The 57,671-nt window shown below is 49.7% G+C and carries 41 protein-coding genes and 1 pseudogene (2 of these 42 running past the window's edge); 32 read left to right on the forward strand and 10 right to left on the reverse strand.

Annotation, left to right across the window (positions count from 1 at the left end; all coding sequences use genetic code 11):
- The 8 genes from U5R06_23650 to U5R06_23685 form a co-directional block, all read left to right on the forward strand.
- A protein-coding gene (locus U5R06_23650) for a M64 family metallopeptidase (protein ID MDZ7725737.1) crosses the window boundary here: on the forward strand, nt 1–922 show its 3' portion. The gene continues 473 nt to the left of window position 1, outside the view; only the last 922 of its 1,395 coding nucleotides appear in the window; the start codon falls outside the window, past its left edge; it ends in the stop codon at nt 920–922.
- A 27-nt stretch (nt 923–949) separates the two neighbouring features.
- Nucleotides 950–1,555, forward strand: a complete 606-nt coding sequence (locus U5R06_23655; protein ID MDZ7725738.1) for a serine dehydratase beta chain — start codon at nt 950–952, stop codon at nt 1,553–1,555.
- Nucleotides 1,519–2,514 carry an L-glyceraldehyde 3-phosphate reductase gene (mgrA, locus tag U5R06_23660; GenBank protein MDZ7725739.1) on the forward strand — a complete coding sequence of 332 codons (996 nt, stop codon included), beginning with the start codon at nt 1,519–1,521 and terminating at the stop codon, nt 2,512–2,514. Before U5R06_23655 ends, mgrA begins: the two co-directional genes overlap by 37 nt.
- Entirely contained in the window at nt 2,515–3,276 is a 762-nt protein-coding gene (locus tag U5R06_23665) for a hypothetical protein (GenBank protein ID MDZ7725740.1), read from the forward strand.
- A gap of 350 nt (nt 3,277–3,626) precedes the next feature.
- Nucleotides 3,627–11,795 (forward strand): Ig-like domain-containing protein, encoded by an 8,169-nt coding sequence (locus tag U5R06_23670; GenBank protein MDZ7725741.1) that lies wholly within the window; start codon nt 3,627–3,629, stop codon nt 11,793–11,795.
- A 162-nt stretch (nt 11,796–11,957) separates the two neighbouring features.
- Nucleotides 11,958–12,326 carry a hypothetical protein gene (locus U5R06_23675; GenBank protein ID MDZ7725742.1) on the forward strand — a complete coding sequence of 123 codons (369 nt, stop codon included), beginning with the start codon at nt 11,958–11,960 and terminating at the stop codon, nt 12,324–12,326.
- Between the two features lie 64 nt (nt 12,327–12,390).
- Nucleotides 12,391–12,915, forward strand: coding sequence for a TIGR03546 family protein (locus U5R06_23680; GenBank protein MDZ7725743.1), 525 nt, complete (start codon nt 12,391–12,393; stop codon nt 12,913–12,915).
- Nucleotides 12,916–12,918: 3 nt separating this feature from the next.
- On the forward strand, nt 12,919–14,745 hold the full coding sequence (locus tag U5R06_23685; protein ID MDZ7725744.1) for a TIGR03545 family protein: 1,827 nt from the start codon (nt 12,919–12,921) through the stop codon (nt 14,743–14,745).
- On the opposite strand, the gene U5R06_23690 is transcribed toward U5R06_23685, so the two are convergent.
- Entirely contained in the window at nt 14,742–15,149 is a 408-nt protein-coding gene (locus U5R06_23690; protein MDZ7725745.1) for a cytochrome c maturation protein CcmE, read from the reverse strand. The two genes, U5R06_23685 and U5R06_23690, sit on opposite strands and share 4 nt — an antisense overlap.
- A gap of 65 nt (nt 15,150–15,214) precedes the next feature.
- On the opposite strand from U5R06_23690, the gene U5R06_23695 reads away from it, so the two are divergent.
- The 3 genes from U5R06_23695 to alr (U5R06_23705) are packed head-to-tail and all read left to right on the forward strand — an operon-like array spanning nt 15,215 to nt 17,309.
- Nucleotides 15,215–15,493, forward strand: coding sequence for a hypothetical protein (locus tag U5R06_23695; protein MDZ7725746.1), 279 nt, complete (start codon nt 15,215–15,217; stop codon nt 15,491–15,493).
- Entirely contained in the window at nt 15,490–16,137 is a 648-nt protein-coding gene (locus U5R06_23700; GenBank protein MDZ7725747.1) for a glycosyltransferase family A protein, read from the forward strand. Before U5R06_23695 ends, U5R06_23700 begins: the two co-directional genes overlap by 4 nt.
- Before the next feature lie 14 nt (nt 16,138–16,151).
- Nucleotides 16,152–17,309 (forward strand): alanine racemase, encoded by a 1,158-nt coding sequence (gene alr / locus U5R06_23705; GenBank protein MDZ7725748.1) that lies wholly within the window; start codon nt 16,152–16,154, stop codon nt 17,307–17,309.
- Between the two features lie 17 nt (nt 17,310–17,326).
- Here alr (U5R06_23705) and cdaA read toward each other — a convergent pair whose 3' ends face one another.
- From cdaA to tilS, 5 genes and pseudogenes are all read right to left on the reverse strand, one after another.
- Nucleotides 17,327–18,112, reverse strand: a complete 786-nt coding sequence (cdaA, locus tag U5R06_23710; protein MDZ7725749.1) for a diadenylate cyclase CdaA — start codon at nt 18,110–18,112, stop codon at nt 17,327–17,329.
- Nucleotides 18,109–18,978 (reverse strand): dihydropteroate synthase, encoded by an 870-nt coding sequence (folP, locus tag U5R06_23715; protein MDZ7725750.1) that lies wholly within the window; start codon nt 18,976–18,978, stop codon nt 18,109–18,111. The genes cdaA and folP overlap by 4 nt, the downstream gene beginning before the upstream one ends.
- Nucleotides 18,978–21,019 (reverse strand): annotated as a pseudogene (gene ftsH / locus U5R06_23720) (ATP-dependent zinc metalloprotease FtsH). Before ftsH ends, folP begins: the two are co-directional and overlap by 1 nt.
- A gap of 19 nt (nt 21,020–21,038) precedes the next feature.
- Complete coding sequence (hpt, locus tag U5R06_23725; protein MDZ7725751.1) at nt 21,039–21,590, reverse strand: hypoxanthine phosphoribosyltransferase; 552 nt, start codon at nt 21,588–21,590, stop codon at nt 21,039–21,041.
- Nucleotides 21,574–22,965 carry a tRNA lysidine(34) synthetase TilS gene (gene tilS, locus U5R06_23730; protein ID MDZ7725752.1) on the reverse strand — a complete coding sequence of 464 codons (1,392 nt, stop codon included), beginning with the start codon at nt 22,963–22,965 and terminating at the stop codon, nt 21,574–21,576. Before tilS ends, hpt begins: the two co-directional genes overlap by 17 nt.
- A 136-nt stretch (nt 22,966–23,101) precedes the next feature.
- Between tilS and rfaE2 the strand changes: the two genes are divergently transcribed.
- The 15 genes from rfaE2 (at nt 23,102) to typA (ending at nt 42,705) form a co-directional block, all read left to right on the forward strand.
- On the forward strand, nt 23,102–23,590 hold the full coding sequence (gene rfaE2, locus U5R06_23735; GenBank protein ID MDZ7725753.1) for a D-glycero-beta-D-manno-heptose 1-phosphate adenylyltransferase: 489 nt from the start codon (nt 23,102–23,104) through the stop codon (nt 23,588–23,590).
- Between the two features lie 9 nt (nt 23,591–23,599).
- Entirely contained in the window at nt 23,600–25,387 is a 1,788-nt protein-coding gene (gene dnaG, locus U5R06_23740) for a DNA primase (protein MDZ7725754.1), read from the forward strand.
- 4 nt (nt 25,388–25,391) lie between these two features.
- Nucleotides 25,392–25,841, forward strand: coding sequence for an alanine racemase (locus U5R06_23745; GenBank protein ID MDZ7725755.1), 450 nt, complete (start codon nt 25,392–25,394; stop codon nt 25,839–25,841).
- 7 nt (nt 25,842–25,848) lie between these two features.
- Nucleotides 25,849–26,574 (forward strand): alanine racemase, encoded by a 726-nt coding sequence (gene alr, locus U5R06_23750; GenBank protein ID MDZ7725756.1) that lies wholly within the window; start codon nt 25,849–25,851, stop codon nt 26,572–26,574.
- Between the two features lie 153 nt (nt 26,575–26,727).
- Nucleotides 26,728–27,060, forward strand: coding sequence for a cupin domain-containing protein (locus U5R06_23755; protein ID MDZ7725757.1), 333 nt, complete (start codon nt 26,728–26,730; stop codon nt 27,058–27,060).
- A gap of 58 nt (nt 27,061–27,118) precedes the next feature.
- Nucleotides 27,119–28,144, forward strand: a complete 1,026-nt coding sequence (locus tag U5R06_23760) for a sugar kinase (GenBank protein ID MDZ7725758.1) — start codon at nt 27,119–27,121, stop codon at nt 28,142–28,144.
- 140 nt (nt 28,145–28,284) lie between these two features.
- The gene (locus U5R06_23765) at nt 28,285–29,427 is read left to right on the forward strand and encodes an aldo/keto reductase (protein MDZ7725759.1); all 1,143 of its coding nucleotides are present in this window, start codon (nt 28,285–28,287) and stop codon (nt 29,425–29,427) included.
- A 15-nt stretch (nt 29,428–29,442) separates the two neighbouring features.
- The gene (locus U5R06_23770; protein MDZ7725760.1) at nt 29,443–30,309 is read left to right on the forward strand and encodes a DUF6599 family protein; all 867 of its coding nucleotides are present in this window, start codon (nt 29,443–29,445) and stop codon (nt 30,307–30,309) included.
- 13 nt (nt 30,310–30,322) lie between these two features.
- Nucleotides 30,323–32,794: a FlgD immunoglobulin-like domain containing protein gene (locus U5R06_23775; protein MDZ7725761.1), complete on the forward strand. Its 2,472-nt coding sequence runs from the start codon at nt 30,323–30,325 to the stop codon at nt 32,792–32,794.
- Between the two features lie 215 nt (nt 32,795–33,009).
- Nucleotides 33,010–36,381 (forward strand): cohesin domain-containing protein, encoded by a 3,372-nt coding sequence (locus tag U5R06_23780; protein ID MDZ7725762.1) that lies wholly within the window; start codon nt 33,010–33,012, stop codon nt 36,379–36,381.
- A 508-nt stretch (nt 36,382–36,889) separates the two neighbouring features.
- Nucleotides 36,890–37,159: a toxin gene (locus U5R06_23785; GenBank protein MDZ7725763.1), complete on the forward strand. Its 270-nt coding sequence runs from the start codon at nt 36,890–36,892 to the stop codon at nt 37,157–37,159.
- A 6-nt stretch (nt 37,160–37,165) separates the two neighbouring features.
- Nucleotides 37,166–37,450 carry an antitoxin gene (locus tag U5R06_23790; protein MDZ7725764.1) on the forward strand — a complete coding sequence of 95 codons (285 nt, stop codon included), beginning with the start codon at nt 37,166–37,168 and terminating at the stop codon, nt 37,448–37,450.
- A 252-nt stretch (nt 37,451–37,702) separates the two neighbouring features.
- Nucleotides 37,703–38,173 carry a C1 family peptidase gene (locus U5R06_23795; protein ID MDZ7725765.1) on the forward strand — a complete coding sequence of 157 codons (471 nt, stop codon included), beginning with the start codon at nt 37,703–37,705 and terminating at the stop codon, nt 38,171–38,173.
- Nucleotides 38,125–40,572, forward strand: coding sequence for a C1 family peptidase (locus U5R06_23800; protein MDZ7725766.1), 2,448 nt, complete (start codon nt 38,125–38,127; stop codon nt 40,570–40,572). The genes U5R06_23795 and U5R06_23800 overlap by 49 nt, the downstream gene beginning before the upstream one ends.
- Before the next feature lie 300 nt (nt 40,573–40,872).
- The gene (typA, locus tag U5R06_23805; GenBank protein ID MDZ7725767.1) at nt 40,873–42,705 is read left to right on the forward strand and encodes a translational GTPase TypA; all 1,833 of its coding nucleotides are present in this window, start codon (nt 40,873–40,875) and stop codon (nt 42,703–42,705) included.
- Nucleotides 42,706–42,977: 272 nt separating this feature from the next.
- Here typA and U5R06_23810 read toward each other — a convergent pair whose 3' ends face one another.
- Nucleotides 42,978–43,172 (reverse strand): hypothetical protein, encoded by a 195-nt coding sequence (locus U5R06_23810; protein ID MDZ7725768.1) that lies wholly within the window; start codon nt 43,170–43,172, stop codon nt 42,978–42,980.
- Entirely contained in the window at nt 43,169–43,603 is a 435-nt protein-coding gene (locus U5R06_23815; GenBank protein MDZ7725769.1) for a PIN domain-containing protein, read from the reverse strand. The genes U5R06_23810 and U5R06_23815 overlap by 4 nt, the downstream gene beginning before the upstream one ends.
- Nucleotides 43,604–43,838: 235 nt before the next feature.
- Here U5R06_23815 and U5R06_23820 point away from each other — a divergent pair, with 235 nt between their 5' ends.
- The 6 genes from U5R06_23820 to U5R06_23845 all read left to right on the forward strand — a co-directional run bounded on the left by U5R06_23820 (nt 43,839) and on the right by U5R06_23845 (nt 55,846).
- Nucleotides 43,839–45,293 carry an aminoacyl-histidine dipeptidase gene (locus tag U5R06_23820; protein MDZ7725770.1) on the forward strand — a complete coding sequence of 485 codons (1,455 nt, stop codon included), beginning with the start codon at nt 43,839–43,841 and terminating at the stop codon, nt 45,291–45,293.
- A gap of 127 nt (nt 45,294–45,420) precedes the next feature.
- On the forward strand, nt 45,421–48,246 hold the full coding sequence (gene uvrA / locus U5R06_23825; GenBank protein MDZ7725771.1) for an excinuclease ABC subunit UvrA: 2,826 nt from the start codon (nt 45,421–45,423) through the stop codon (nt 48,244–48,246).
- A gap of 514 nt (nt 48,247–48,760) precedes the next feature.
- Nucleotides 48,761–50,557, forward strand: a complete 1,797-nt coding sequence (locus U5R06_23830; GenBank protein ID MDZ7725772.1) for a T9SS type A sorting domain-containing protein — start codon at nt 48,761–48,763, stop codon at nt 50,555–50,557.
- Nucleotides 50,558–51,220: 663 nt separating this feature from the next.
- On the forward strand, nt 51,221–52,927 hold the full coding sequence (locus tag U5R06_23835) for an alkaline phosphatase D family protein (protein MDZ7725773.1): 1,707 nt from the start codon (nt 51,221–51,223) through the stop codon (nt 52,925–52,927).
- An 854-nt stretch (nt 52,928–53,781) separates the two neighbouring features.
- A complete protein-coding gene (locus tag U5R06_23840; GenBank protein MDZ7725774.1) occupies nt 53,782–54,810 on the forward strand; it encodes an alpha/beta hydrolase in 1,029 nt (342 codons plus the stop codon).
- Between the two features lie 163 nt (nt 54,811–54,973).
- On the forward strand, nt 54,974–55,846 hold the full coding sequence (locus U5R06_23845; protein MDZ7725775.1) for a type II CAAX endopeptidase family protein: 873 nt from the start codon (nt 54,974–54,976) through the stop codon (nt 55,844–55,846).
- 289 nt (nt 55,847–56,135) lie between these two features.
- Here the strand turns inward: U5R06_23845 and U5R06_23850 are convergent, their stop codons facing one another.
- On the reverse strand, nt 56,136–56,384 hold the full coding sequence (locus U5R06_23850; GenBank protein MDZ7725776.1) for a hypothetical protein: 249 nt from the start codon (nt 56,382–56,384) through the stop codon (nt 56,136–56,138).
- 229 nt (nt 56,385–56,613) lie between these two features.
- Nucleotides 56,614–57,671, reverse strand: partial view of a DNA polymerase/3'-5' exonuclease PolX gene (gene polX / locus U5R06_23855; protein ID MDZ7725777.1) — the 3' portion only. The gene runs 670 nt beyond the window's last position; 1,058 of the gene's 1,728 nt are visible here — the last part of the coding sequence; its start codon lies beyond the right edge, outside the window; it ends in the stop codon at nt 56,614–56,616.

Below are 57,671 nucleotides of genomic sequence, written 5' to 3' on the forward strand. Positions count from 1 at the left end.
TGATTTCAAAGTGCGCAAAATTCAGAAAAACGGCAAGCCGGAACACAAAGTGGATCTGGTGATTGTCGGCGACGGCTATACGCGAAAAGAACTGTCTCTGTTTCACGAACATGTGGACCGCTATACACGCGCCCTGTTCGAGACGCAGCCGTTTTCAGATCACAAGAATGATTTTAACGTGTGGGCGGTGGACGTAATTTCCAGAGATTCCGGTATTGATGAACCGCGCAAGGACAAGTGGAAGCGCACACCAATCGGCGCCGGCTATAATTCCCTGGATCTGCCCCGTTATGTACTGGCTCACAATAACAAAGCATTGCATGATATCGCGGCATTGGTTCCGTATGATCATATTTATGTGCTGGTCCATTCGGACCGGTATGGCGGCGGCGGAATTTTTCACAGCATGGCGGTTTCTTATACCGGACATTGTGACAATCAACCGGAGTGGTGGTCGGAATATGTGTTTGTGCATGAATTTGGTCATTCGTTTGCGGGATTGGCGGACGAGTATTACAGTTCCCGGGTCGCTTATGAAAATTTTTACACCCCGGGTGTAGAACCCTGGGAACCGAATATCACCGCGCTGCTAAACCGGAAGCAACCCAAGTGGGGACATTTGATTGAAAAGGATGTGCGGGTGCCGACACCCTGGAGAAAGTCCGAGTTTGATCGTTTAATGCGTCTTTCCCGGGAAAACCGGTGGATGTCGGAGGGACAAACCTATCTGGATCAGGCCTCTGATCTGCTGGCAGCAGAATACCGACAGGCTTTGGTCGGCTGTTATGAAGGAGCCGGTTATGTATCGAAAGGTCTTTACAGATCGTTTATCGATTGCCGTATGTTTTCAAAATCCCTGGTTCCGTTTTGTCCGGTCTGTCAGCAAGCCATTGCCCGAAAGATTCGTTTTGAAATAAAATGAGGTTTGCACCTGTTTGAAGAAATACATATGAATTCGTTGAGACAGTTATATCGAATCGGGTACGGCCCATTTAGCAGTCACACCATGGGGCCGCGGCGGGCGGCGGAAAAGGCGGTGAAAAAAGCGCCGCAGGCTGCTGGATTTAAAGTTGAACTCTATGGCAGTCTGGAAGCCACCGGCAAAGGCCATTTGACGCGTGAGGCCATCAATCAGGTGCTGGGAGACCGTCTGATTAACCTGGTCTGGAAAGCGGATGAGACTCTGCCGGTACACCCGAACGGCATGCGGTTCCGGGCCTTGGATTCTGAAGAAAACGCAGCCGGTGGCGAGGTTGTCACCGCGCCCACGTGCGGGGCGAGCGGTGTGCTGCCGGAGGTACTCTATTATTTAATTGAACGCAATGCTCACGCGGCAATCCGGGCCATGGGCTGTTGTCACATGGCGCTGTTGTCGGACGGGCTGCATAAAATATCGTTCGACGAGGTGGTACAAGTCAGTCTGGAAACCGGGCATGCCCTGCCCAGTCTTTATCGGGAAACGGCCCAAGGCGGACTGGCCCGGATGTACCGTGATCGAAAATATAAGAAAGGAATACCATGTACTATTTTTCTGATGAACGTTATGAAACTATGATTTACAATCGATGTGGAACCAGCGGACTGAAACTACCGGCGCTGTCTCTGGGATTCTGGCATAATTTCGGCGGAGTTGATGCGCGTGAAAACGGCCGGGCGATTGCCAGAAAAGCGTTTGATCTCGGCATGACTCATTTTGATCTGGCGAATAATTACGGTCCGCCCGCCGGTTCTGCAGAAGAATTTGTCGGAGAACTGATGAAAACCGATTTCCACGGCTTGCGCGATGAGCTGGTGATTTCCAGCAAGGCCGGATATTATATGTGGCCGGGTCCTTACGGCGACGGCGGGTCGAGAAAATACCTCATATCCAGTCTGGACGCCAGTCTGGTGCGTATGGGACTGGATTATGTGGATATCTTTTATCATCATCGGCCGGACCCGCACACACCGCTGGAAGAAACCATGCGAGCGCTTGATGCCGTGGTGCGTCAGGGCAAGGCTTTGTACGTCGGGGTTTCCAATTACCCGCCGGAACTGACCCGGCAGGCAGTACGTATTTTGAACGACATGGGGACACCGTTTATCATTCATCAGCCCAAATACTCCATGCTGGACCGCTGGATTGAAGACGGGCTTTTGGATGTGCTGAAAGAATCCGGGCTGGGCTGTATCACCTTTTCTCCGCTGGCTCAGGGCCTTTTGACGGACCGCTATCTCAACGGTATCCCGATTGATTCCCGGGCCGCCAAGGAACACGGGTTTTTGAGTCAGGATGACATTACCGAGACATTGCTGGGCAAGATTCGGGCGCTGAACGAACTTGCGGACCGGCGCGGACAGTCTCTGGCGCAAATGGCGCTGGTCTGGAATCTACGCCATGAACAGGTCACATCCGTGCTGGTGGGGGCGAGCCGCGTCGAACAATTGCAGAGCAATGTGAAAGCGTTGGAAAATGCTGAATTCACCGATGAAGAACTCGAAAAAATTAATCAAATTCTGGAGGATGAGGAATAGATGCGCGCCTTTGAACGCCAAACAGATTTGCTGATGCTTGATTTTGACGGAGTGATCACCCAGAGTATCGATGAGTGCCTGGTATCCGGTCACAATGCGTATGCCGATTACCGGGGAGGCTCCCGGGTGGAACGCATTGCAGACCTGGACCGCGAGTGGGTGGATACAGCCAGATACCTGCGGAGTTTTATCCGCAATGGAGAGGATTATGTCTATATCGCACATGCCCTGGCCTCCGGGGAGAAGGTGAACGATCAGGATGATTTTGATGCGTTCAAACAAAGCAATATTGACCTCAAAGATACATTTTTTGACCGGTTTGTCCAGGCCCGTCATTCGTTCGCGCGATCCCGGCCGGAGCAATGGTGTGAGCTCAGTCCATTGTATCCGGGAATGGCCGGATTTTTAAAAGACTATGAACCCGGGAACAATCTTTATATCATCACCACCAAACTATTGGTTTTTGTCAGAGAAATACTGTCCTTTCATAACATTGATCTGCAGCAGGAAAATCTCTTTGACACCCGTGACGGGCGGTCAAAATCACAGATTATCACAGATATTCTTGCAAATCGGCAAATTTCCAAAAAACAGTGTTATTTTCTGGATGATCAAGTGGATACGGTAATCAAAGTGTATCCGACCGGGATTCACGCGATTCTGGCGTTATGGGGATACAACAATCCGGAACAGGTGGAAACGGCCCGCAGCCGCAATATTGAAACCATGACGAGGCAAGCGTTTTTTCAGTTTTTTGCCTGACGCAGGGTTTTTTGCTCCGGTTTGTTTCCGGGGGCTAAATATAAAAGTTGACTTTTTGGTATAGATACCTTAAGTTATTGTTTAATTTACCCATCCCATCTCTATAGCGTTTTACATGTAGAGTCTTTGCATTTCAAGCTGTTTTCAGGTGTAAAATAATAATATTAACGGTTAGCCCTTGATGTTGCGATCTTCTGGCACAATGTTTGTTCGTATACATAGAACATGTAGTGAAATCTTTTATTTTCAAAGATTTTCTATACCAAAGTGAAACATATAAAGGATCATGTACTGTTATGAAACAAAATGATATTCCTATTCGGAGGTTATGGACAATGAAGGGGAATCTTATGTGGAGATATATACTAGGTGTTATTATTCTCTCGTTGACCGCTTCAGCCTGGGCAACGACAGACAACTTTGAGAGAACCGGTCCATCGCTGGGCGTTAACTGGGCGGCGCATTCTGACCTGATTATTCAGAATGGTCGTTTGCACAACCAGTCTTCAACGGCGGGATGGAACACGTTTCTGGCTGTATTTAATGAAACCGGCAACAATCGTGCAGCCATTCAATGGCCGGATGCGGGAAACGGCGTGGATGCCACGGGTTCTGAACTGGGCGGCATCGCCATTGTCGATGCGTTTTCCGCCGCCTCGGACGGCTATTTTGTGTATCTTTACAGCGGTGAATTGCGGCTGTATGAGATCGCGGATGGTCAGCCGTCAGTACAGATCCAAACGAAGAATACGCAACAGTCCGTGTCTCCCGGTGACCAGTTTAAGGTACAATGGGACGCGCAGGACCATGAATTCAAAGTTTATATTAACGATACCTTGGTTGAAACGCTGGTTGACGCTTCGGCGCGCATTGCCCTGGGTAATGCCTATGCCGGGGTGATGTTGTTCGGCGGCGATGCTTATCAGAATGATGTGGAAGCGTTTAGTGTGGATTTTGTCCAGCCTGTCGTGGACAATACAGCGCCTTCGGCAATCGGTGATCTTGATGCAACCACCATGGGAGCCAATTCAATTCTGTTAAGCTGGACGGCGTCCGGTGATGACGGCAATTCGGGAACCGCCTCACTTTATGATATTCGCTATTCAACCCAGTCTATTTTGACGGATACCGATTTTGAGAATGCCAATCAGGTCGTGGGTGTTTCGTCTCCCAAGCAGGCGGGACAAAGCGAAAGCAAACTGGTTGACGGACTCGATCCGTCCACCACCTATTTTTTCGCCGTCAAAGTGCGCGATGAAGAGGATAACTGGTCGGCGTTGTCCAATGAAGCGTCCGCCACCACAGACGAAGACGGCGGCGGAGGCGGCGGCGGGGATGATCCCGCACCGGTGATCGGCGCCTGTACCACCGACGAGTTCGACCGGGTGGATCTGGGTTCATTCTGGGCCACGACCGGCAATCAGGTCATTGAAAGCGGTGAGCTGACCCTGGCATCCCCCACCGGCGGCTGGAGCAACGTGATGCTCTATCAGAAAAGTGGCGCCCTGTCGGTTTCGGCCATGTTCAGCGCAACCAATTCAGAACTGTATGACAATCGATATATTCCCGCCGGATTGATTATTCTGGCGGATAATGCTGATCCGAACGTTGCCAATTCATATCTTTTGCTGCGTCAGGAAGACGGAGTTGCCGTTTACACCATGGCTCCCGGCGCCAATCCCAACCGGGTCCAGTTTGTAAATGGCAGTCAAGCCAAGCCGCTCCCCGGCGACGTGATCAGAGCGGATATTCAAGATAACGGTTTGACCAAAACCGTGACATTCTATATCAACGGTGATCAGGACGCTCAATTTGATATCAACAACGGCCAGCCTCTGGCTGATATGTATGCCGGGGTCAGTCAGCACGGTTCTTATCAAAATAATTTTGATTTTATCAAAGTCTGTTTCGAAGGCGGAGACGGTCCGATTATGCTGGAAACTCTGGCCGGCAACAACCAGAGCGGGCCTATCCAGTCACAGCTTCCCGAGCCCCTTCAGGTGCGGGTGACCACAGCTCAGGGAGAACCGTACGAGGGCGCTCTGCTGGATTTTCAGGTGGTTAACGGCGAAGCTGTTCTGAATGATATCGAAAATTTTCAATTTGACGGCCGGGTCTGGGTTGAAGTAGAAGACGGCCGTATAAAGATTCCCATTGCCTCGGTGGAGGATGACGGAGACGCCTCGAGCGGCCAGTACGTCACCAGTTCCTGGACGCCCGGCTACCGGTATGAACGGGCGGTTGAAATCCCGTTTTACGTGCCGGAACGCGCCAATTATGATGTGTATTTGCGCTACCGGTCTCCGGATGACGGACCCGATGAAGGCGGAGCGCCGGATGGAGCCTATATCAGCGTGGACAATCTCGATTCGACGTATTTTGAAGTTGCCACGCCGCAAGCCAACTGGAGTTGGCATGAAGCGGAAAATTATACACTGGACCGAGGCAGCCACACGTTGAATTTGATTATTTATGAACCCAGCTGGGACTGGGATAAGCTATTGATTCAGAAATCATCGCTGGGACCCCCTTCCGGCATGGGCGGCACAGGTCCGCAGTTTCCGAACATGACGGATGCAGAAGGCATTGCGGAAACGCGTGTGACATTTGGAACCAATGCCGATGATAATGTGATTGTTGAGGTCCGCGGTAATAAGCAAGATGGATCGCCGCTGGAAGGCTCGCCTGCCAGCTTTACTCTGGATCCCCTGGCCGGTCCGGCTGTGTCTATGGAGCGGGATCCGGATATGCCCCAGGATCCGATTTCCGCTGTTCCGGGACTTGAATCTCCTGCCCTCAGAGTATTGGTCAAAGACACGTATGGCAACCGCAAAGCCGGAACCATGATCAACTGGGAAATCACCCAGGGTGAAGGAACGCTTGCTTCTGATCAGGTCGAGTCGGATCAATTCGGTGTGGCCTCAAACACGCTCACACTCGGGTACCAGGCGGAGAACTATATCATTCAGGCGTATTTGGCTGAATTGAGCGGTTCACCGGTCAGTTTTACCATTGAACCGACGGAACCGCCTCATTCGATGCAGCTTGTCAGTCCTACGAAGGTTCAGCAGGCCAACAACCAGACCACGCTGGACAGTCTGTTGACCGTACGAATCTTAAAAGAAGATCAAAGTCCGTTCGAAGGATTTCCTGTCAATTTTGTGGTGACCAACGGCGGCGGAAAAATCAGTTCACCGGAAGGTGATGAACGTCAGGATTCTCTGAGCATCCTGACGGATGGCACCGGCTATGCCCGTGCCAAATGGACGCTCGGCGCGCCCGGTCTCAATCAGGTGGAAGCGCGGGGCAACGGTCTTGAGGGTGCGCCGGCTGTATTTCAGGCCAATGCGATTACAGGCGCACCGGATTCTCTGGTCAAGGTGTCCGGCGATGAACAGGACGGCTATGTGGGAATGCCTCTGGCCGAGCCGTTATTGGTCAAGCTTATAGATACTAATGGATTTCCGGTTGCAGAGCAGCAAATCCGATTCGAGATCATGAGTCCCACCGCGGTCGCCTATTTTGATCAGCCGGGACAGATTGTCAAAAACATTTATACGGATCAGAACGGAGAAGCGGAAGCGGTGCTGTCCATGGGCAGCCAGATCAACCAGGAACATTTGATTCGGGTTGAAGCGCTGGATACGGACATCGACCCCGTCTATTTCAGAGCCATGCCGGTCGGGCGTATCGCAAACAAGCTTTCGTATTTTTCCGGTAACGGAACCATGGGAAGCTATCAAACCGGCATTGTGACCCAGGAACTTGATAATGCCTTTACCGTCAAGGCCACCGATCCATTCGGCAACGCGGTGCCGGGACAGGACATCACGTTCCGGGTCGTCGACGGCGGCGGTTCATTTGACGGATCAGACCGGATTACCGTTCAGACCAACAGCGGCGGGCTGGCTTCTGCGACCCTGACACTGGGTCAAGCCTCGGGTGACAGCAACAATGTGGTCCAGGCTTCGGCTTTTCGGGTGGACTTGCCGTCCGAACCCCTGTCCGGTTCACCGGTGGTGTTCAAGGCATCGGCATTGCCGAAACCGGCGGCTAAAATTATTAAAATTGATTCCACCGATGAACAGCAAGGCGAGGTCGGTCTGTCACTCGAGTATCCGCTGCAGGTGCGGGTCCTGGACGTTCATGACAATCCCATTCCTGATCATCCGGTGACCTTTAACGTGCAGGGCAGCGGCGGAAAACTCGAAGATTCCGGCGGCAAGGGAACCAGCAAGGTTATTTTTACAAAGTCCGACGGGTATGCCAGCATTCTTTGGCATATGCCTGAGACACCGGGTGTGTATGCCGTGGATGCGGTTTCCCGCAACACCCAGGGCAATCCCTTGTCCGGGAGTCCGATTTCATTTTCGGCACGCGCAAATGTGGGCAAGGCGTATTCCATGAAACGCATCAATTCCGATTCACTGTTTACCGGCACGGTCGGAACCCTGCTTGACGAAAATATCATTGTACAGATTGTCGATCGGTTTGACAATCCCATTATCGGGTATCCGGTCACGTTTAAAGTCAAAGAAGGAAACGGACTGCTGAACGGTCTGTCTCAAGTCACAGTGCCCACTGCGGATTTGGGATATGCCGAAATCGAATGGTTGCTGGGCACCGAAGCCGGTGTCAATAACAATGTGGTAGAAGCCAGTGCAGCGGTTGATGAAAGCAACAAGCTGCTGTTTACTGCGTCGGCAAATCCCGGTGAGGCGTTCCGCCTGGAAGCGGACTCTGCATTTGTGCATGTCGGCACGGTGGGCTCCACTCTGCCGCAGCCGGCCAGAGTGCAGGTCGTGGATCAGTACGGCAACGGCGTGTCCGACCGTACGGTGAATTTTAGCCTCGAAGCTGTGAACGGCAATATCGGTTATCTGGGTCAGCCGGGTGTGACGATCGCAACACGGGTCACGGATGCTGAAGGATATGCGCAGGTCAGCTGGACCATCGGGCCGCGCGTCGGGTCGTTGAACAACCGGTTGTCTGTTTCTTCCAAGCGCAACAACAAGAATTTGGAAAATTCACCTTATGTGTTTGAAGCGTCCGCATTGGTCGGCCCGCCGCATAAACTGGTGAAAATTACAAATGATACCACCAAAGATCTCTCCGGTATTATCAACAATACGCTGTCCGAGTTTTTACGCGTTCAGGTTGTGGATGAGTATAACAATCCGATCTCGAATCATTCGGTTCGATTTGAAGTGTTGAGCCGCAGACAGGCGGACGGCGGTTCACTGGACGGCAAAGTGGATTCGGTCAAAGTCAAGGAAACCAATTCCAACGGTCTGGTTTCCGTCCAGTTTACGCTGGGCAAAGAGGCCGGCGTGCGTATCAACCGTGTACAAGTGAGTACGTATGTACCGGGAACCGGGCAGCATCTGGTGAACTCGCCCCTGCTGTTCGAAATTTCGGGCCGTTCAACCAATGCCACGCAAATGGCAAAAGAAGACGGAGACGGGCAAACCGGCACGGTGGGTAAAAATCTTTCGCGGCCGATCAAGGTCAAGGCCATGGATCAGCACGGCAATAAAGTGGAAGGTCAGCCTATTAATTTCAGAATAGCGCTGAATAATGGTGATTTGCCCTCTGAAATCGGCGCTCTGGGGTCCGGTACGACCACGGATACCACTGTGGATACCGACAATGAAGGGATCGCCAGCATTGTCTGGCGCATGGGGCATAAAACAGGCGAATATACCCTGACGGCCACGTCCACGGATCTTGATGGTTCTCCGGCCACGTTCACAGCCACGGCAGAAGCGGATGTGACCCATCCGGATAGTTCAATTATCCTGGTGACACCGTCCAGTCAAATTGTCTCGGAAGGTGAGCAGCGTTCGATGGTTCGGGTCACTCTGATGGATCGGTTTAACAATCCGGTTCAAAACAAAGCGGTTTCTCTGGAAGCGACGGGCGAATGCCAGGTGGTGCAGCCCAATGGCTCGACTGATGAAAACGGCCAGACGGTCGGTTATATTTACTCTGAAAAGTCGGGTGTGAAACAGATCACTGCGCGTGACATTAATAACGGCATTACTCTGAATACAAGGGCCAATATCATTTTTTATCCGGGTGAGGCGTCCAATCTGGTCAAACCCGTTACAGATCACGGCGATGATCAGCAGCACAATGTCGGGACGGTGCTGCCCAAACCCCTGAAAGCCATTGTCACGGATCAATATGAAAATCGCATTCCGAACATTCCGGTTACGTTTGCTGTAACCAGCGGCGGCGGCTCGGTGGTTGAACCGCAGCCCATTCGTACGGACAGTACAGGAGTGGCCGCGTGTCAGGTGCGTCTTGGAGAAGAGGCCGGACCGAATACAGTGACCGCGAGCGCCGCAGGCCTGACGGGATCTCCGTTGCGATATACCGAGGTGGCGGAAGAACCGGAACAGGTTGTGCAGCTGCTGAAAATCAGCGGTGATCATCTGATTGCCGCTCCCAATCAGGAACTGGACGAGCGACTCGGTGTGCGGGTGCTGGACGCCAATGGCTGGCCGGTTTATAATGAAAAAGTGAAATTCGAGGTGCTGCATAACAACGGCAGCATTGTTTCCGGGAACCCGGTGCAGTCCGATATGTACGGTGAAGCGCATGCCAGAGCTCTGGTCGGCACCCGGGACGGATTGAATATCTACCGGGCCACTCTGACAAATTATCCGCATATTACGGCCACGTTTTACGATACGACGCGCGCAAGCGCCGGATCGGGTGCGGCAAAGATACAGTATGTGTCCGGTGATGACCAGGAAACCACGGTGGGGCAGACCCTGCTTCAGCCGTTTGTGGTCAAAGTGGTGGATCAGTACGGCAATGCCATCTCTGATGCACGCGTGACTTTTTCCGTGGTCGAGGACAATACCGTGCAATCTTCCGGTACGCTTGAAGGCGGTGTGTCCGATCTGACGAAATTTACCAACGAACAGGGCCGCGCCTCGGCTTATTATACGGTAGGTATGAATTTTGGTCTGAATCTTGTGAGAGTGTCTTCACCGAATCTGGAACCCGAATTTATCGAATTCTCGGCGATGGGACTGGGTGATACGCCTTATTCGATGGAGAAACTGAGCGGTGACGGTCAGGTCGGCGAGATGGGCAAGGTTCTGCTGTATCCGGTCAAAGTGCGGATTTACGACCGGCACGGCAATCCGTCGCGGGGCGGTCAGGTGTCTTTTTATGTGACCCAAGGCGGCGGTTCCGTGGTTGAATCTCAGCCTGTCACGTCAAACATCAACGGCATAGCCCAGGTTCACTGGAAACTGGGCCCGAGACCCGGTTCGGTGGACAATACTCTGGAAGCTGTTGCTGATCTGGCGGGCGGTTCCTATATCGAGACGTTTACAGCTCAAGGCGATGCCTCTTACTGGCCGGAACTGCAGCTGCCGGCTGAAAAAACAGTTGTGGAAGGGGACAAAGTCAGTTTCCAGGTGTCCGCAACGGACGGAGACGGTGATGACCTGTTCTACAATGCGCTCGATATTCCCGCGGACGCCCGGTTCACCAACAACAATGATGATACCCATACATTCGAGTGGACGCCGGGTAATGATGTGGTGGAGAGTCCAGAGACCAAGAAAACCATATATACTGTCTTTGAAGTGACCGATATTCGCGGCGGCAAAGACATTGATTCGGTCAAGATCACGGTTAAAGACTACAACCAGGCGCCCATGATCACCAACTTTTGGCCGACGGACCTTTTTCTGAAACCGGACCTGGAGAATGTGAATCAGCTGGAATTTGGAATCCAGGCCACAGACCCGGACGGTGATGTGATTACCACAACCTGGTATGTGGATGATGAATTTTACACCTATGGCCAGGTCTGCCGAATCAATCTGAATGAGCTGGAATTCGGTCAACGTTTTGAAATACGGGTCCGAGTTTGCGACCAGGGAATGTGTGACGAAAAAAGCTGGACGCTGCTGACCACCCAGGTTGAATTGAGCAATCTGGAAGCTCAGGTCGTCCCTTACAAAGGTGTTCAGTTGATCTGGGAAACGTCATCAGAATCCGGAAACGCCGGATTCAACGTGCTGCGTTCCAACCGGTTGCAAGGCGATTATAAAAAGATCAACACAAACCTGATACAGTCCTCTCCCAACGGCAAGTATGAATTTGTCGATGAAAGCGTGGAGGCCGGACATACGGTGTATTATAAACTGCAGGACGTCACTGTCGACGGCTTTAAAAATCTGCACGGACCGGTCAAAGCGGAAACTCCGCTCCCGGATGCGTTTAATCTGCAGCAGAATTTCCCGAATCCGTTCAATCCGATCACGACGATCCGCTATGAACTGCCCAAGCCGGTACGGGTGCGGATTAATATATACAATGTGCTCGGTCAAAAAGTAAAGACACTGGTGGACCGGGAGATGCGGGCCGGGTTCCATTCGATTCTTTGGAATGCAGAGTCGGATGCCGGAGTGCAGGTGGCTTCCGGTATCTATTACTTTCGTATGGTAGCCGGGAATTACAGCAAAGTGAGAAAGATGGTCGTTTTGAAATAAAGGATCACTGATTGTAAAAAAGCGCCCTGTGTTGACAGGGCGCTTTTTTTGCCTGAATGGCAGCCGGGAGGCTGATCTGCCTGGTTCTGTATTTTCATATTGCAATTTGGAAAATAATTATTTAAACTGTTATAAATGGATTTTTTATCAAAAGGGGTTGTAATGAATGTTGTGATAGAAATCGGACACCGGATTCTGGCCGTGGTATTGATGATCGGCTATGCCGTACTCGCGTTTCGATTTTTCCGGGCTGGTGAGCGCGTCCCGACGTTTTTTGAAACCATGCTGGCGCAAATCGTCCGATTTTCACTTTTACTGGAATTTGTAACCGGAATTTTATTGAGCCTGAATTATAAAATCCAGGTCAGTTCCTGGCATCACTGGGCCTGCATTATTCCGGTTCTGACCCTGGCGGTTTATCAGATTATCCGTATGACCCGCAGCGTTTCTTTAAAGAATTATGCGCGTGTTTTCCTGATCATGTGTGCGGCAGTTCTGCTTATCAGTTTGATTCCGTTTATCGACTCTTAATCTCGCACACTTTACGGTTCCGCGACTCGGTTTGAACCTTTGAACTTTTGTAAGGAATGGATTCATGATCGTTTTAAAGCTGATTTCCAAATTGATCAAGGCGCTGCGTTCCAATGCAACGCCGGTCCAGCTGTCCTGGGGATTTGTCCTTGGGATGTTTCCTGGACTCACTCCCCCGTGGAATGCTCATAATCTACTGATCGCCGTGCTGATTATTATTCTGAACGTTAACATTTCAATGGCAATACTGGCATTCCTGTTTTTCAGTTTGTTTGCCTATCTTTTAGATCCTTTGTTTCATGAACTCGGTTATTTCCTTCTTGTTGAGGTTTCCTTTTTAGAATCTGTCTGGCTGTTTGTCAGCCAGGCGCCGGTAATGGCTTATTTTAACTTGAACAATACTGTTGTGCTGGGGAGTCTGCTGGTTTGCATACTGCTGATCGTTCCTGTTTTTCTGTTGATGAAACGGTTTGTGGTGTATTACAGAGAACGTCTCGAAGAGCGCATCAAAAAACTAAAGATCGTCCAGGCTTTGATGGGAAGCAAACTCTATTCCTGGTTTGAACGGTTGCAAAAATTGGGAGAATAAATCGTGCGCTGGAAAGGTATTATTTTTCTCATTGTCACTGTTGTTATTGTTCTGGTGTTGGGGTTGATTTTCAGTGATGAGTGGTTTGAAGCCAGACTGGAAGCACTCGGAAATGCTGCTGTGGGGGCCCGCGTTGAAATTGACAATCTTGATTTGTCATTACTGGGATTGCATGTCCGCTGGGACAGCCTTCAGGTCACCCATCCCAGACAAACCATGGAGAACATATTGACCACCGGGGCAACCGAGTTTAAGATGCAGCTTGTCCCGTTGTTCTCCAAAAATATCATCATAGAGAACGTCCAGGTCATCAACATCACGTCGGGCACGCCGCGGACCACGGACGGCAAACTGGCGAAAAAGAAAGGCGATAAAAAACCGACCTTTGTTTCCAAAACTATGGACCGGCTGCAGGAACAGGCCGGGCAGGCGCCCGCCTGGAATCTGGATGCAATGACAAAATCAGTCAATGTCGACAGCATTTTGAAATTACTGGATCTTCAAACGCCGCAGCGGATTGATTCATTATCCGATGAACTTGAGCATCTGTACAGCAAATGGGATTCCACACTCACCTCGGATGCCTGGCAATCCGAATATGCGCAGATCGACAACAAGGTGCAGTCTATACAACCGGATAAAATCAAAACAGTTGTACAACTTGAGAAAACAGCCGAAACCCTTAAACAGGTTTATGATAAAATTGATTCCTTAAAGTCGTTTACTCTCGAGGCTGCGGATTCTCTACAGCAGGATCTTTCCATGACTCAGAGGCAGGTGGGTCGGGTGGATGACTGGATTTCCCGGGATATGGCCCGGGCCCTGGACAAGGCCAAACTGCCCTCGATCAGCAAAGAGAATATTGGATTGTTTTTATTCGGTCCGGAGATTGTTAAAAAGGTCAATTCGGTGCTGCAGATCACCGGTCAGGTGCGGCATTACAGCGCGAAACTCAAATCCGATCAACCCAAAAAAGAAAAACCGCCCCGATTCAAGGGGCAGACGATACATTTTACAGCCCGCCAGGTTGATCCGAGTCTATGGATCAAACGGGTCAAAATCTCGGGCACCGCGGCAAACGGACTTTTGCTGGACGGTCAGGTCAATCATATCGTATCCCGTCAGTCCCTGATCGGTGAACCCATGACTCTGTCCCTCCAGGGACGGCGTGCAGACAAGGCGGCTTTGACGTTTAGCGGTGAATTTAATTATCTCAATGAACCGCGTGAATCGATTAGCGTAAATGTGATGGAAATGCCGTTTGCCGGCGTAGTCTTGAGTGATTCCAAATGGCTGCCGCAAAACGTGACAAAGGGCAAAGGTCAAGTGTCGGCGCGGCTGGTGATGCAGGAACAGCGAATAGAGGGTTCCCTTGATTTTGCCGGCCGCAATATGGCGTTTGGGTTTGATCAAGCCGCCCGGGACAGCTGGAGTGAACTTTTACAGTCCGTATTTGTGTCAGCTGACAATATTGATATCCATGCAAATCTGGTCAGTGATGATGCGTCTACAGAGTTTAAAGTCCGGTCCAATATAGATGATTTTGTTGTGCAGCAAGTTCGGGATCGGGTGGGAGATCAGGTGATGCAGGCGCGGCAAGAAATCGAGCGGGAAATTACCTCGCGTGTCGATCAAGAGAGAACAAAACTCAATGCCATGGTGGATCGACAAACCCGGAACCTGAGTTCACAGATGCAGACCTATACGCAAGAAGTGGAGCGACTCGAGTCCCGGCTCGAGGAAAAGCGGGCGCAGGTTCTAAAACGGCTCGAGTCTGAAAAAAGAAAACAGACTGACAAGGTAAAGGATAAAGTTAAAGATTTATTCTAAGGTGTGCCGGCATTAAAATGCTCTGTGGACGATTTTTGTTCGTATTTTGACGGACATTTTAAAAGCAGTTTTGATGCCTTGAAATTGTGTCCATTCAGGCGTCCTTCTGCGACCACGACCTGAGCCGTGCTCAGTTGGTCGGGAATGGCCCCGTGATAATAGACCTCAAGGGTGTCGTCATTCTCGGTCAATTTGAAATACAGCTCCAGACTGTCCGGCTGCCAGCGGATGGATGACGGATCAATGGTTCCGCTGACCCGGATTCCGCGTTCGTCAGGCATGTCTTTTGCCTTGAGTTCGGAGATGGTGGTATAATAGACAAAGGTGTCCCGCACCCCGCTGAAAATCAGGAACGATGCGGCGCCGATAATAATGATCAATCCGATGAAAATTTTGAGATTCATGGCAAACTCCTTTTTAAAAGATAGCATTCTTGAATGATAAATCCAAAACATAATTAAAGACATCCATGATGCAGAAAACTTTACTGAAACTGGCCTTGTCAAGTCTTGTGCTGCTGGTGGTTATTACCGTTGCGGCTGATTCGCTGTATCCGCTTTATGCACTGTTTGGCGACGCGTCTATAGTGCACACCTTTATTTTTCAAACGCTTGTTGTTATTCTGGCGGGCTCTGTGGCGTTTGTGCTGATTCGTACGCTGCTGGGTATTTTGTTTGTTGTTTTGACTGTGGCGCTGCTGGTCTATTTGTTTTATACCGGAATATTGTCCCTGTCCTGGCTTTTATGAAAAACACGTTGAAAATATCCATTATACTACCCGTATACAATCGACGGCATTTGATCAGCCGGGCTATTGATTCTGTGCAAAGGCAGACGTTTGAAAACTGGGAATTGTTGATCATTGATGACGGCAGCACGGACGGCGTCAAAGAGGATATTCTGCCGTTAACTGAAATAGATAACCGTATCCGGTTCTTGTCACAACGGCGGACAGGTCCGGCCGAAACCCGGAACCGCGGGATCAGGAAAGGCTCAGGATTTTATATTACGTTTATCGATTCGGATGATCAGTATCATCGAGATCATTTACAGGTGCGATATGAATTTATGCAAACACATCCGCATGTGGACGTGATCCACGGCGGCGTGGCGCTGATTGGTCCCGAGGAAAAGCAGTGGGTCGTGGACGCCAATGATCCCGGTCGGAAGATTCATTTAAGTGAATGCTATATGGCGGCCACGCTGTTTGGAAAACGGGATGTTTTTATACAAAGCGGCGGTTTCAAACCGCTGCGTTATTCCGCCGAGTCGGAATTTATCCCGCGGCTTGAGGAGAATTTTCAGGTTGAGGTGGTCCCGTTTCCAACTTATTGTTACCATATCGGATTATCGGACAGTATATGCGCCATCAAAGCGAATGAAACGAATTGAGAGAGGATTAAACTATGGACAAGATGTACCGGCCTGCCTGGATTGATGTGGACCTGGATGCCCTGGAATTGAATATAAAGGCAATCCAAACGTATCTGGAAGATACACGTTTGCTGGCTGTGGTCAAAGCCGACGCCTATGGGCTGGGCGCTGTGCCGGTGGCCCGACTGTATGAACAGCTCGGGGTGGATTATCTGGGGGTGGTCACACTGGATGAGGCGGTTGAATTGCGGGACGCCGGGATCCGATGCCCTGTTCTGAATATGGGACCGATTTTTCCGGATCAGGCAGAGGTGGTGATTCGTTATTCGATTGAACAGATGGTTTACCGGGAAACAGTGGCAAAGGCGCTTTCAGATGCCGCTTCCGAAAAAGCGGTTATCCATGTCAAAGTGGATACCGGTATGAGCCGCTACGGCGTGCCGTTTGATTCTGCTCCTGATTTTATTCGAAAATGCGCTGCCCTGCCTGGACTTCAGCTCCGGGGTGTGTTTTCGCATCTGGCCATGTCCGATGCCCTTGATAAAAGTTTTGCTCATCTGCAGATCGAACGGCTGGAGCAGGTGCGGAGAAATCTTGATTTGAATATTCCGATCTGGCATATGGTAAACAGCGGCGGCGCACTGGATCTGCCGCAGGCGCATTATGATATGGTGCGTGTGGGACTGATGACCTATGGTTATTTCCCTTCCGACCATGTGCGTCGGCCGTTTACGTTGAAACCGGCCATGCATGTGCGGACACGCATTGCCTCTGTGCGCGAGATTCACCGCGGTGATAGCGTGGGCTATGGCCGAAAGTATATGGCGGAGAATGACGAAACCATCGCTGTACTGCCTGTCGGCTATGCCGATGGATACTCGCGCAATTTGAGCAAGATTGGACAGGTCCTTTGCCGGGGCAAATTGCTGCCGGTCATAGGCGGATTGTGTATGGATGCGGGATTTGTCAAAATTACCGAACTGCCGGATGTTGAAGTCGGTGAGGTGATAACGCTGATGGGGGTTGATCACGACATGGAAATTTCTCCGCACTTTATCGCTGATTTGAGCGGAACCGTCTCTTATGAAGTCATGTCAACATTCGGACGCCGTCTGCCGCGCGTCTATGTCAAAGACGGGAAACCGGTTGATATCGTCAATTATCTGAGACAAGGCGGCAACGAAGAATAAACAAGGATGGAAACTGATTATTTGACCTTGGTGTCGCCGTAGCGGAATCCTTCCACCAGCACTTTTTTCAGTTCAGCTGTCGACAAATCAATCTGCAGTTCTCCGCCGATCGCGATGGAAATTTGTCCGCGTTCTTCTGATACCACGATAATCATGGTATCGGAATCCTGGGACAGGGTGAGGGCTGCTTTATGCCGGGTGCCGAATTCCAGGTCGCCGTATTCTTCTTCAGAGATCGGCAGCAGACATTTAGCCGCTTCAATCAAGTCATTTTGAATGATGACGGCGCCGTCGTGCAGGGGGGATCGGGGATTGAAAATGGAGATCAGCAAAGGTGTGGTGACTTCGGCCTGAATGCGCGTGCCGCTTTCGATAATACTGCGGATACCGGTTTCGCGCACCAGAACAATCAGGGCGCCGTAGCCTCGGTCCTGCAGCGCAACCGTGGCATCCACGACCTGATCGATAATCCGGCTTTCGCTGATTTGTACAAAGGTTCGAACCAGTCGGCTTTGTCCGATATAGATCAACAATCTCCGGATTTCGGGCTGAAATAAAATTACAAATGCCAAAAGCCACACCGTACGCAGGTTTTCAAAAATCCAGCCCAGGCCTTTGAGCTGCAAAAGCGGCGCCAGTGCCGAGGCCACAATCAGGATGATCAGTCCTACCATCATCTGTACGCCGCGCGTCCCTCTGAGAAAGCGATAGAGTCGATAAATTATAAACGACATCAAGGTGATATCGACGATATCCATGATGGTGACGGGGAGAAAACCGATTTGAAACAGAGTGAATCTCATAACTTGTCCACTAATAGTTTTCCGGTTATTGCATCAGTAACCCGTACTGCTCTCTGCACGGCCTGGACATCATGTACGCGGAGGATATCTGCGCCGTTCATAATCGCAGCTACAGCTGCGGCAAGGGTACCCTCCAGACGTTCCTGCGGCGGAAGATCGAGAAGCTTTCCGATAAAGGATTTGCGCGACGGGCCGACCAGAATCGGACGGTCCAGGGTTTTGAATTCGTGCAGTCGGCGCAGTAATTCGTAATTATCTGCAACGCTTTTACCAAAGCCAATACCCGGATCGACGATCAGCTGATCCGGTTTGATGTGAAGCGCCAGCAGATCATCGATGTGTTTCTGCAGAAGCGCGATTATATCATGAACCACGTCCGTGTACTGCGGGTTTTTCTGCATGCTGCGAGGGTCGCCCTGCATATGCATGAGCACCACTCCGGCCCCGGTTTCCGCTGTTAGAGGAATCATATCCGGATCGAGACGGCAGGCGCTGATGTCATTAATGATATCAGCGCCGGATTGAATGGCTGCTTTTGCCACTGCCGATTTGGTCGTATCTATGGAGATCGGACAATCCAGTTTTACGCGCAATGCCCGGATCACCGGAATGGTGCGGTTCAGTTCTTCCGCTTCAGACACCGGCTCCGCGCCGGGACGGGATGACTCGCCGCCGATATCAATCATATCGGCGCCCCGGGCATGCATATCAAGGGCATGCTGAACAGCACGGTCAATGTTGGCATAGGCGCCGCCGTCGGAAAAACTGTCCGGTGTGACGTTCAGCACCCCCATAATCAGGGTGCGCGTCCCGATGCTGATGGATCGGGACGCGCAGGACCAGGTATATGTAGAGGTGCGTGTCATTAATCCGTTTTATCAGACTTTTGGGAATCCGTGTTTTTTGTTTTTGGGGAAGCGGTTGATGCTTTAGCGCCGGTTTTTTTCTGTTTGCGTTTTGTGGATTTGTTGTTTTTGACCGGCGGCAGTTTTTCTCCGGCCAGGATTTTATCGATTTCTTCACCGTTCAGATACTCGCGTTCGAGCAGTTCTTTGGTGAGTCGGTGCAACGTATTGAGATTATCATCGAGTAATTTAATGACATCTTTTTCCGCTTCATCAATGAGTTTGCGCACTTCTTTGTCGATGATTTGTGCAGTGGCTTCGGAATAATCGCGGTGCTGGGAGATTTCCCGGCCCGAAAGATCTCTTCCTGTTTTTCGCCATAGGTGAGGGGACCCATCACATCGCTCATGCCCCATTCGCACACCATTTTACGCGAGAGCTCTGTGGCTTTGCGGATATCATCGCCGGCGCCGGTGGTCATTTCGTTGAATACGATTTTTTCAGCGCCGCGGCCGCCGAGGAGCTGCCGGAGCATGGCCAGGCAATAGGTTTTTGAATAATTGTGTTTCTCGTCTATCGGCAGGGTCATGGTGGCCCCGAGCGCGCGGCCGCGCGGGATAATCGTGACTTTGTGGATGGGGTCCGCGCCCGGCGTCAGCTTGGCAACCAGTACATGTCCGGCTTCGTGATATGCCGTGCTCTCTTTTTCTTTTTCACTGATCAGCATGCTGCGCCGTTCCGTGCCCATGACCACTTTATCTTTGGCCTCTTCGAAATCGACCATATACACTTTTTTCTTGTTTTTCCGCGCTGCGAGCAAGGCGGCTTCGTTCACCATATTGGCCAGGTCCGCTCCGGAAAATCCGGGGGTGGCCTTGGCCAGCACCTTGAGATCGAGATTTTTGGCGACCGGTATGTTTTGAGTGTGGACACGCAAAACACCTTCGCGTCCGCGTACATCGGGACGATCCACAACGATCTGCCGGTCAAAGCGTCCCGGCCGCAGCAGCGCGGAATCCAGAACGTCCGGCCGGTTGGTGGCTGCAATGAGAATAACCCCTTCATTGGACTCGAATCCGTCCATTTCAGTCAGCAGCTGATTCAGAGTTTGCTCGCGTTCATCATGACCGCCGCCGAGTCCGGCGCCGCGGTGCCGGCCCACTGCATCCAGTTCGTCGATGAAAATAATGCAGGGTGCATTGCGTTTGCCCTGTTCGAACAAATCGCGCACACGCGAGGCGCCGACTCCGACAAACATTTCGACAAAATCCGCTCCCGACATGCTGAAAAACGGCACACCGGCTTCACCGGCGATGGCTTTGGCGAGCAGAGTTTTCCCGGTTCCGGGAGGTCCGAGCAGCAGCGCGCCTTTGGGGATTTTGCCGCCCAGTTTCTGAAATTTTTCCGGTTCTTTTAAGAAATCAATGATCTCGCCCAGTTCGGTCTTGGCCTCGTCGGCGCCGGCTACATTTTCAAATGTGACTTTGGGATAATTCTCGTTAAACAGTTTGGCGCGTGATTTTCCGAAATTGAAAATGCCTTTCTGACCGCCTCCGCCGGCATTCATGCGCCGGATCAGATAAACCCAAAAGCCGATGAGAAGGATCCAGGGCAGAGCGGTGAGCAAATAATTCCAGACGCCGGGATTATCTTCTTTGATATTGATTTCTACATTATAATCAGTGCGCCAGCTCTCCAGCGTCGAATACTCCGGCGCTGTGGTTAAAACCACTTTGAACTGCTGTGCTGCTGCCTCCTCCTGTGTTTCTGACGGCGGGGTATCTGTGGTTTGTTGAGCGGCAGGCTGTACCGTCTGGCCGGTGATGACGTTGTTTTTAATATCTATTTTTCGAATATCACCGGATTCCATGAGGTTCATGAATTGATTATAGGTCAGATCCTCCTGTCTGCCCCGGTTGTCGCTGAACTGCTGAGAAATCAGCAGCGCTACAATGAATAAACCGATCCAGAACAGCAGTGAACGCGAGGCTTTGCCCCATTGGGGGCCTTGCGGCTTTTGATTCTGATTTTTAGAGTCTTTTTTCTGATTGGGTTGAAGCATAATAGTGATCCAGTTTTTATTAATCCATAACATAAATATCCGGCAGATTACGCAGTATCTGCTTGTGATCCAGTCCAAAGCCCACGACAAAATCGTTGGGTATTTCAAAACCGACATAATCCACATTAAAGTCCAGTTTGGCCACCTCTTTTTTGAACAGCAGAGAGGCAAACTTTATGGATGCCGGCTGCCTTTCGGACAGATGCTTTTTTAAAAAGGTGACTGAAAGACCTGTATCGACGATATCTTCCACGATCAGAACATCTCTGCCTTTGAGGTCGGCATTGATATCCTTGATCATCTGCACGTCACCGGATGAAATTTTTTCATCCCCATAGCTGGAAATTTTTAAAAAATCAATCTCAACGTCCAGCTCAATGTTACGCACCAGGTCGGCAATAAAAATAAAACTGCCGTTCAGTATACCAATGATAATGGGTATTGTTCCCCGGTAATCCCGGGTGATTTCCCGGCCGAGTTCTCGGGTACGTTTTTGAATGTCCTCGTGAGACAGCAGACAGCGAAATGATTGATCGTGGACAACTTTTTCAAATTCAGATTTTTCGTTCAATGTCGAGTTCCAGTTTTAAATACAAAGTGGTTGACGGCGTGACTTTGTACCGATCATCCAGTCGGTATCCGCAAATCCATACAATGCCGGTTTTGCATTCGAGGATCGGAATGAAAGACCGCTCGTACCGGTTTACTTTTTCATCAATAAAAAAATCCGATATTGATTTTGATCCGCTTCCATTAACCGGATAAAAACGATCGGACGGCTTGTACGATCTTACCTGCACCGGCGCCAAAAACGAATCTGCATCGATATATTCTATCAAATTGTTGGAATGATGCCAATCCGGGGTATCCTTAACTTTACTGATGTGCAGAGTATATCCATTCCATAGAGAAAAACAGCCTGTGGCAGCCGGCAGGGTCATATGATGGTATGTCGTATCCAGATGACCCACAATAAGAGTCTTGGCGGTTTTGTAAAACGAAATATCGCTGATTTTCAGTCGGCCGCTGCTGTGTTTCGACACGATAAATTGTTCAATTGATGTGAGGTTTCGTTGGTTGAGCAGATTCGGATTGTACCCCAGTTCAATCAAACAATAACGCAACATAATTTTTTGTAAAGATTTAAGATACGTTAAAAATTGCTTAATATCAAGAATAATTTTGTCAGGTTCCCGGCGCACGATACATGTTTTCAGGGCGTTTTCGGCCTCTTTATCGAGATATGTTGTGGTTTCCGCGGCATGACCGGCCAAGTTCGCGAGCGCCGTAATCACGCCGGGATTGAATTCTTTTTGCAGCAGGGGTAACAGCACGTGCCTTGTTTTGTTTCGTTTAAATGTGATATCGCGGTTGCTGTGATCCGTTCTGTATAGAATATTTTGTTGTTTTGCAAATCGTTCAATCTCATTGCGTTCCGCAAAGAGTAATGGGCGAATGTAGCGATCGCGGTGAACCGGGATCCCGCATAATCCGCGGATTCCGGTTCCCCGGCATATCCGGTCCAACAGGGTTTCGGCCTGATCGTTTACATTATGAGCGGTGGCGATTTTGTTGGCATTCAGCTGGTTTGCGGTTTTTTCAAAAAACGCGTAACGGCATTCGCGGGCTGCGGTTTCCAGCGACTGACCGCTGTTTTGTGCATAGTGGTTCACATCAACACGCTCCGTTGCCAACGGAATCGCATGGCGTTCGCATAGGTCCCGCACCCATTGTTCGTCGGCATCCGAGTCTGCGCCGCGCAATTGATGATTCAAATGCAGCACGGATAGCTGTAAATTCCATTTTACGCGAGATTGGAGAAAAAGTTCGAAAAGAACCATTGAATCCACACCGCCGGATACCGCAATCAGGATGTGATCGTCCTGTGTTATCAGGTCGTATGTGTGAATAAATTGTTGGAACTGATCCAATAATGAATGACTCATAATCGATTGTTAAACACCCATGCAGACAGAATATTTCCCATATTTCTGAAATAAAATGTGTAAATTCATTTTGATCTCTAGCAAACTTTATTAACTTAATAAAAATTCATTTCATTATCAAACAAGAATGATAAAGATGACGTCTGTATCCTCCAAGATTAAAACTTTGGACGAGTTATTAAAGATTCGCAGCGAACTGAAAAAAAACAAACTCAGAATGGTGTGGACCAACGGCTGTTACGATATTTTGCATGCCGGACATGTTTTGTATCTGCAGCAGGCTCGCGCAGCGGGTGAGGCATTGGTGGTGGGCCTGAATTCCGACGAATCGATTCGGAGAGTCAAGGGGCCGCAGCGGCCGATACTGCCGGAGGATCAGCGCGCCATTGTTCTCGCCGCGTTAGAGTGTGTGGATTATATTATTATTTTTCCGGAAGCGTCCCCGCTGGATATTATTTCAAAACTTGAACCGGATATTTATGCCAAGGGCGGAGATTACACAGTGGATACGGTCAATCAGCCGGAGCGACGGTTAATTGAGTCCTATGGCGGCGACATCCTGCTGATACCGGGGGTTGAGGGCCTGTCCACAACTGAAATTATTCGTCGGATTCGGGAAAGTTGAGGTGACAGGGTGAACCGGATTCCTTCTGAAATAGTCGATCAGGTGCGCACAGCCACGGATATCGTGCATGTGGTGTCCGGTTATCTGGCGTTGCGGCAGCGCGGACGCAATTATTTCGGCCTGTGTCCGTTTCACAAGGAAAAAACGCCGTCCTTCAGCGTCAATCCGGATTTGCAAATTTTTCATTGTTTCGGCTGCGGCGCCGGCGGCAATGTGTTCACATTTTTGATGAAAATGGAGGGGGTCACCTTTCCAGAGGCCGTCAAACAGCTGGCCCGGGATGCCGGAGTCAGTCTCCCGGAAGAGGCGGACGACTTTCGGGAATACCGTGAAAAAGAAGCGCTTTTTTATGTACTGAATATGGCTGCCGATTATTTTAAACAGAGCATCCGGGAAGACAAGGGGGCCACGGCCCGGGATTATCTGGAAAAGCGCGGCATTACCCCTGAGGATTTTGAGACATTTTCCATCGGATACGCCCCGCAGGGCTGGGACAATCTGATTAAACGGGCGGCACAGCGCTCTTTGAAAACAGAGCTTTTGGAAAAGGCGGGATTGGTGGTGCGCAACAAAGAAGGACGTTACTATGACCGATTTCGCGGCCGCATTACCTTTGCTATCAAATCCCTGAGCGGACAGGTTCTGGGATTCGGGGCGCGCCGCCTGAGCGAGGACAATTCCCCAAAGTATATCAATTCTCCGGAAAGTGAGATTTATCAAAAACGCTATATCCTTTACGGTTTGTATATGGCGCGCTCCGAGATTCGCCAGCAGGACGAAGTGGTGATCGTGGAGGGTTATACAGATTTTACCAGTCTGTGGAAATCAGGGGTCCGCAATGTTGTGGCGACCTCCGGCACAGCCCTGACTGAAGATCACGCGGTTCTGTTGCGCCGCTACACCACCAATGCGGTGATGCTGTATGATTCGGATCAGGCCGGCGCCAGCGCTGCGTTGCGCGGCGGCGATATCCTGCTGGAAAACGGTCTGGACGTCAAAGTCTGCAGCATTCCGCAGGATATGGATCCGGATGACTTTGTGCGTCAAAGCACGCCCGACGCGGTCAAGCGCACCATCAGTGAAGCCGTGCCGCTGCTGGAATTCAAGATTGCCACTCTGGAGCACAAGGGCAAGCACGGAAGCGCCACGGAGCGCGCCAATGCCACCCGGCAGATTCTGACATCAGTGTCTCGGGTTCATGATCCGATCCGCCGGGCGTTTTTGGTGCGGGATTTATCCGAACGCCTCAACATCGAAGAGGTTTCGTTGTGGAGCGAGATCAAAAAACTGGATCAGCAGCGCCGCGTCCGTGTGCGGCAGACGGATGAAACGCCGGAAACGGATGATTATTTTTTCAGAAAACGCGGATTGGCTGAACTGGGACTGCTGGAAGCGGTACTCAAGGATCCGGAGCTGATTCCGAAAATTATGCGCAATATCAATTTGGAGCATATTCGACACACAGAGATACGCGCTATTCTGGCCGGGCTGATGCAGGAGGATATCGATCCGCTGACGTTTCAGCCGGAACAGGTGCTGGCCCGGGTGGAAACCCCGGTCATTGCCAAACGCCTCACCCAGGTGATGATGCAGGAGGACTCCCATCCCCGGGTTTGGGAGTTTACCCGCGATTGCATTGTCGAGCTGCAGCAGGCGATTGTGGAGGAAGAACTGGAGGACCTGGAAACAAAACTGCGTTCGACGTCCGGCGAGGATATGGCCGATATGAAAAATAAACTGGGTTATCTGGTGAATGAACGCCAAAAAATCATGAACGGAGACTATATCACGGATTGACAGCATGAGTCAGGATGACAAACCTTTAAAATATCCGATTCATACACCGACCATTTATGAGCATGATGATATCGTGCGACCGACGCTGGTCGAGGTGGATTTGAGCAAATTGCGGCATAATTTCAATGCCATCAAACAGCATGTGCGCCCGGCGAAAATGATGCCGGTATTAAAAGCCAATGCCTACGGACATGGTCTGGTACGGGTGGCCCGGCTGATGCAGGAGCTGGGAGCCGATGCGCTGGGCGTCGCGTTTCTGGAAGAGGGAGTGCTGCTGCGCAAAAAAGGTGTGACGTTGCCGATTCTGGTGATGGGCGGAGTGCTCGGCAATCAGGTGCCGTATTTTATCGAGCATGATCTGATGATCACCGCATCCTCGATCACCAAGCTGAAACAGATTGATCAGGCGGCTGAGCGTTTGCAAAAAACAGCCAACGTGCATTTGATCATCTGACACCGGTATGGAGCGGATCGGCGTGCATTATTATAACGCCGAAACGTTTATTGAAACCGCTTTGAATTGCCGTACTATTCACATTAACGGCGTGTTTACGCATTTTGCCAATGCGGATGATCAGGATTTGACACATACGCGACTGCAGCTTGAGCGTTTTAACAAGGCCCTGTCCGTTTTCGAATCGTTCGGCGCCCCGATGCCCACGCGGCATGCCGCCAATTCCGGCGCCGTGCTGCACTTGCCCGAGGCGCAGTTTGACATGATCCGTCCCGGATTGACGTTGTACGGCGTGTATCCGTCCGGGGAGGCGCGCAAGACCGTGGATGTGAAACCCGCCCTGACCTGGAAATCACGGGTGGTTTATTTCAAAGTGATCAAGCCGGGACATCCGGTGGGATACGGATCTGCCTGGCAAAGTGATCATATGGTTCGAGCAGTTACGGTACCTGTCGGTTACGGTGACGGATATTTCCGCTCCATGTCCGGACAGGCAGAGGTGCTGATCAACGGCAAGCGCTATCCGGTGGTGGGCCGCATTTCCATGGATCAGATTGTGGTGAATCTGGAATGGGACAGCGCTTATAATGGTGATGAGGTGGTGCTGCTGGGTGAAATGAACGGACAGACATTGAGAGCGGAGGAACTGGCCGAGTGGGCCGGCACGATCCCTTATGAGATATTGACCAATATCAACACGCGGGTGCCGCGGGTTTATATTAATGAAGAATAGAGTCTTTTCGTGTGATTCGTGTATTTCGTGGTTGGTGCCCGCGAAACACGCGAAATACTCAAATAAACGAAAATAAACTATAATACAGGAGGGGAATCATGGAGATATTTTATGAGCAGGAAAGTTATTTAATCATCTTTGGAGGTTAAATCCATGCAAAAATTTATTAAAGGCGCCACTGTAATGGTGGAGGAGTTGGGGCAGGGTGTGTCCCGGAAAATACTGGGTCATGATTCTGATCTGATGCTGGTCAAGGTTTATTTTGAAAAAGATGCTGTGGGCGCCCCGCATCAGCATCCGCATCAACAGGTTTCGCATGTTCTTGAGGGTGAGTTTGAGGTAGCCATAGAAGGTGAAAAAGAGATATTACGTCAGGGGGACGGTTTTGTGGTTCCCTCGAATGCCAGACACGGCGTGGTTTGCCGGGAAAAAGGCATACTGCTGGATGCCTTTTCACCGATGCGTACGGATTTTATTAAAGGATGAAATTAAAGGGCAAGCGATGTTATATCAATAAACAATTGAACCAAAAACAGGGATAAATATGAGCGCAAAGATTGTAACGTTGGGTGAAATCATGTTAAGACTGGCGCCCTATCATTATGAGCGCATTGTACAGGCCGGTCAATTTCAGGCCACTTATGGCGGCGGCGAGGGTAATGTTGCGGTGTCTCTGGCACAACTGGGCAATCACGCCTGGTTTGTCACGCGGTTACCGGAGAATCCGGTGGGAGACGCGGCGCTGGACACGCTGCGCCGTTATGGCGTTGATACCGAATATGTGCTGCGCGGCGGCACGCGCCTGGGCATTTATTTTCTGGAGCACGGCGCTTCGATCCGGCCGTCGAATGTGACCTATGACCGCGCGCATTCCGCGATTTCTGAAATACAACCCGGCATGGTGGACTGGCCGGCGGTGTTCCGGGACAAGGACTGGTTTCATGTGACCGGTATTACACCGGCGATTTCCGAGAGCGCCTCCAAAGTCAGTCTGGAGGCCGTTCAAGTCGCCAAAAAAGCAGGACTAAAAGTCAGTTGTGACCTGAACTACCGCAAGAAACTCTGGACCCGCGACCAGGCACGCGCAGTGATGACAGAACTGGTTCAATACGTGGACGTAATCATTGCCAATGAGGAAGATGCGGCGGATGTATTCGGGATTCATGCTGAAGAAACCGATGTCACCCGCGGAAAATTGGATACCGGGATTTATCAATCCGTGGCGCGTCAATTGATGGACCAGGGCGGCGCTGAACTGGTGGCGATTACTTTGCGCGAAAGCCTGTCCGCATCGGACAACAACTGGTCGGCTATGCTGTATGACGGCGATCATTTTTATTCCAGCCGCAAATATCACATTCATTTGGTCGATCGGGTCGGCGGCGGTGACTCGTTCGGAGCCGGTCTCATTCATGCGATTCTGGCTGGTATGGACAGGCAAACGGCTCTGGAATTTGCCGTAGCGGCGTCCGGCATGAAGCAAACCATTCCCGGCGATATGAATCTGATGAAAGAGTCAGAAGTGCTCAAAGTGGTGCAAGGTGATATATCGGGCCGGGTTCAGCGGTAGACGTCAAGACCCGAGCGCAAAGCGCCCGAGATCTGTATGAACTCGTGAAACGGTTTGCGAAAATATTTTATTTGCATTTTTCTTTATTTATGAGTATGCTGAACCGTTAAGCGTTTACAATCGTTAAAAAGGAGTTTGAGATGAAAAGAAATAATATTTCCAGACGATCGTTCATTAAACGTAGCGCACAGGGAGCTTTGACGGTCACTGTGGCCGGGGAGCTGGTGCGACAACCGTTATGGGCAATGGATAATGAAAAAATTGTTCCGCAATACCGGACATTGGGAAAAACCGGGCTTTCCTTTACAACTTTGGGGTTTGGTTGTATGCGCACCTCGGATCCGGCTGTGATCCGCGCCGCTTTTGACCGGGGAGTGAATAATTTTGATACAGCGCGCGTTTATATGGGAGGAGACAATGAAGAGATTGTGGGCAAAGCCCTGAAAGATGTGCGTAAAGATGCATTCATTACCACAAAAGTCAAAGTCAGTACGATTGAACAGATGCGGAAGGATGTGCAAAAAAGCCTAAAAGCGCTGCAGACCGATTATGTGGATATCCTGCTGCTGCACGGAAGAAGTGATATCGCTGATCTGGAGCGCAACGACCTGCGTGAGTTTTTGGCGAGTATGAAAGAACAGGGCAAGACCCGTTTTGTCGGGTTTTCCACGCATAGCAATATGGCGGAATTGCTGAATTATACTGCGGAAAACGGATTTTACGATGTGGTGTTGACTGCTTATAATTTTAAATCAGATGAAAATCTGCAAAATGCCGTAAAGACCGCCAGGGAGGCGGGGATTGGAGTTATTGCCATGAAAACCCAGGCCGGCGGTTATCAGGACGGCGCTACAGAAACGTTGTCCGCGCACCAGGCGGCGCTGAAATGGGCGCTGTCTGATTCCAATGTGACTTCGGCAATACCGGCAATCCAAACCTTTGATCATTTGAATGAAAACATCAAAGTTATGGGGTCCAAAATGGGGTTTTTGGACCGAAAATCACTGCACCGTTACGGCAATATAATTGATCACAAACTGTGTCGCATGTGCGGGGCCTGCAAGGGTCAATGTCCGTCCGGTGTGTCCCTGGCCGATCTGAACCGCTGTGTCATGTACGCCGACGGATACAAAGATTACCAGCTGGCTCTGGAAAATTATCAACAACTCGGCGCGCGCCGGAATGTGTCTCAATGCGAAACCTGTGACGAGTGTGTGATCGAATGTCCCAATCATCTCGATCCGGTGCAAACGATACGCCGCGCCAGTCAACTGTTCACCTGATCTGCGGAGGCTGTCATGCGATTTTTATTTTTATTATTATGCGTCGGAACCACAGTCTTTGCCGGAGATTCGGATATTGTGTCTTTTTTGCCGGATGCCGATTTTTCACCGGGATGGAGCTATGATTTTGAACCCGAGGTGTATGGGCCGGATAACCTGTTTGAATATATCAACGGCGAAGCTGAGCTGTACAAGGATTACGAATTCAACATCATGGCTACGGCTTCTTATATGCTGGATTCAAACCCGGCTCTGTCATTTACAGTTGATGTGTACGATATGGGCACTGCCCTGAACGCGTTCGGTGTGTACAGCAGCTATCGTAAACCCAACTTGAGGTTTGCCGATATCGGAACACAAGCAACACTCTCCGAAATGACTATCCGGTTTTACAAAGGAAAATATTTTGTCCAATTGAACGCCGGCAGTCTGGAGGATACCGTCAAGACGGTCATGCGCGAAACGGCAGCGGCCATTGCCGATAAACTCCCGGATTTGCCATTGCCGGAAAAATTAACCTGGTTGCCGGATACCCTGCGTGTGGAGCATTCTCTAACCTATGTGACACGGGGATTTCTCGGACAAGGCGCCTTTGGACAGGTGCTGCACGCGCAATATACATTGAAAGGTCAGACCTGTAGTGGATTTGCGGCCTTGTTTGAATCGCCCGACCAGGCGATTTATGCACTGAATCAGTTCAAACAGAGTCTAAAGCAACGGGAAATCGAGGTCTCGGATTCGGGCGATCGCATCGCTGCCAGTTTGCCGTATCAAGGGCATGTTGTTATGCGACCATCCGGCAACAGGCTGATCGGAGCCTTTAAGGCGAAAGACAGAGAACTCGCCGATACCGTTATGCAATTGATCAGAAACCATTTATAGAAAGGGTTTTAGTATGAGATACAAACTGCACCTGATTGTTATTTTGTTGATCGGATTTGGGGCTATGGGGCTATTCATGCCGGAGAACGCACTTGCCGATGAAAATACAACAAATCGGGAAGAACGTTGGGATAGGTATTTAAATAACAAAGCGCTGGGTGGACCTGAGGCCTTGGATGAAATGAGCAGTGAATTCAATGCGCCGCTTGTGAATGGAGGGGTTATCAATGTCAATCTGGTCTACTATCCCCAGACTTTTTTGATTTTTTGGGGTCCGTTGCAAGTGGGTGAAAAAAGCACAAAAACATTTAATTTTATCAATGCCAGTCAGGACACTTTTTTAATGGCGGGGTGTCTGCTCGCGAGTGATGATGGAGTTTTTCCGAAAAACGGATTTAATATAACATCCGGGTATTTTGATAATGTGAAAACCGGAGCAGAGTTTGATACGTTGTTCCCGGGCGAATCGCATACCGCTACGGTGGTTTTTTCACCGAAAAGTGTTGGTATGAAATATGATATATTGGGATGTTTTTCGCATTTGCATGATAATGAACTTGAGTATCGGGGTGGTATGGTCCAATTTATCGGAGCTGCAGTTGATGTTGACTTTTCCGCCACGCCCACCAGCGGTTATCCGCGACTCGGTGTGCAGTTTACAAATGAGACCCGGTTGCCTGATGGGGGACCCCCTCCGATAATACTCGGATCCGCAAATAATAATCAAAACAATGTTCCCAACCAGCAAACTCCGTTCACATTTTTATGGGAGTTCAGTGACGGCCGGACTTCAACGGCGCCGAATCCCACAATGGTCTTTACGGAACCGGGGTATTATTCGGCTTCTCTAACCATGTTTGTACCGGACTATAACTACATACCGCCGATAGGGCCACTCAATAACAGTAATACGACAAACGCGACTAACGATGTTGGGGTTATACCTTTAACAACACACAAAAAAGACCTTATTCACGTTTTAGGGGACGAGCCGATGGCCTGTTATCCTCTGAGTCTGATCGATAACAGTTCGGCGTTTGTCAAGCAGGGCTGGGAGAACGCGATTGACAATGACGTGAGCGGCTGGGACGGCACGGTCACGACCAAAGCGGATCCGCCGTACGCGGTGTTTGAGTTTTTCGACGGCAGCATCCAGACCATTACCCATTTTAAATTCATGACCGATACCGATGTGGGATACAACAACCGCTGGGTACATGATTTCCGCGTGCTGGTGTCCACGACCGGTTTGTCGGATACCGATTTCAGCGAGGTTCTGGATGCGCATCAGAAGGGCGGCGATTGGCAGAGATATCCGGTAGCGCCGGTTGAGGCGCGTTATGTCAAGCTTGTCCTGGACACTCCGACAGCGGGCTGGCGTCAGGTCGGCGAGTTTCAAGTCTGCGTGGACGGACCGGTGGTGAATGCCGGGAACAGCAGCCTGACCGCGACGAGTCCGCATGTGGGCAACGGCGTGGATCAGTCGATCATGACGGCGACCGTGAATGATTCGGACGGCAACCCGATCACGGGCATATCGCCGGACGAGTTTCACCGCTTTTACTGGAACAACTGGGGGCATATCGTCGACACAGCGTTTGAAGAGACGGATACCCCGGGTGTCTATGAGAGCAAGATAGCCTGCATGATCGAAAGCGCGCCGACGGCGGTTGTTTTTGTGCGCGGTTTAAAGCTGGGACAGGCGAAAATCGAGTTTAAATCAACGGGTTACCAGCCACTTGATTTGTCGGTTGTGGAGGGCAGTGAAACGTTCCAGGATCAGACCTGGGACAAGTCGATCGACGGCGACACAGAGGGCTGGGACGGCGTGACCACGACGCGCGGCCAGACGGTTTACGCGGTGTACGAGTTCACCGACGGTCTGGTGCATCCGGTCCAGGGCCTGCGTCTGTTGAGCGACGCGAACACACCGAAACGCTACCCGAACCGGTTTGTGAAGCGGTTTCAGGTGCAGGTGTCCACGTCCGGTTTATCGGAGAGTGATTTTACAACGGTGTATACCGGCACGCAGGACACGTGGGACTGGAAGACGCATTTGTTTTCGGTGGTGAACGCCAAATATGTGCGCCTGGTGGTGGATTATCCGGATCACGGCTGGGTGCAGATTGCCGAACTGGAGGTTCTGGGTATGGATGCCGTGGGATCGGCGCGCCTGACGGATGTTGAAGAACGAGCCGGTGTCCCGACTGCCTTTAAGGTATATGATAATGCGCCGAATCCGTTCAACCCGTCGACGCAGATCCGCTATGATCTGCCGAACGCGATGGCTGTGACGGTGGAGGTGTACAATGCAGTGGGACAACAGGTTCGCACCTTGTACGACGGTATGGCCTCGGCGGGCCGTCATCAATTGACCTGGAACGGCCGGGATGATGCGGGTCGTTCGGTCTCGAGCGGTGTGTTTCTGCTGCGGGTGCGCGCGGGCTCGGAGCAGACGGTCAAGCGTATGCTGTTGATCAAATAGAATAGATCAACCGGTCCGGCTAATTGGAATAGTCGGACCGGTTTTTTTATACATAGGGGTGCAGTATTGTCCTGATGAATATTTATTTGCATCTGCGTCATAAACTGCTATATTATAAAAGCTATGAAATTTAAAACATACGAATGGCTGCCCCATGCTGCATTTTACTCTATTAACCGGATTTGCGCGTTCAATCATTTAAAAGGAATTTTATCGTGATATATCGTTATTTGCTGTTGGTTTGTCTCATTGCTGTACAGGGTCTGTTTGCGCTGCAAGTTGCTGAATCTGAAAAACTGGATGCAATCGAGAACACCTGGCCGTTTCTGAAACATCATATTCGTCTGGCACACACACAGGACCGACCTTCCGGAGAGTATGGAGCATTGCTTTCGGGTTATCAGCAGCGTTTGATGAATCGAAACACGATATCCGACTTTCAATTGAGAAAAACAGTTCAGAATTCCGAATTGCTGCAACAAATCAGTCAAAGCGACAGTTTTTGTTCGCATGCCCGACTGGCGATATCGCGGCAGGCCGGAAGAGTACTCGTTGTCTGGCAGGATGAACGCAACGGTCAGCTGAATCCTGATGTTTATGCACAGATTTGCGATATGAATATGAATCCGCTTGGGGATAATTTCAAAGTGCATGCGGCAGACCCCAACGCGCAGATTTCGCCCGAGGTTGCGGCGGTTTCGAATAATCAATTCTGTGTGGTGTGGGAGGATTATCGCGACGGAGATCCCAAAATATTTTATTCATGCGTTGACCGTGATGGAGCGATTGTAAAAGAGGACACTGCGCTGTCGGCGTCAACCGCTGCGCAGCTGTCCCCGGCGGTGTCGGCCTCGGATTCCGGTCAAATCGTAGCGGCATGGATAGAGGATGCGTCGCCACATTACAGTGTCTCTTATACGAGTCTGGATCCGGATTTCAAGACCGTCTTTCGGGGAACGGTCGGCAATGCTTCCACTGATCATCAGTGGTCGCCGGATATTGCGGTGTTGCCGGATGGGCAGAGTATGGTGATCTGGGAGGAGGCCCGCTATGAATCATCCGATATTTACGCGCAAAGTCTGAAAACCGACGGCACGAAACGCGGGCAAAGCCGCAGAGTCAATGAACAGCGCGACAGTCAGTTGCAATGGAAACCCTCGCTTGCTGCAGCCCATGACCGATTTTTTGCTGTCTGGCAGGATCACGGACAGACGCAGCCGGATGTCCATGCTGTATGGCTGAACACCTATGTGATGTCACAGACACCGGAGATCACGCTCGATGAAACTGCAGGGGTGAATCCGGTTGCAGCGGTACGCGATGATACCACGGGTTTTGCGGCCTGGAAGGGTCAATCTGATCCGGGGTTGATCAATCTCAGAGCTTGTCGAAGAGACGGTGAGCTGTCCATTTTGACCCGGATTGATGCAACGGAAACCGCCTATCGGCCGCAGTTTGAAACCGCCGGCGATTCGCTGTTGTTTTGCTGGATTGGTGAAAGCGGGGAAATATCTGCGGTTTACGCGTCGGCTTTTTCCTGGCAGCAGTTAACTTTGAATCGTGCTCCGCAAATTCCTGATACACCGCAGGGATTAAATGAACTGACCGTTTTGGATAGCGCGTATTATTCGCTGTCCAGTCTCGATCCGGAAGGCGATTCGGTGTATTACGAGATCGACTGGGGAGACGGAAGCCGCACAGGCTGGCAGGGCGCCTTTGCCAGCGGCAGTGAACAGACGTTTGTCCATAGATGGGAGCAAGCGGGCAGCTATACAGTCAGAGGACGCGCCAAAGACACGAATGATAACACATCAGAATGGAGTGAGGGATGGGTTGTAAGCGTGAATCCGGCCCTGAAAGATACCAGTGTTTTATCTTTTTCCGCTGCTGCGGGCGAGCCCGGCGATACCCTAAATGTGAATCTGCTTCTAAACAATCGCGAGCCTGTCATGCGCGCGCAGCTAACGCTGCTGTTTGATCCGCAGCTCCTTTCACCTCTTGATGCAGAGTTAACCGCGCGTACCGCCGATTTTGATGTGGCAGTCGAGGTGGATTCCAATGAACTGCATATTGATTTGAATGCCGGATTTGGTCAGGCATTGACCGCGGACAGCGGTGCGGTGCTGCATATTCCTGTAAAAATATCATCCACGATAATGACGGATACGGTCACCCGGATCGAGTATTCCCGGGCCCGGCTCACCGGTTCGCAATCCGATAGCTTGCCGGTACTCACCGCCGCCGGAGTAATATCGATCAACTTGCCTGTAAATCGGCCGCCGGAGCAGCCGGCGGCCCCTGCCGGACCGGATGAATTGCAGGTGTCAGAGTCCGGTGAATTTATAGTACAAACGGTTGATCCGGAAGGCGATTCGCTGTATTACAAGATGGACTGGGGAGACAGCTCTTTTGCAGACTGGCAGGGTCCGTACACCGGCGGCAGCGAACAGCGTTTTGAGCACAGCTGGTCGACATCCGGAACCTATGCCGTTCGGGTTCGGGCCAGAGATGCGCAGGATCATCTTTCGGAATGGAGTGAAGTAAAGTCGGTGCAGGTGAATTCAGTCTTTCGTCGACAGTTTTTAATGCTCGGGGATGTTGCAGCTCAGCCGGGTGACAGTGTGCCGCTGCCGGTCACTTTGATCAATACCAGAACGGTTGCTGCTGTCCGGATGATTTTAGAGTATGATCCGGATTTATTAACTCCCGGCGCAGCGCAACTGACGCCGCGGACCACGGATTTTACGGTTTCGACAGTCGTGGATTCCGGTGAACTGCAAATCAATCTTGATTCCGATACGCAGGCGCTGCTGACTGCCGACAGCACAGCCCTGTTGACTTTGCCCGTTTATATCGAATCCGGAATTGCCCGGGATACACTGGCCCGTTTTACATTCAAGACCGCAATTTTAGTTGATGCAAACGGTGATACGCTTCCTGTATGGACAAAGTCGGGCAGCGTGGTCATTCGTGTGACTGAAAATTTACCGCCGGTCGTTTATTCTGCACCTGTTGGCTTACAGGAGCTGCAGGTTGCGGAAATGGCCGTGTTCACCCTAACTGCCGAGGATCCGGAAGGGGATTCACTGTATTATTTTATATCCTGGGGTGACAGCAGTGTTACGGGCTGGCAGGGTCCGTATGCCGGTGCTGTTGAAAAACGCTTTGGACACAGCTGGAGCGAACCGGGCGATTATGCGGTGGTGGCGCGGGCTCGGGACATGTACGAGCATGTTTCGGAGTGGAGTGATACGCTGTGGGTGAACGTGACCTATGCGTCGGATGTTAATGAGAATGGTCATAGCATCACCCAGTTTTCGCTCCTGCAAAACTATCCCAACCCGTTTAATCCCTCAACGCGTATTTCGTATGAGGTTCCGCAAGATGCGCATATCCGGATTAAGGTGTTCGATGTCCGCGGCGCCTGCATCCGAACCCTGGTGGACCGGGAAAAAACAACCGGACGCTATACGCTCACCTGGAACGGGCGCGATGAGCGGGGAAACCGCGTACCCAGCGGGGTTTATATCTACCGGCTGGTGACACCGGAACAAACTCTGGCGAGAAAGATGGTTTTGGTGGAATAGGAATTGTGGAATGTTCGATGAAAATAAATTGTCCCAATAAGCTATATGGGGGATATGGCATTCAGTTTATTTTGTCCTTGTCTTTTCTTGCGTCTATGCAGGGATAGTTATACGTAGAGTCTTGATCTGATTATACGTATAGTTTCAACTGTCTCGTCCCCAGCCTCGCGGATGCTGCACTCCAAAATTCGCCCTCATCGTACGGCTCCCGGACGTGCGATGAGTGGTCGCGGCACAATAAAATAAAAGGCACCAGGCCATGCCCCTTTCATTTGTCGCACAACAAAAACAGTTGTACGACAAATGACGGATTCTGGCGGAAACCTAACTCCCAATCTACATCCTGCACGGCAGTCTCGCGGATATTTCTCTCTAAAATACCCTTTCATCTCAGTGTGCAACCATGCAGGAGTTGCAGTTTTTCGTGTGTTTCGCGTATTTCGTGGTATGATTTTCAATCCCCGTTAATTTATATTGACAATAGGCACACATTTTACTATATTGAAACATGATTTTTTATGATTGGAACAATGTCAAGAATGAACAATTAAAAAAGATTAGAGGAATATCCTTTGAACAAATCACGACTCAAATCGAGACCGGATTTTTACTGGATATTGTCGGGCATCCCAATCAGGAAAAGTATTTGAACCAGCGGATCTATATTGTCGAATATGAAAATTACGCCTATTTGGTGCCCTTTGTTCAAAATAAGAACAGTATTTTTTTGAAAACGATTTATCCCAGCAGAAAAGCGACAATAAAGTATTTGAGGTGAGTTATTGTGAATAATAATAAATATCTGGACGCTGAAGAAAAAGAATATATTGAATCTTATGAAAATGACGAATGGCAGTCCGTAGATGATTTAGAAAGAGAAAAAAAAGCGCACGCACAATATGCGAAAAATTCATCAATTAAAAACAAACGCATCAATATTCGCATGACCGAGCGAGATTTATTAAATTTGAAAGCCGAATCAAAAATACAGGGGCTCCCTTATCAGTCTTTGATCTCGAGTGTTTTACACAAGTATATAAACGGCACACTGGTGGAAAAAGAGTCATAATCGCTATGAGATTTTATCTTGGCCGGTATATTATCAACTGATATATCAATAATTTGTTCAATTACAAGCGCTATCTAAAGAGTTTTTATCTTGAAAGTAGAGGAATTCAAATACAAACTATTTATTGAAATGAGTTTGTGAGTCTTGAAACATCAAAAAAAAGTTGCATTTCAGCAAAGATTTGCGTTTTATATAAGCAGTTCAGATAGCCGGCACCCGCCGGGTATCCCCTGTTTTTTGAATGAGGTTGGTATGAAATGCAGATCAGTTCTGGTTCTCCTGTTGTGGGGGTGTCTGTTGTCAGGCGCCTCTGCCGTCTACGCTGCAGATGTATCTGTCAATGCACGGTTCAGGCAGCTTTACAGTCGTATCGACAGCCTGAAATTATCCTACACCGTCGAATTAACCCCGCAATTCGCCGCCCGCATTACAGATCCCGACCTTGGGTTCAGCGGACTGGTCATTCCGGAGCCGGTCAAATCCTATTGGCAAACCCACAGCCCGGCGCCTCCGGTCAAACCGGGCCGGCTTCTGCCCGATCGCTATGTGTTATCCGGATTTTCCCCGGTCAAGGATCAGGGATATTGCGGCGCCTGCTGGGCGTTTGCGGCGTCCGCTTTGATCGAGTATCATGCCGACAGCAGTGCAGATGTCTCGGAAAAGGAAATGATTGAATGCATCCCGGCAGTGATTGTCAGGAGGGGTGGTACGGATCCGCGTTAAAGTATGCAGAGGTCTACGGGGTGGTGCCGGAGGACTGTTTTCGTTATGATCAGGATGATGACGATGACTGCGGCGATAACTGCACTGATCCGCCGTGGAGAGCCCATGTATCCGGAACGGATTTTTTCGGACGCTGGGCTGTTTCTGATGGCTCCACGGTGGTCCGTTTGAAAAATCTGATTTACGATTACGGTCCGGCGGCGGTGACGATGCAGATTCCGGAGGACGGAACATTTTATGCTTATTCGAGCGGTGTCTATCATCATCCCGGATCCGCCTGGGCGTATACGAGTCATGCGGTGGTTGCGGTGGGATGGGATGATCAAATGGGGGATCACGGTGCGTTCCGGGTGCGCAACAGCTGGGGGACTCGTTGGGGCAAAGACGGTTATTTCTGGATTTCCTATAAAGATGTGACGACCAATGTACAATTCGGCAGTTATGCCTGCAAAGCGCTCACCGGCCGCATCAAATATGAGAATCAGAACACAGCACCGCAGATCACTGATATTACTGTATCTGACAATCCGGTTTCGCTCTACGATGATCTTGATATAAGCGTAACGGCGGTTGATCCGGATGATCAACAGATCGCGCTGCAGCTTGATTTCGGTGATGGTACCCCGATTGGTGAATACAGCCGCCTGCAGTCGAGCGGCAGTACATGGCGGTTCAAATATGCCTATCAAACAGAGGGTGTGTTTGAGCTGCGCGCCAGAGCCCGGGATGAAACCGGTCTGGCTGGAGAATGGTCCAACCCTGTATCGGCGCAGGTTCAAAAAGACCGCTATATCCGATTGCTTTATCCCGTCGGCGGTGAAACTCTGACTGCTGCGGCCTATTACGAGCTGCAGTGGGAATCCCTGCTGGCCGATCAGTTTAATCTGTATGTTTCCACGGATTCGTTGAACTGGATAGAGATCGATACAGAATATGATACGCTCTCCGGCCATGCCGATGATCGAATGCCCCGTCCCGATCTGTATACGGCCAACTGGCATGTTCCTCAGATCGATGTGGAACAAGGCTGGATCAAGGTCGAAAATGCAGGGGATGCATCTCACTTTGATGTCAGTGATTATGCGTTTCGGATTCAGGATCCGGGTGTCCGGGTTGAATTGTGCATGTCGGACCGCATTGGTTTACCTGGCACTATGGTTTATGTTGATATCAACATGGACAATTCATACAGCGATAGCGCAGCGGTCGGCGACCTGTTTGTGATTCTTGAACAGAGCAATCTAAAAGGGTTCAGCATTGGAGCCGCAGAGACAACCAGCCGCTCCTCCGGATATTCGATTCAGACCGAGATTGATTCCTTACACATTCTCATTTCTTTATTATCGGGAAACGAACATATCATGGTTTCCGATACCGGATCGATTTGCCGTCTGCCGGTACTCATTGCTGAATCGGCCGCAAGCGGTGAGTGCTCAGTTTTGAACGTCTCCGCTATAATGTTGTATGACGAGTCCGGTGATCCGCTGCCGGTGAACCGTCCGGACAGTGCGCGCGTTTGCGCCTCGCCCTGCAGGTTGTGCGATGCCGATGCGGACGGTGAGATTTCGGACCTGGATATTTCGCATATTGTGAATTGCGTTCTCAAACAGGATAGCTGCTATGACTGTGCGGATTATAATGGTGATTTCAGTATAAATGTTCTGGATGTGGTCGGCTGTCTGAATAAAATGGCCGATTCCGGTCGGACCTCCGGACAAAATGCGCAGGATACGGTTGTGGTTGTCCCCGAACTCTACAGTGCTGACGGAAAGGATTACATCCGTCTCACCCTGTCTTCCGGTGAAGATATTCAGGGATGTGAATTCATATTGACGGGTGATGTTACCAATTTATCTGCCGGAACACATTCGGATTCCGCTGCTGTCCGGTTTTATGCGGCACCGTCTGCGGAAGGTCTGCACGTGATCGGTTTCACAGATATTCAGCGCAGCGAATTGGTACATCAGAAAAGCATTTGGGTTCCGGTGCAGGGTTTGGAGACCGCGGGATCCCTTTATCTGGACGGTTTGGTTTTGGCTGATGTGGAAGCCCGGTCCATCGCCTGTACACTTGAGGTCAATCAGCCGGTATGGCCCACGGGAATGAATAGACAGGAGCAGGAAAAATCCGTCATCTTGTCAAACTATCCCAATCCGGCCAATCCGGGGACACATATCCAGTATAGCCTGAACGAACTGTCAAATATAAAACTGGTGATCTATAATTCGACGGGGCAGGTGGTCCGTCTTTTGGATTCAGGTGTCAAAATGCCCGGTACCCATAAAGTATACTGGGACACCCGCAACAACACCGGACAACCGGTTGCCAACGGCGTGTATTTTTATACCCTGATCAAAGATGCAAAACGAATAACCCGCAAACTGATCGTATTGCAATGATTTGCTATGGTTTGTTTCCGGGAAAGCTTTTGACCGTCTGTCCGCTTTGGGGGTATGGATATTTGCAATTCCTGGATGTGCTGCAAAATCTGCTTCAATATCCCCTGCTGCTTACTATTTACTCTTTACTATCTACTATTTATTTCCCTGCATTTCACGCAAAAATTCCGTATTTTAAAAGCTTGTTTAGACCGGATAACTGGATCAAACGGATCAACAGGATTGTTATCTGATTAGATTCCGGCTGGAACATTTATTTCTGTATCATGTTAGAGATCTGTGCTTATTTAAGGAGACAATGTGCAACGCAAACAAAGCATTCGAAATATAGCCATTATCGCGCACGTGGATCACGGAAAGACCACGCTGGTGGACGGTATGCTGCGGCAGAGCGGCATTTTCCGTGAGAATCAGCAGGTGGAGGAGCGGGTCATGGATTCCATGGACCTGGAGCGTGAGCGCGGTATTACGATCATGGCGAAAAATACCGCGGTTCTGTATCAGGACTGCAAGATCAATATTGTGGACACGCCGGGACACGCTGATTTTGGCGGCGAGGTGGAGCGCAGTCTGAATCTGGTGGACGGCGCCATTCTGCTGGTGGATGCCAGTGAAGGTCCGCTGCCGCAGACGCGTTTTGTGGTGAGAAAGGCGCTGGCCAAAAAACTGCCCATGATTCTGGTGATCAACAAGATCGACCGTCAGGATGAACGCATCGAAGAGGTGCTGAATTATGTGTACGATCTGTTTATCGATCTGGATGCCTCGGACGAGCAGATCGAGTTTCCGGTGCTGTATACCAATGCCAGAGACGGCGTGGCGCACCGTGAACTGGACGACGGATCGACGAATTTGAAACCGCTGTTCGAGACGCTCATGCGGCATATTCCCGGACCGGTGGCGGATGATGCGAAAAAACCGCAGTTTCTGGTCACAAATCTGGATTACGATTCTTATGTGGGCCAGGTGGCGGTCGGGCGTCTGTTTAACGGCACGCTGGCCATGAATCAGATGTACAGTCTGTGTGCTGAAAACGGCGTGGTGCCGAATGTGTCGTTTTCAGCGCTCTATACGTTTGAGAATCTCAAACGCAAACAGGTGGATCGGGTGTTCGCCGGAGATATCATTGCGTTGTCCGGAGTGGAGGATGTGAAAATCGGAGATACCATCTCGTCGCTTGAAGATCCGGAGCCGCTGCCGCGCATTTCCGTGGATCAGCCGACCCTGTCCATGCTGTTTTACGTCAATGACAGTCCGTTTGCCGGCACGGACGGCACCTATCTGACCTCGCGGCATCTCAAGGAACGCCTGGACCGTGAACAGCTGGGCAACGTGGCCATTGAGATCAAACCCACACCGCGTCCCGACGCCTTTGAAGTCTGCGGCCGCGGCGAGCTGCAGATGGCGGTGCTGATTGAGACCATGCGGCGCGAAGGATACGAGTTTATGGTGTCCAAGCCGCAGGTGATCACTCGAGACATCGACGGCAAGACGCACGAGCCGGTGGAGCATGTGTACATTGATGTGCCGGAAGAGTTTGTCGGCGCGGTCACGGAAAAATTGTCGGTGCGCAAAGGCCGCATGACCAATCTGGTCAATCACGGTCACGGTCGGGTGAATCTCGAATTCAGCATTCCGTCGCGCGGACTCATCGGATTCCGCAGTCATTTCCTCACTGATACCAAGGGCTCCGGAGTGATGAATTCCATCTTTGACGGCTATCAGGTGTGGTTTGGTCCGATCCCGCAGCGCACCTCCGGGGCGCTGGTGGCGGACCGACCGGGCCGGGTGAATCAGTACGCCAGTTTGTCCATGGTGGACCGCGGCGAACTGTTTCTGGAAGTGGGCACCGAGGTGTACGAGGGGATGATCATCGGTGAGCGCAACCGCTCCGGCGACCTGGATGTGAACATCACCAAAGAGAAAAAACTCACCAATATGCGCAGTTCCACGGCCGAAGCCACGGTCACCCTGCGGCCGCCGCGCATGCTGTCCCTGGACCAGTCTATCGAGTTTATCGCCGAGGATGAAGTCGTGGAGGTGACGCCGAAAAACATTCGTCTGGCCAAAATGGAGCGCAGCAAACAGAAACGCGCGGCGCAGCAGAAAAAAGAAAAATGGGGCAAGGCGTAGGGCTGTATTAAAAATAAATGAATCAAGTCCGAGCTGTGTTTTGGGCAGCGTATCATTTCATGACTGGGGCTAAAGGCCCCTCATGGGTGTTGGATAATATTGAGGTCCACGCGCTAAAGCGCGTGGCTATGAAACGGTCAGTACGTTGTGGCTTTTCTCTAGCCGCGAGTTTCAGCTTGGGAAATGAAATTCCCCATTCAACCCTTTCTTTTTCGGTGACTGGAATGTAACTATTTGTGATGTGAGTAGAACAGCAAATCAGTTACATGATATCAACGTTTGTACGATTTACTGGCACCCTTACTTATATCCTTGACGCTTCGATGGCTCCATAATTTTTTTTGCCATTCTGTATAATCGAATGGAGACTTTATAATCAAAGAGATGAATCTTTCAGCATCAACATCTCCCAGTTCTGCAATAAGAGCTTCCAGCCCCTTTATTTTCAGTTCTTCATCGGTTTTCATGATACAATATTCCTCACAAAATTTATAGGATCAATGATTTTGATTTCATCATGATTTTTTATTTTATTCAATATATCATCATCTGTAGTTATGAAATAGTCGCACGATCCATATATAGAACAAGCAATGTGTAAAGCATCTTTGCTTTTAACGCCATTTTTTGTTATCTCTTCTGCTTTTTGTATAATAGAGTCGGTTTCAGAAATATTGATAACAGCATGTTTTCGCCATAACTGGATTGAACGTTGCCGTTCTCGAAAAGGATTCACTGAATTTTCATACTCCAGTATATAGGACCACACGAACTCTAAATTACTGTTAATGATCCTGTTTTGAATAAATAATTTTGCTTCTGTTTCTAATCTAATTCTTGTTTGTTTCTGATCGTCAAAAGGACGATTAAAACAGCAATTGTCAAGGTATATTCGCATATTTTGCTCTGGATTTCAGAATTTATACTTTAATATACAGAATACTTTATACTCGGTCAATATTTTATTAGCAGATTGGATTTAGAGACTTTTTACTCTGGTATTTTCTATTATTTCAAAGGAATATTGTTTTTATCCCCCTGTTATTGTATATTGAAAACTGCAAACAACCGGCTGCAGCGCCTGTTTTTTGATCGGCGTGCGCCGGAGATTTTCATAAATTCACGGAGGACCTATGTCTGAACTCACTGCATTGCAGCCCCAGCGGCTCTGGAAATTTTTCGACGACCTGCGTCAGATCCCGCGGCCGTCCGGCCAGGAGGAAAAAGTGGCCGATTATCTGGTCAAATTTGCCAAGGATCACAATCTGGATTATAAAAAAGACGACGTGGGCAATGTGCTCATCACACATCCCGGATCCAAAGGTTACGAATCGTCGCCAACTGTGGTTTTGCAGGCACATACGGATATGGTGTGTGAAAAAAACTCGGATGTCGACTTTGATTTTGACAAGGATCCCATCAAGGTCAAGATTGAGGACAACTGGGTGACGGCGGACGGCACCACACTGGGCGCGGACAACGGCATCGGCGTGGCTGCGGCGCTGGCGATCCTGGAGGATGATTCGCTGACGCATGGTCCGCTGGAAGCTCTGTTCACTGTGGATGAAGAACGCGGTCTGATCGGTGCGGTAAGCGTGCCCACGGACTGGCTCAAAGGCCGCAAACTGATCAATCTGGACAGTGAGGATATCGGACTGTTCTCCATCGGCTGCGCCGGGGGCGCGGACAGTCACGTCACCCTGCCGGTCAAACGCCGGGCGCCCAAAGGCAGTCAGGCGCTCAAAGTGCACGTGTCCGGTCTGCGCGGCGGTCATTCCGGTATCGACATTCATGAAGGCCGCGGCAATGCGGTCAAGATTCTCAACCGATTGCTGTATCAGCTGAACAAAGATATTGATCTCGAACTGGCGTCTCTAAACGGCGGCGACAAGCACAATGCTATCCCGAGGGAAGCGGTGGCGCATATTGTGGTGGCGGACCAGGATGCGGATTCGGCGACCGAAAAGCTCAACGCTGCGATCGAAGAGATCAAAACAGAATTTCATCCGGTGGAAGAACATATCAATCTGACTGTAGAACCGGTCAACACCGGTCTGCAGGTTCTGGACCCAGAGTCGCAGGACGTGCTGATGGCCCTGATCTTTGCCTATCCGCACGGGGTGCTGGCTATGAGCCGCACCATTGACGGTCTGGTGGAAACCTCCAACAATGTGGCGTCGGTAAAAACCTCGGATCAAGAGGTCAAACTGCATCTGTCCGCACGTTCCTCCAATGACGCAGCCCTGCAGGCGACTCTGGACAAATTTGTTGCGATTACCAAACTTGCAAATGCAGAGATTGAACAGCCCGAGGGCTATCCCGGCTGGATGCCGGATGTCGATTCCGAGATTCTGAAAATCGCTATGGATACCTATAAACAGGTCACCGGTGAAAACGCTCAGTACGAAGCCATTCACGCCGGACTCGAATGCGGGCTCATCGGCGAGAAATTCGACGGCATGGACATGATTTCGGTCGGTCCGACCCTGAAACACCCGCACTCGCCGGATGAGCGTGTGGATATTGAGACGGTGGATGTGTTTTACAAACATGTGCTGAGGATGCTTGAAGTATTGGCTTCGCAGTAGGTAGTAAACAGAATATAAAAAACCTGGATTGTTGAACTGTTGAAGCGTTGAATGGTATAAGCTTTTCAACGCTTTAACGTTTAGACGATTTAATATTGTAAATAACTCACAGCAAGAAATTAGATTCATGCCTGTCAACGATTCTATTGTCATTCGCGGGGCGCGGGAACATAATCTGAAAAATATCACCCTGGAGCTGCCGCGCAATAAATTTATAGTTATTACCGGCTTGTCCGGTTCGGGAAAATCCTCACTGGCGTTTGATACCATCTATGCCGAGGGGCAGCGCCGCTACGTCGAGTCTCTTTCCGCGTACGCGCGCCAGTTTCTCGGATTGATGGAAAAACCGGATGTGGATTACATCGAAGGATTGTCCCCGGCGATCTCGATCGAACAGAAAACCACGGCCAAAAATCCGCGTTCCACGGTCGGAACTGTGACCGAGATTTACGATTATCTGCGCCTGCTGTTCAGCCGCATCGGTACGCCGTACTGTTACAACTGCGGCAAAAAGATCGAGCGTCAGACCGTGCAGCAGATCGTGGATTCGATTATGCATCTGGATGACGGCTCGCGCATTCAGGTGCTGGCGCCGATCGTGCGCGGCCGCAAGGGCGAATACAAGGAGGCGTTTGCCGAGGCCAGGCGTGACGGATTCGTTCGTGTACGCGTGGACGGCGAGGTGCGCGATCTGGATTCCGAGATTCAACTGGACAAACAGAAAAAGCATAATATCGAAATTGTGGTTGACCGCCTGGTCATCAAACCGGATATTAAAACCCGTCTCACCGATTCGGTCGAGACGGCGATAAATCTGGCCTCCGGGATTATACTCATCGATGTGCAGGGCGGCACAGAACAGCTGTACAGTGAAAATTTCGCCTGCATCGACTGCGGAATTTCCTACGAAGAGCTGGCGCCGCGTATGTTCTCGTTCAACACGCCGTTCGGCGCCTGTCCCACCTGCGACGGACTGGGCACGAAAATGGAAATCGATCCGGATATGGTCATCCCGGACCGCACCAAATCTCTGAACCAGGGCGCGGTGACGCCCTGGGGCAACCTCAAGGACGGCTGGTACATTGCTCTGGCGCGCGGTGTTTGCGAGTATTTCGGCGAGAGTCTGGATACCCCGGTTCAGGATCTGAGTCCTGAATGTCAGCACGCATTGATGTACGGCACGGATGAGGAACTGGAGTTCAACTATGCGTCCAAATCGCGGCGCCACACCGGCACATTCCGGACAACGTATGAAGGCATTGTCGGTAATCTGGAACGCCGCTATCGCCAGACCAACTCGCAGCATATCCGCGACTGGATCGAGGGATTTATGAACCTGATCAACTGTCCGGACTGCGGCGGCGCGCGTTTGCGCCAGGAAACCCTCGCGGTGCGTATCCGTGACAAGAACATTCATGACGTGACGGAAATGTCGATTAAACATTCCGCTGATTTTTTTCAAACTTTGGATCTGAATGAGCGAGAACAGCACATCGCCAAACAGATCCTCAAAGAACTGCGCGAGCGGCTGGGATTTCTGAAAAACGTGGGATTGGATTATCTGACCCTGTCGCGTTCCTCCGGCACATTGTCCGGCGGCGAGGCGCAGCGCATCCGGCTGGCCACGCAGATCGGATCGCAGCTGGTGGGCGTGCTGTATATTTTGGACGAGCCGTCCATCGGACTGCATCAGCGCGATAATGTGCGCCTGATCCGCACCCTGGAGACCCTGCGCGATCTGGGCAACACGGTGGTGGTGGTGGAACACGATCAGGAGACTATCGAAAAAGCTGATTTTCTCGTGGATCTGGGTCCGGGCGCCGGCGAGCACGGCGGCGAGATCGTGGCCATGGGCACCCCGGACGAGGTGTCGCAGCATCCGGATTCCATCACCGGCGCGTATTTGTCCGGACGCAACAGCATTCCCGTGCCGGAAAAACGCCGTCCCGGTACCGGTCATTCGTTCTGTCTCTGTGGCGCCACAGGTAATAATCTGAAAAATCTGGACGTCAGCATCTCGCTGGGTAAATTCATCTGTGTTACCGGAGTCAGCGGCAGCGGCAAGAGCACGCTGATCAATGAAACCCTGTATCGGATTCTTGCCAAGCATTTCTATCGCAGCCGACAATCGCCGCTGGGCTACAGTCATATCGAGGGCATGCAGCACGTGGACAAGGTGATCGACATCGACCAGTCGCCCATCGGCCGCACACCGCGTTCGAATCCGGCTACGTACACAGGTGTGTTCACGCCGATTCGCGATCTGTTTTCGCAGCTGCCGGAATCCAAGCTGCGCGGTTACAAACCGGGACGATTCAGTTTTAACGTCAAGGGCGGCCGCTGCGAGGCCTGCGAGGGCGACGGCATTATCAAGATCGAAATGCATTTTCTGCCGGATGTGTATGTCACCTGCGAAGTGTGCAAGGGCAAACGCTACAATCGAGAGACCCTGGAGGTGCAGTACAAGGGCAAATCTATTGCCGATATCCTGGACATGACCGTGTCTCAGGCGCTGGAGTTTTTCGCCAAGATCCCGGTTGTCCAGCGTAAACTCAAGACGCTGTACGATGTGGGACTCGGGTACATCAAACTGGGGCAGCAGGCCACCACGCTTTCCGGGGGTGAGGCGCAGCGCGTCAAGCTGGCCACCGAGCTGTCCAAACGCAGCACCGGCAAGACTGTGTACATTCTGGATGAGCCGACCACCGGTCTGCATTTCGAGGATATCAAGATGCTACTGACCGTGCTCAACCGGTTGGTGGACCGCGGCAATACCGTGATCGTCATCGAACACCAGCTGGATGTCATCAAATCCGCGGATCATATCATTGATCTGGGACCCGAAGGCGGCGACCAGGGCGGGGAGATCATTGCGACCGGCACGCCGGAAGAGGTGGCGCAGATTCGGGAATCGTATACCGGGCAGTTTTTAAAACAAGAGTTGGGATTGTGAGGGGTGAATTGTGAATCGGGAGTTGTAAAAGGGGGATCGATTATTTTTACGTTGATAGAGGATTTTGTTTGTATTTAATAATATTGATGGCTATTATTATTAATAAACGGCCTAAAGCTTTAATAAGAGAAGATTAATTAAAGAAAAGGCCATTTTTATAAAGAAAATACAATGAAATATTACAAATTGGGGCAATATATTGCTCAAAAATAAAAAGTAAAAATTGACCAATAAATAATCTCAACTCATTGATAGCATAATATGGATTAACTTTTTATTTTTTTGCGATTTTTGCTTCTTTGCGTGAATTGGTTGTTTAAAGCAGATGCACGCTAGAGGCAAAGATATACAGAGAAATCTGAATATTGGCTTTATAATTATCTTTACGTCTTTCGTTTAAAAATTTTCCCAATCGGTTCGTGATAGATTCAAAATAGATATGATCGAAAGATATTGACAACTATATCGTTAATTCGGCAAGCGGGTGAACGCGGATAAAAACAGGAGGCTTGTTATGAAGCGTTTAAAGCTTTTGGTTCTGCTATGGGGGATGTTGTTCTGTTGTGTTACAATGGCGCAATTGCCGCTGTCATCCAGTCCTGTTCAGACTCCGCATCCGATTGCCGATCCCGAGATTTCGCTGATCGGCGAGACCTGCATCATGCTCGAATACGAATCCGTGTATGACGTGCACACCGAACCCGATCCTGTGAATTATCCGAATATGCGCAGTCAGCCGGCCCAGTTTGACTGGTCGCGGATTTTATCGGATCTGGAGACGGTGGTAAATCCCGTCAACTATGATTTTGTGCTGCTCTATACCCTGCGCGAGGTGCCGGGCTGGATCAAGAACGGCTATAAACGCTATGTGGCTGCTCAGAATATCGGACTGCCCAACGCCGGATACGGCGCACCGATGTTCCCGGCCTGGACCCGCCTGCGCTCTATTTGTCACATGAATTCAGTGGATTTTCTCGATCGCGACAATCCGTCGTTTCCGGATCTGCCGCGCTACGGCAGCAGTCTGGTGGCCATCCATGAAATGGGACATTTTTGGCTGGTGTACATCACCCGCAATCTCATGACCGGACATGCCGGTTGGGACCTGTACCTGTATCCGCTCGGATACCTGGCGTCCTATGTGCCGCACTGGATGGGAATCTGGGAAGGAGACGGCCTGCCGGGCCTCATGCTGACCGGGCCGAACGGGGTTGAGTTCAATGCCTGGGATTTGTATCTGATGGGACTGATGGGATACGACCAAGCCGTTGCGTACGAATACAGCATCAAACACGACGGCACTGTGTATAATATCGATCTGGACGACCTGATCGGCGCTTTGTCTGAGGCCGCTCCGGATTATTACAGCGGCGACGGCCGCCGGGCGCCGGATATTGATCCAGAGTCCGACAGTCTGCAGACGCTGATCGCCATGATCAAGGGTCGGGATGATACGCTCACGACCCGGCGCCGTGATCTGGCGCTAAATCTGGCCATGCATCTGCCGCCGGACTGGCGCACCGCTACCTGGGGCCGCTCCGAGATGACAGTCGGTATTGATCTGGCCGGGGCGCATATGAACGACCAGACGCAGGCGGGGCACGCCTACGGGTACTGGTTTGAAAAAGATGTCTGGCGCTGGCAGGAATTTGCGCCGCAGCTGTCGGTGTTGACCGGACTGGATATTTACATCTGCCGGAACGGGAATCCCGGCAATCTTGTATGCGAGATTCGCACTTTAAGCGATTCCGTGCTCATGCGGAAGGTTATTGACAAAGGCTGCACTCCGGTTCAAGACTGGATGCATGTATTTCTCGGCGACAGCATTCGGCTGAATCCCGGGGATATTTACCGCATCTATGTGTCGGCGGATTCCGCGTCCGGGTCACCGTCAAATCGCTATTTCTGGAGGGGCAGCAATGAATCTGATTACAATTCCGGATGCCGAACCAGTGTCTCGGAAACACATCCGGATTTTGATTTTGCGTTCCGCACCTACGGTCGTCCGGCGCCGATGCAGGTCGAGGCCGATCCGGCCCGGAAACCCGCACAGGTGGTTTTGCACGACAATTACCCCAATCCGTTCAATCCAGTGACCCGTATCCGCTACCGGTTGAACCGTGCGAGTCCGGTACGTCTGCAAGTGTTTGACATCCGCGGACGCCGGGTGGCGTTGTTGGTGGACGCTGTACAGTCGGCCGGAGCGCATGAAATCGAATTCGACGGCCGCGGACAGGCCAGCGGCGTGTATATTTACCGCCTGCAAACGCCCAGGACGGTCCGGACGGGCAAGATGGTGTTGGCAAGGTGAGCAAAACGTAAGAAAAAGGGTTGTGATGGTGTTGTAGCATGAACAGTGGCCCTGGCTGTCCTGTGCTGACCCCCTGATCCCGATAAATCGGGATCTGTCTCCCTTGAAAAAGAGGAATAAAAAATATAAGCGCAGGTCTCGTCTCAGGGGGGATACACTCAATTTTCCTGCATAAACAGTCCGGGTCATTTTTCTCTCTTTATTCAAGGAGGGGTAAATTCGGCAGGTGGGTACTGCCGCTGCATTCTGCGCTGATCGACGATTTCCGAGTCCCCCATCATTTTCTTTCTTTTTCTATAAGAACTAACTAACACTTTAAACATTTATTACTTGCATCTTTAACAAAAATTCAATAAGATTCAAAAAGCATAAAACGCGGAGTAGCGTATGGGGTTGTACAGGAACAAAAGCAGGAAGCATCCGTGTCGGGTGAGCGATGAGCGGCAGGGTTTATGTCGCTGGCCGGCGTCAAACTGCGCCCGCCTGTCTTTTAATGTTGATATATTCTGCCGGCTTGAGACAGTGAACCCGTCGATTTAATTGAATGGATATCAAGACGTTGATAAATTGAGAAAAATATAGCAGCAAAATACCAACAAAGCGAAATAGTCCATAGCTGTTTGCCAATAAATAAAACATGTTCAATTAAAAATAAGAATCATTATGAAACCTTTAAATTTGTCTGTAACTATAATACTTTTTTTGGGTATTATTTCGTATGGGTCTGGTCAACACCATGAATTTGATCCGGAACAATATTGTCGGAAACATCGTAAAGCCATCCAGCTCATTGTTGATGGCGAAATTGAAGAGGCAATTGAGTTGGCCGACTCATTTGTTGATGAGAATTCAAAAGATATTGAAGCTGTTTATGTAATGGCCGTTGCCCATGCCCAAAAAGGTGAGATAAAAAAAGCCATGGATTATGTCGAAAAGTCACTGGAACTGGGCATTCCCTTTTCACGATATTTAGCCGGCCCAAGGGATTTGCTCAGGCCACTCATTAACAGCAAGCCCTTCCGGCAACGTGTGAAAGACAATGGTTTCTATCTGCTTCATGGTCCCATGCTGAGTAACGTAACAGACTCCCGGGCTGAGTTTTGGGTGCGGACATTCAGGGAATATCCCGTCTCTGTTTTGGTAAAGGAACCGGGTACAGAAAAGATCATACGATCCGAAACAGTGAAAACGGATGCTTCCCGGGATTACACGGCAATCATTCCGGTTACAGGGTTGAAAGCAAACACGGAATATCGATACCTCATTATTGTCGGGGGCAAAGAATTTGGAAACAAAGCCACGGATAAACGATGGGTTTTCCGAACCTATCCGCCAACAGGAGAGCCTGGCCAAGTAGCGGTTGGATTCGGTGGAGGCGCCGGATATACCCCGTTTTACAACCACATGTGGAATACGCTTTCGGCAAACTGGCTGCCGGCATTCCTTTTCCTGGGCGATAACGTGTATATTGATCATCCCAAATATCCCCAGGTGCAGGATTATTGCTATTACAGGAGACAATCCTCTGAGGAGTATAAAGAATTTGTTTCAAGAACCTCTATTTATGCCATATGGGATGATCATGATTTTGGCGAGAATGATTCCTGGGGTACCCCCTCTAAAGACCAGCCCGAATGGAAGATTCCGGTGTGGAAGAAATACAAGGACAACTGGAACAATCCCTATTACGGAGGAGGAGAAGAAATCCCCGGTGTCTGGACCGATTTTTCCATCGGAGATGTCGATTTTTTTATGCTTGACGGCAGGTACTACCGGTCTTCTCCGACATTGGAGCATCCGGATATGTTAGGTGGAGCTCAGAAAGAATGGCTGTTTGAGAAGCTCAAACAATCCGGGGCAACCTTTAAAGTTATAGCCTCTCCCGTACCCTGGTCTTTTGGTGTAAAAGGCGGAACTCAAACTGTTTACGGACCTTCGGGCACAGTGAAACCCAATGATTCGGAATCCAGTCAGTTTCCTCCGTATGAAGCAACTCAAGTACCCCGGACATCTGATACCTGGGAAGGTTATGCCGAAGAACGGGAAAAAATATTTTCCTTCATCGAAGAAAATAACATTGAAGGGGTGGTGTTGATTTCCGCAGATCGCCACCGCTCCGATGCATGGAAGATTACCCGGGAAGATGGATACGATTTTTATGAGTTTGAAAGCTCAAAGCTGACCAATGTGCATACACATCCTGTTTTTCCAGAATCCATCTTTGGGTACAATGAAAACTGTTCTTTCGGGCTTTTGGAATTCAATACTGAAAAACGAGACCCCGAAGTGACCTATAAGATCATAAGCATCGACAATGAGGTGATGAATCAGATCACATTAAGACGTTCCCAACTGGAATTTAATCGGTAGTTTTTGTTATTGATTGATGTTTAAAACCAGGGTTTTGTTGGAAATCAACCCTTGTTGGCGAAAATCCGCTTGCCGCTGTCCGGCAAATGCACTTGAACCGAATCTGTTTTTCGTGCTGCATGCATCCCTGCATCGATGATGCGGGCATAAAGGGGATCGCCTGGGATATGGCAGGACTGTCAAGGATCAGGGTGGTCAGATACCCGGCCATACCTTCATTGACGAGTTCCCGGACCAGGGTCAGCGGCTCGTCCGGACGGCGCTGAAAATGCAAATGACGCTATGGCTAATCCGGACTGTGCAAGTTATTTAATTTTATACATTATTTTTTCACAGTTCGTTCAGAGCAGCAAAGCCAGAGATCAGCTAAATTTAATGGCGTTTGACCTGTGGAACAACCATCGGGTCTATGTTTTGCATTGACGTTTTCAGGTGGAGCTTGAATGATGGGATTGATTTTTTCTGATACTGGAAAATTTAAAGAGCTCTGAATTTTTCTGATAATAGAAAATATTTTCCGATAGTCGAAAAAAACTTGTGTTCCAATAAATATATTAAATTTAGCAAAGAAAAGGGGTTAGTTTTTTATTAAAACTGAAGAGGAGAAATGGAAATGTAAGAATTGTGGTTCGGGTTTGAGTGTACATAGAGATAATTGTTTAAATTGTGATTACAAATAGAGATAAAAAACGCACGGTAACAAATGGTATAGTGCATGCGGATTTCAGCGGTTTGCGAAGGTATGGTGCTCGTAAAAAAAGCCGGGGTAAACTGCCAGGTTTTCGCTTTGTAATCCCGCACGACACATATTGCCAACCGTTATGTCACATTAAATAGACGAATTGCAGATAATTATGGATATGAAAAAAATATTTAAAATTGCAGGAAAGCTTTTATTAGGATTTTTGATTCTATTGATTTTGTTGTCACTAACATTGTTTTTGATAACTAGAGGTGATTATTCTGTGCCCTATACCGTTGAAAAGGATACTACAATTCCGCATATCGAAATAGACAATGTTATTTTCCATGCTGAAACATTTGGAAATGATACCAATAAAACAGTGATAGTAATTCACGGAGGTCCCGGGAACGATTACAGATATCTTCTTCCGCTAAAAGAATTGTCAAAAAAATACTTTGTAGTTTTTTATGATCAGCGAGGAACCGGTTTATCTCCAAGAGTAGATGCCGGTGAACACTCTTTAGATAATTCATTGAAAGACTTGGGCAATATCATTAATTATTACGCGCCCAATGATAAAGTCAATATTATTGGGCATTCGTGGGGAGCCATGCTTGCCACAGGCTATATAGCTCAATACCCTGAGCGGGTCAGCAAGGCCATCATTGCCGAACCCGGCATGCTAACCAGCGAAAAAGGAAAAGAATACATGCAAAAGTTCAAGATTGACTTTGGTTGGAATGTTTTAAAATCAATGACATTAATTGTCTTTGAAAGTCTTCACCTGAAAAACACCGACAAGCAAAGTCGTATAGATTATATTTTTGGCAAAATAGGCACTTTGGATGTTAAAGGCAACCCTATGCGAAAGTATTTTTGTAATAAAGATATAACCAACGGTTATTTACCATTTTGGAGGTTAAGTGGTGTTGCGTCGCAATCAATAATAAAGAAAGCAATGGATGAGAACGGAAACATACAAATAGATTTGGTGTCCGGATTAGAAAATTACACAAATAAAGTATTGTTTATCGTTGGAGAATGCAACCAAATTATTGGTGAAGAGTTTCAGCAAGGACACATAAAATACTTTCCTAATGCTAAAATGATAGTTGTAAAAGATGCGGGCCATACGATGTTTGGAGAAAAACCCGAGGAATGCATTGAGATAATAGAAAAATATTTTGATACAGAATAACGTGGCGTAACACGCGGTCATACACAATGCGGGAGAATATAGTAATTTGAACAAGTGCACAAAAAGCATAACAACGGTTTGATAGGGGATCGCCCTGAAGCCCGCATTGCGCATCATACCATCAACCGTTGTGAAAAACCAACCAAATTTGGGAGCAAACTATATGAAAAAATTTCAAACCAAACCATTGCTTTATTATGTTATTATTACTTATTGCATAACATGGCTATGTTGGATTACTGCCATTTTAATGGGTTATGAAGAAATATCATTTTTCAAATTGTTTTCCTGGGACTTTAATAATTCGAAACAAATGATACTTTTTTTTATTTTTAGAATAGGTGTTTACGGACCGTTATTAGCTTCAGTGTTGGTAACTTTTTGGAGATTTAAACGTGATGGATTGAAAAATCTTTGGAGGCGGATAATAAAATGGAACGTCCCTATAAAGTGGTATTTATATCTATTGCTTATTCCCATTGGTATAAATTTATTTGCTGTGTTGGCAGGCGTTTTAACGGGCTTGTCATTTGATGATTTTTTTCAAAGTGAAATTCCCTGGTCATTAATTTTGATATACTTTTCTTACCAAATAATTACCAGTGGAATGGAAGAACCCGGCTGGAGAGGGTTTGCACTTGGTCATTTACAAAATAAATATACTGCCGAGAAAGCAAGTTGGATTTTAGGGTTAATATGGGCTATCTGGCATTACCCGTTATTAATATCTCTCTATCATAATCAAGCGATAATTTCAATAATATTTTCTTTAGCCGGTTTTACAATGGTTATGATTGGGCAGACCATCATCTATACGTGGTTTTACAATAACACAAAGAGTATATTTATTACCATATTACATCATGCCTGGGGTAATACAGCAACTGCATTTATTTTAGGAACTGTAGCCACACATAATCCTATGATCGGTCTCCTCTCCGGTATTTTTACCTGGGCAATAGCAGCCCTGTTATTAAAAATATTTGGCGGGGAAACGTTAACCAAGGATGAGATGATTTCTATGGACTTGACATAACACCAAATATAGCACAGCGGGGCGATTCGTTGTTATTCGGCATTCCATCTCCGTTTTAAAATAATTCTCGATGGAAAAAGACACGTTCCAAAATCCCCTGCCGATGCTATAATTGCGGAACGTTGATAATATACTGAACGTCATTGAAGAGGATGCCAAACCTCATGTCGTTTTTGACCATAAATGTGTGACTTTGCATGTTCGGTCCGGCAGCAGTACTGCCAAATGTGCTGAGGGAGTAAAAAGTCCTGTTCAATTATAAAGTTATACGTCATGACGCTGCAAAGGATTACGTAGAACTGGAGAAATGACCGGATAACCAATCTTGTCGATTATGTACCACTTGAATTTGCGGGACACTCAGAACAAGTGTCTGGTATGCATGCCAGCTCTGTCCGGTGTGCAAAAAGGACTCGAACGTTTGATAGGCGTGGATGATACAACCATATGGCGTTTGAACGCTGTATTTTGTTTCAAACGAAAAAGCTTGATTGGTGACCCCCAAAAGCGCCCATAACAGAAGCACAGGTTTTTTCATTATTTATTGATCCGGACATTGTCAGACAGGTTTGAGTTTGATATGCATACGGATTCGGCCGCATCAAGTTTCAGAACCCGATTGATCTGTGTCCTGTTTGTCTCGGCAACAGGCTCTTGCTTGTAAGGATTCACACTGTTTTGACCGCAGACCGCCCCGGAATGAATCAGCCAGATAGATAATATGGGTCTCCTGGTGAAATTTTCTTTTGCGCCTCAAATGATGCGATTTATGATTTTTTCAGCAGTGTTTTCAGCTCGTTCCAGCTGTGGGTGTTGAGCACGTCATCCGCTTCGAGCCAGCCGCGCCGCGCCTGACCGATGCCGAAACGCATATGATCGAGATCGTCTGTGGTGTGCGCGTCCGTGGAAATGGCCAGTTTGATGCCCTTTTCTTTGGCCATGCGGCAGTGCGTATCTGACAAATCCAGGCGAACGGGCTGGGCGTTCAATTCTAAAAAACAGTTGTTGTCCTTTGCCGCGTCCATTACGGCGTCCATATCCAGTTTATAGGGCTCGCGTTCTCCGATCAGTCGGCCGGTCGGATGTGCGAAAATATGGAAATGCGGGTTTTGCATCGCCTTGATGACGCGTTTTGTCTGTTGTTTTTCGGTCAATTGGGTGTTGTAATGGATGGAACAGATCACGATATCCAGTTCTTTCAGGATATCGTTGCTCAGATCAAGCGACCCGTCTTCCAGGATATCTACTTCGATGGATTTGAGAATGCGGAAATCCTCGAACGATGGGTTCAATTTTTCGATGCGCTGCAATTGCTGTTCGAGTTTTTTGTCATCCAGTCCCCCGGCCACACTGACGCGTTTGGAGTGATCCGTGACCGCCAGGTATTCGTAGCCCTTTTTCCGGGCGGCCTCGGCCATGTCTTTTAGCGAAAATTTGCCGTCCGAGGCGGTGGTGTGCGACTGCAGGTCGCCTTTGATATCGGACAGGTCGATCAGTTCCGGCAAGTCGTTCGATTCGGCGGCTTTGAACTCGCCGTTGTTTTCGCGCAGTTCCGGGGGAATAAAAGGCAGTCCCACCTGCTCATAAACCTCGGTCTCGGTTTTGCCGGCGATGCGTTTGCCGCCTTTATAGACGCCGTATTCATTAATCTTGAATCCCCGGTCCACCCCCATTTTGCGCACGGCAATATTATGGGCTTTGGAGCCGGTGAAATAGTGAAGCGCCGCCCCGTATCCGGCCTGCGGCACGACGCGCAAATCCACCTGCAGTCCGTTGCGCAAAACCACGGATGATTTGGTGTCGCCGTGCGCCAGAATTCGCTCCA

This window comes from candidate division KSB1 bacterium (genome assembly GCA_034521575.1).
In the GTDB taxonomy this organism is placed as follows: Bacteria; Zhuqueibacterota; Zhuqueibacteria; order Residuimicrobiales; family Krinioviventaceae; genus JAXHMJ01.

Coding starts and splice junctions, on each gene's coding strand:
- U5R06_23655 (MDZ7725738.1), top strand. CDS start 950: ATGAATTCGTTGAGACAGTTATATCGAATCGGGTACGGCCCATTTAGC.
- mgrA (MDZ7725739.1), top strand. CDS start 1,519: ATGTACTATTTTTCTGATGAACGTTATGAAACTATGATTTACAATCGA.
- U5R06_23665 (MDZ7725740.1), top strand. CDS start 2,515: ATGCGCGCCTTTGAACGCCAAACAGATTTGCTGATGCTTGATTTTGAC.
- U5R06_23670 (MDZ7725741.1), top strand. CDS start 3,627: ATGTGGAGATATATACTAGGTGTTATTATTCTCTCGTTGACCGCTTCA.
- U5R06_23675 (MDZ7725742.1), top strand. CDS start 11,958: ATGAATGTTGTGATAGAAATCGGACACCGGATTCTGGCCGTGGTATTG.
- U5R06_23680 (MDZ7725743.1), top strand. CDS start 12,391: ATGATCGTTTTAAAGCTGATTTCCAAATTGATCAAGGCGCTGCGTTCC.
- U5R06_23690 (MDZ7725745.1), bottom strand. CDS start 15,149: ATGAATCTCAAAATTTTCATCGGATTGATCATTATTATCGGCGCCGCA.
- U5R06_23695 (MDZ7725746.1), top strand. CDS start 15,215: ATGATGCAGAAAACTTTACTGAAACTGGCCTTGTCAAGTCTTGTGCTG.
- U5R06_23700 (MDZ7725747.1), top strand. CDS start 15,490: ATGAAAAACACGTTGAAAATATCCATTATACTACCCGTATACAATCGA.
- alr (MDZ7725748.1), top strand. CDS start 16,152: ATGGACAAGATGTACCGGCCTGCCTGGATTGATGTGGACCTGGATGCC.
- cdaA (MDZ7725749.1), bottom strand. CDS start 18,112: ATGAGATTCACTCTGTTTCAAATCGGTTTTCTCCCCGTCACCATCATG.
- folP (MDZ7725750.1), bottom strand. CDS start 18,978: ATGACACGCACCTCTACATATACCTGGTCCTGCGCGTCCCGATCCATC.
- tilS (MDZ7725752.1), bottom strand. CDS start 22,965: ATGAGTCATTCATTATTGGATCAGTTCCAACAATTTATTCACACATAC.
- rfaE2 (MDZ7725753.1), top strand. CDS start 23,102: ATGACGTCTGTATCCTCCAAGATTAAAACTTTGGACGAGTTATTAAAG.
- U5R06_23745 (MDZ7725755.1), top strand. CDS start 25,392: ATGAGTCAGGATGACAAACCTTTAAAATATCCGATTCATACACCGACC.
- alr (MDZ7725756.1), top strand. CDS start 25,849: ATGGAGCGGATCGGCGTGCATTATTATAACGCCGAAACGTTTATTGAA.
- U5R06_23755 (MDZ7725757.1), top strand. CDS start 26,728: ATGCAAAAATTTATTAAAGGCGCCACTGTAATGGTGGAGGAGTTGGGG.
- U5R06_23760 (MDZ7725758.1), top strand. CDS start 27,119: ATGAGCGCAAAGATTGTAACGTTGGGTGAAATCATGTTAAGACTGGCG.
- U5R06_23765 (MDZ7725759.1), top strand. CDS start 28,285: ATGAAAAGAAATAATATTTCCAGACGATCGTTCATTAAACGTAGCGCA.
- U5R06_23770 (MDZ7725760.1), top strand. CDS start 29,443: ATGCGATTTTTATTTTTATTATTATGCGTCGGAACCACAGTCTTTGCC.
- U5R06_23775 (MDZ7725761.1), top strand. CDS start 30,323: ATGAGATACAAACTGCACCTGATTGTTATTTTGTTGATCGGATTTGGG.
- U5R06_23785 (MDZ7725763.1), top strand. CDS start 36,890: ATGATTTTTTATGATTGGAACAATGTCAAGAATGAACAATTAAAAAAG.
- U5R06_23795 (MDZ7725765.1), top strand. CDS start 37,703: ATGAAATGCAGATCAGTTCTGGTTCTCCTGTTGTGGGGGTGTCTGTTG.
- U5R06_23800 (MDZ7725766.1), top strand. CDS start 38,125: ATGCATCCCGGCAGTGATTGTCAGGAGGGGTGGTACGGATCCGCGTTA.
- U5R06_23810 (MDZ7725768.1), bottom strand. CDS start 43,172: ATGAAAACCGATGAAGAACTGAAAATAAAGGGGCTGGAAGCTCTTATT.
- U5R06_23815 (MDZ7725769.1), bottom strand. CDS start 43,603: ATGCGAATATACCTTGACAATTGCTGTTTTAATCGTCCTTTTGACGAT.
- U5R06_23820 (MDZ7725770.1), top strand. CDS start 43,839: ATGTCTGAACTCACTGCATTGCAGCCCCAGCGGCTCTGGAAATTTTTC.
- uvrA (MDZ7725771.1), top strand. CDS start 45,421: ATGCCTGTCAACGATTCTATTGTCATTCGCGGGGCGCGGGAACATAAT.
- U5R06_23830 (MDZ7725772.1), top strand. CDS start 48,761: ATGAAGCGTTTAAAGCTTTTGGTTCTGCTATGGGGGATGTTGTTCTGT.
- U5R06_23835 (MDZ7725773.1), top strand. CDS start 51,221: ATGAAACCTTTAAATTTGTCTGTAACTATAATACTTTTTTTGGGTATT.
- U5R06_23840 (MDZ7725774.1), top strand. CDS start 53,782: ATGGATATGAAAAAAATATTTAAAATTGCAGGAAAGCTTTTATTAGGA.
- U5R06_23845 (MDZ7725775.1), top strand. CDS start 54,974: ATGAAAAAATTTCAAACCAAACCATTGCTTTATTATGTTATTATTACT.
- U5R06_23850 (MDZ7725776.1), bottom strand. CDS start 56,384: ATGAAAAAACCTGTGCTTCTGTTATGGGCGCTTTTGGGGGTCACCAAT.